Genomic DNA, 57,671 nt, shown 5'->3' on the forward strand with positions numbered 1-57,671 from the left:
ATTAGGTCAAAATTCTTTAGCGCTTGTTCCTACGGATTTAAAAACAGAAGCTTATTTATCTAAAGAAGTATTTAATGCAGAAAATGGCGTAGTGTCTGTTGGTAATGTTGAATACAAAGTTGGGGATGCAACAGTTACTGAAAATCGTCGTCGTATCACTAATGTAGCTGGCGGTGCTGATGATTATGATGCAGTAAACGTAGCACAGTTAAAACAACTTCGTGCAACTGGTACAAATTATGCTGGTGATGATACGACAAGAGTACACCGTGACTTAGGTGATGAATTAACTATTAAGGGCGGCGCTGATGTTTCTACTGCTGAAGCAAAAGCAAAATTAACTGATGGAAACATTGGTGTAGTGGCTAATAAGGATACTAATGGCTTAGAAGTTAAGCTAGCTAAAGATATTAATTTGACAGATAAGGGTTCTGTAGTCTTTGGTGATGGTGATACAGCACCTAAGTTAGATGCTACAGGATTAATACTTCCTAATACTGATGCTACTAAGACTGTAAAAGTGTCTACTGATGGCATTTCCGCTGGTTCACAAAAGATTACAAATGTAGCGGCAGGTACAGAGGATACTGATGCAGTAAATGTATCTCAACTTAATGCAGTAAAAACTTCAACAGATGATAAATTAGGGGAATTTACAGTAGGTACAGATGCAGCGGGTAATGCGAATGGTATTGATGTAGATAAGGACAATACACGTTTTGATATCCTCGGTGCTAATGGAAATATTACTACAACAATTGAAGGCCGTCAGGTTAAAGTAGGCTTATCTAATACATTAAACTTAACAGCTGATGGTAGCATTGCGTTTGGTAATGATGCTACAGCACCTAAACTTGATGCTAAAGGCTTAACAGTGTCTGATACAGTTAAGTTTACAAATGCGGGTATTTCTGCAGGATCTCAACAGATTAAAAATGTAAAAGCAGGTACAGAGGATACTGATGCAGTGAATGTATCTCAACTTAATGAAGTGAAAACTTCAACCGATGGTAAATTAGCTAAATTTACAGTAGGTACAGATGCAGCGGGTAATGCGAAGGGTATTGATGTAGATAAGGACGATACACGCTTTGACATCCTCGGTGCTAATGGAAATATTACTACAACAATTGAAGGCCGTCAGGTTAAAGTTGGTTTAACCAATACATTAAACTTGACAGATGCAGGTTCTATATCCTTTGGTGATGCTACTAATGCACCAAAAGTAGACAAAACAGGTTTCACGATATCTGAAAGCTTAAAATTCACTAATGCTGGCATTTCTGCTGGTAATCAAACTGTAGATAATGTGAAGAGTGCGATTTCTGATAAGATGGGTGAAACATTTACAGATAAGCTAAATGCAGCTAATACTGCTAATCCGAACTCTGCAGTAAATGTAAGCGATCTTAAGAATACAGCCGATGCATTAACTACTCAAATTTCAAATGCAAATACAGCAGCTAACAGCAAACTTGAAAGTTTCGTTGTAGGTGCAGATAAAGCTGGACAAACTGATGGTATTACAGTAGATAAGGGCACTGAAGGTAAAACAAATCGTTTTGATATTGTTGGGGCAAATGACAATATCACTACAGCAGTTAATGGCAACGCCATTGAAGTTGGCTTAGCAAAAGATGTTACATTAACAGATGGCAGTGTAACAACTACTAAAGATGGTATTACTACCAAAGTTGATGGTTCTGGTATTACTATCAGCCCATCTACTGGTGATGCAACTAAAGCGGTTTCTTTAACTAATGAAGGCTTAAATAATGGCGGTAATAAGATTACTAATGTTGCGAAAGGTACAGATGATAGTGATGCAGTTAATGTATCTCAATTAAAAGAGCTTGAAAGCAAACTCGGTGCTGCAGGTGATTTAACAACGGTTGACAAAGATGGCAATCCTGTTGTTAAAGGTAACGATGGTAACTATTACAATCCTACTGATTTAAATGAAGATGGCACACCAAAAGATGATGCTAAACCTGTTGATACTGCACTAGGTTCTGGTGCTGATACAAGTGGTCTTGGTTTAGATAATAAGGACAATGATAAACCGATTACTAAGGACGAAGCTAAAGACATTATTGGTGGTAAACCAGGTGCTGATGGTCAACCAGGTAAAGATGGTTTACTTGACAAAACGGGTCCATCTTTAAATAACTTAGTAACAGTAAAAGATCTCCAAGCACTAGCACAAGCTGGTCTTGACTTTGGTGGCGACACAGGTGAGGATGCACATCGTGCATTAAGCCAAAAATTAACTATCAATGGTGGCATTAGTGACGAATCTAAGTTAACTGACAATAACATTGGTGTTGTGGCAAATGGCTCCGATACATTAACAGTGAAGTTAGCCAAAGACATTGACCTCGGCAAAGACGGCAGTGTTACAACTGGCAACACAATTATCAACAATGACGGCCTTACTGTAAAAGGTGAAGACGGCAAACCTGGCACAACTGTTGGTTCTGATGGAATGGTTGTAAATGGTGATGATGGTAAACCAGCTACTACTGTTGGTAAAGATGGTATCTCCACAAATGGTAAGGATGGTATTTCTGTAAATGGCGAAGATGGCTCTTCTACAACTATCAAACCAGATGGTGTAACGTCCAAAGATCCAAATGGTAACTCCACAGTTCTTGGCCCTAATGGCGTAGAAGTGAAGGACAAAGACGGTAATACTGTTGTAACTATTAATGATAAAGGCATTTCTAATAGCAATGGTGGTCCAACTAATTTAAATGATGGTTTAAATGTGCCTGGTGGTTTAGTAGTAAAACCTGCTGAAAAAGTAAATGGTGAATATGTTCCTGGCACTGGTACTATTAGTGCAGAAGGAAATCGTATTCAAAATGTGGCACCTGGTATTGCGCCTACTGATGCAGTAAACGTAGGACAATTAGGTGGTGTGAAACGTGATTTAAATAATCGCATGAACACAATTGGTGCTCACGCAGCAGCTATGGCAGCGTTACATCCAATGGAATACTTGGAAGAAGAAAAATTGTCTATTGCAGCGGGTGTTGGTACATTCCAAAGTAAACAAGCAGTGGCAGTAGGTGCGTTCTACCGTCCAAATGATGACACAATGTTCAGTGTTGGTGGTTCTTTTGGTGGCAATGAAAACATGTTTAATGTTGGTGTATCCTTACGTGTAGGTCAAGATAGTGACTATGCAAAAGGTGCACAAAACTACAAACAAGCACCACTTAGCACCTTGACTGTTCTTGATGATAAAGTAAATACTCTTGAAAAAGAAAATGCTGCATTAAAAGATCAGTTAGAAACACAACGTGAACAGATTAAAATGTTGATGGAACGTTTAGGTATGTAAAATCGTTAAATTTTAGAATTAGTTAACAACGTCAATGTAAACTATTTCATTTCTAAGAGTTAACACAAAAATGAGAAGAGAGATACTAGATTATTTATCTAGTATCTCTTTTTTTGTCGTGTAGAAAAATTATGAGTGAAAGCTTAGATATGAAGTCTCTTTGGATTATTCGATTCGTGAAAATTAGATGATGTTTTGAAAGCAAATTGAAGATAATCGAATAGACAGAAATACTTAAAAGAAGTGGATTTATAAAAAAACATGAAATAAAGTGTGGTGTATAAATGAGAATATATCAAGTGAATAGGGATAAAATTTTATAGTAAAGTCGTATTGACGGATGAGAATTTAATGGTATAATTATTAAATGAAAAACAGATATGATTCTAATTTGGTTATTATTAAATAAAGTACTAAGTAAAGTATATAAATGAAGTTGGTTATATATAAATCCATTAAAAATAGGGTTAAACAGATCGTTAAATATTTTATTATCGTGTAAAGTCATTTTATATTTATTGTAAATATTTAAATAACTTATCTTTGTTTTAATATCTCATTCTTTTATATCATAAATAATAACTAGAAAGGTTTACTTAATCATCTTGATAAAGAGTTTTTGGATTAGGAAAGTATGAATCATACGTGTTTTGCATTTCTGTTGTGCAATGAGGTTGAAGTGAGGTTTTATAATGAAGACAAAAAAAGGATATACAATTTGCCTCTAAATTGGTAGCTACCATTTTAGTTGGTACAGTTGGCACTGGCTTATATAGTGCTAATGCAGCGGGTTTAACTGGTTCCTATGTAGGTATTGGTACAGCGCCAACTGATGCTACCGTAGTTAAGAGTGGTACAGAGTACAATGCGGATAATCTCGTTGGTAAAAATGTATTGATTGATTATCGTCAAACTAAACGTATGAATGGCGAACAAGAGCAAGATTTTTCTCGTATTCCTACAAATGATAACAAAAATGGTGAAGGTGTAGATGGTACAGCTACAGCTAATGATAGTAGAGCAGGTGTGGGTACAACTGCTATCGGTCTTGGTACTTATTCAACTCGTGAATATTCTACAGCTGTTGGTACCTATACAAGTGCTATTATGGGCAGTACGTCTGTTGGTTCCGGTGCTTTTGCCACTCAATATGGCTCTGCCTTTGGTCGTAACACCTATGCAAATAACAAGGCCGTTGCCGTAGGTGAAGCAGCTCGTGCCGCTGATGGCATAGCCATTGGTATAGGTGCTTCTGCTGGCCAATTCTACAAATACATTCAAAATGATGGCAGACAAAATATGGATTCTATTCAATACAGCATTGCCATTGGTCCTAATGCCACAGCCGTTGGTGGTACAGCCATTGGTGCTAAAGCAAAAACTAATAATCTCTATGGCGTCGCTCTTGGTCAAAGCTCTAGCGTTTATTACAATGGCGTAGCTTTAGGTGTAAGTGCTCAAGTGACTAGAGAAGGCAATGGTGGTGTTGCGTTAGGTACGTATAGTGTAGCTAACCGTGGTGCTGGTAGTATTGGTTACATGCCATTAGTTGATGGTGTGAAAGGTGAAGTTGCTGCTGATAATGCCACATTGGCTGGCTATATGGGCTTGTCTGATACTATTAAAAACTTTGAAACTACCTATAAAACTCAAATTGAAAAGTACAATGAACTTAATAAGGCTTATAACGACGCTTCAAGCGCAGAAGCAGTACAAAAACAGATTATGCTAGCAACTAAGGGGCATGATGATGCTGCGTATAAAGCTGCAGAAGCTGAATATAAAAGATTGAGCAAGGAAGCTGTAGCAGCTACTAATGCTCGTAATGCGTGGACTGCAGCTAACAAAGATTTCACTGCTGCTTTGGCAGAGTATGAAAGTGCATTAGCTCCATTTAAGGCGACTGATGGTGCCGTAAGTGTTGGCTCTACTTCCTATGTTGATGCTAAAACGGGTCAAAAATACCAAAATACACGTCAAATCATCAATGTAGCAGCTGGTACAGAAGATACTGATGCTGTTAATGTGGCACAGTTAAAAGAAGTAGAAAAAGTAACGGCTGATAAAATGTCCAGCTTCACTGTAGGTGATGGTAAAAAAGCTGCAGACGGTGAAGAAGCACCAGCAACTCTTACTGTAGATGGTGAAAAAACACATTTTGATATTGTAGGTGCTAATGACAACATTACGACTACAGTAGATTCAGATGGCCGTGCTATTCAAATTGGCTTATCTAATACGTTAGATCTCGGTAAAGACGGATCTATTTCCGTTGGTGCTAGTCCAGTAAAATTGGATGGTAATGGTTTAACTATTAAAGATGGTCCATCCATGACAAACAATGGTATTGATGCAGGTAATAAAACTATTACGAATGTAAAAAGTGATATTGCTGAAAAAGATGGAGCCGATTATTTAGCTAAATTAGAAAATGCTAATACTGCTAACCCTAATTCCGCGGTTAATGTAAGTGATCTTCAATCAACGGCTGATACTTTGAATAACAAAATTACCCAGACAGGTAATGATATTACAACAATTAATACCAATATCGGCAAACTTCAAGATGGTTTTAAAGTATCTGCAGGTAGTGTAACATCTGATGTGAAATTAGGTGGAGATACAGTGCCAACTATTACCTTTACTGGTGATAGTAATTTAACAGCTGAATTAGATGCCACTACAAATACAGTACAATATAAAATTAATAAAGATAATCTTGCAACCACTTTAGGTGATACATTCACTAAGATTGATGCATCCAATTTACAAGGTGATACCACTAATATCAATAATTGGAAGACTGTATTGGGTGTTACTGACGAACAATTAGGCCAAGCTAGTGCATGGAAGTTACAAGCAAATGGTAAGAATGAAACAACAATATCTAAAGATACAGTAGTAAACTTTGTAAATGGCACAGGCACAGAAATCAGTAAAACAGATAATACGATTACGGTAGGTCTAGATGAAACAACTAACACCAAGATTAACAACATTACTAATGTAACTGGTGATGTAACAAAATTAAAAGCAGGCTTTGATATTAAAGCTGGTACTACAACATCCAATATTGCCTTAGGTGGAGATAAGCCAACAATTACTTTTGCTGGTGATAGTAATTTAACAGCTGAATTAGATGCCACTACAAATACAGTACAATATAAAATTAATAAAGATAATCTTGCTACCACTTTAGGTGATACATTCACTAAGATTGATGCATCCAATTTACAAGGTGATACCACTAATATCAATAATTGGAAGACTGTATTGGGTGTTACTGACGAACAATTAGGCCAAGCTAGTGCATGGAAGTTACAAGCCAATGGAAAGAATGAAACTACGATTTCTAAAGACACTGTAGTAAACTTTGTAAATGGCACTGGGACAGAAGTAACTAAAGAAGGTAATACGATTAAGGTAGGCTTAGATGAAGCAACTAATACCAAGATTAATAACATTTCTAATGTCGTAAATAAAGATGGTAAGCTTAATATCGTAGGCGATTCTGATACAGGTGTTAAGGTTGAACAAGTAGATCCTAACGATGCTACACAAGGTGTTAAAGTATCTCTTGATGATAAAATCTCTGTTGGCGGTGAAGACGGAGTTGTTATTGGTAAACAAAAAGTAACTCCTAAAACTGCTGATGGAACTGGTGAGCTTGCAGAAAAAGAAGGTAAGTATATTACCGGCCTTGAAAATACTTCTTGGAACCCAGAAGTGAATGGTATTGTAGAAGACCGTGCAGCGACTGAAGGTCAATTACGCGATGTGGCAAATAAAATTAATGAAGTAGGCGAGTCTATTGGCAATGGTGATCGTAAATTTGCCGGAGATAGTGGTACTGCTACAGCGAAACTTGGCAGCGAAATTAGCATGACTGGTGGCGCTGATACTGCTAAATTAACGAATGGTAATATTGGTGTTGTTGCTAATGGCAGCAATTTATCCATTCAATTATCTCAAGATTTAACTGGCTTAAACTCTATCACAACGAAAGAGTTGACCAGTGAAAAAGCAACAATTGGCGATTTAAATGTTAATAATAGCTTCACCGTGGGCAAGGGTGATAATCAAACTGTTATTAATAATGATGGGATTAGTATCAAAGGCAAAGATGGTAAAGATGGCGTAAGTATCTCTGGTGAAGGCATTGATATGGGTGGCAAAACTATCACTAATGTTGGTGAAGCTACTAACCCTGGCGATGCTATTAGCAAAGGACAATTTGATAGAGAATTAAGTGAAGTGGTAGGTTCTGTAAACGATGGCATGGGGCAAATGAACAACCGCATGAATAAACTCGACAACCGCATGAATAAAGTTGGTGCTGGTGCAGCTGCTCTTGCTGGTTTACATCCATTGGAATTCAATCCTGATGATAAATTCTCTGCTGCTGTAGCTATGGGCAGTTACAAAGGCCAAGGCGCTGCTGCTCTTGGTGGGTTCTATCGTCCAAATGCTGATACTATGTTCAGTGTGTCTAGTACATTAGGTGATGAAACCATGTTTAACATTGGTTTATCCTTAAAATTCGGTGATAAAGGTGATGACATTTATCGTAACCCTAATGATACTTCATTCCGAGCCTTAACTAATGAAGTAGCTTCCTTAAAAGAAGAAAATAAAGCATTAAATGATAAAATGGTTGAAAAAGAAAAATCCTTTGAAGCAACGAATAAGGCATTAAATGATAAAGTAACAGCACAACAAGTTGAATTAGAACAGCAACGTGCATTAATTCAACAATTAATGGCTAAAGTTGGTATGTAATTTTTATTAGTAGTAAAAATTTCTAATTAACTAATATAATTTTATAAGTTTTTTAGTAAATGAAAGGCGACTTTGTTATAGCTAGCAAAGTCGTCTTTTTACATGACATAAGTTGTATTAAAAAAGGGGAGAGATATGAGATAGCTATGAGTGTAGAATGAGAGTTATTAAATAAATGAGTATCATTTATGTTATATTTCAAAAGTATTAAATGAGATTTATCTGAAAAATACTAATTGACACATTATTCATGTTGAATTATAATTTTACATAAATTTGTATTAAATGTGTTATTTATCAAATGTAATGCATTTATAGGTAAGATGAAGGTATTAGAGGCTTTTATCTATTAGGTAAAATTAGAATGGGAGAAAAAACATGAAAAAAACAGTTTTAAGTGCATTAGTAGCGACTACTTTGTTAGGTTCGTATAGTGTATTGGCACCGATGAAATTGCACCTCAAAATCTTGGTATGTATTCCTATGCAGCTGGTGATTATGCGTTAGCGGAAGCTGACCAATCTGTCGCAGTTGGCTTTGGTGCGGTTGTTTCAGCCGGTGAAAAAGATGCTGGTGTAAGTGGTGTGGCTATTGGTACGGGTAGCTATACAACAGCTATGGATGGTGTAGCATTAGGTTCTTACTCTGTAGCAGATCGTGCTTATGGTATGCATGGCTATGATCCTTCTACTAAAGGGCTTTATATTGGTGACGAAGAAATTTGGGTTGGTAGTGCAGGTGCCGTTTCAGTAGGAGGCGTTATTTCTGCCGAAGCTGAGAATGGCAATGAAGAAACTGCCATTATTACTCGCCAAATCACCAATGTAGCGGCTGGTAGTGAAGATACTGATGCTGTTAATGTAGCTCAATTAAAGAAAGTAGTAAGCTTAACAGATGCTAATAAAGAAGCAATTGCTTCCAATAAATCTGCTATTGAAGCTAACAGCTTAGCTATTGCTGACACTAAAGCTGAATTAAAACAGGATGTAGCTTCTGTTAATAATCGTGTAAGTAAGTTGGATAATCGTATGGATAAAGTAGGTGCTTCTGCGGCTGCTTTAGCAGCGTTGCATCCGCTTCAATTTAATGCTGATGATAAATTTACCGTAGCTGCTGGTTTTGGTAATTATAAAGGGGAACAAGCTGTCGCTCTTGGTGGTTTCTATCAAGCTAATGAAGATTTATTATTTAGCTTAGGTGGTACTTTAGGTGATGAAAAAATGGTCAATGCCGGTGTGTCCGTTCGCTTTGGTGAAAAAGGAGAAGCAGTACGAGTAAATGATCCAGAATCTGTTCGTCAATTGAACTCTGAAGTACAGGATTTACGCGCTAAAAATGCTAATTTAGAAACAACGGTAGCTGATCAACAGAGTCGCTTAGCTGCACAAGATGCTGAACTTCAAGCACAGCGTAAAGTGATTGAACAATTAGTAGCTAAAGTAGGTTTATAATTGTTTAACATTTCTTAAACAAACGATAACAATCCTATATAATACTATTAATAGGAAAACCTTCTATGATACAATATTGTATTATAGAAGGTTTTTTATTTTTATAGCAGGTTTTTTATTTTAAGAAATTTCATGAAGAGGCATGCTAGTGTATGATAAGGATGTTTTATGAAAGCGGAAACTAAGATAAAAGTAATAATAGGCATATTGGCGGTTGTATTATTAGGTAGTATCGAATTGTTTGTGCCAGGTTTTTATGCAGATATGGTTGATTTACTTGGTACTGGTGATGTACAGCATATAGCAGAAGTATTGCAAAGTTATGGTGCGTGGGCTATTGTAATTAGCTTTATTTTAGATGTAATTATTAATATAGCGGGTTTTTTACCATCTATCTTTTTTTCAACGGCCAATGGATTAATTTTTGGGCTTGTGCCTGGGATTCTTATTTCTTGGCTTGCTGAAACGGTGGGTGTTATTATTAGTTTTATGCTTATGCGTTATATTTTGCGCGAATCGGCAGAAAAGCTAATTAGGAAAAGCCAGTTTCTGTTGAAGGTTGATGATTTTAGCAGTAATAATGGATTAGCCGTTATGCTTTTTGCACGAACAATTCCCTATTTTCCATCAGGAATTATTACAGCGCTAGGAGCGATTAGTCGTATCAGTCTCCGCGACTATGCAATTGCTAATTTAATTGGTAAATTTCCGTCCACAGCCTTAGAGGTTGTGGTTGGCCATGATGCCGTAATGCTTCATGAGCATTTAGATCGACTGACTATTATCATTGTAGTGGCTACGGTAGTCTATATCATTGCTTGGTTTGCTTACAAGCGATGGATGAAGAAACGTGAACAAGCTAAGGATTCAGAGTAGCCAAGTGTAGCATTTCGTAGTAAAATGAATAATTATATTATATATAAGCGTGCTCTTTGGGGCACGCTTGTATCATACATAGTATTGTGTAGTATAAGTAGCATAGTAGGAAAAAGGAGCGAGTTTTATGAGTTTTACATTTCAAATTCCGGAAAAAGCAACCTTAAAAGGGCCTAACTTTATTCGTAAAGTCTTTGAACGTGGTGCTGGGATTCCAGGCTTTATCAGTTTTGGCATTGGTAATCCTGCATCAGAGGCTATTCCTGTAAAGGCGATTCAAGAAGCATTTGATTATGTAGTGAATAGTAAGCCTATTGAATTATTGCAATATGGCCCTATGGCAGGGGATGCTACCTTAGCTGAACAGACTATTGAGCGATTAATTACAGTACGTCATATGCCTCGTGAAGGGCAGCAGTTATTAATTTCCATTGGGGCGGGGCAAGATTTGGGACTAGTACCTCGTACGCTTTGCGAAGCGGGGGACGAAGTGTATATGGATGCCTATACTTTCACTAATGGCATTACGGCCGTTCGTAATGTGGGGGCAAAACCGATTGGTATTGCTATGGATAAGGACGGTATGATTCCGGAAGCCTTAGAAGAAAAAGCAAAGTCGGGGAAGGGCAAATATATTTATTTAATTCCTAATTTTCAAAATCCAACAGGCATCACGATGCCGCTAGAACGTCGCAAAGCAATTTATGCGGTAGCAGCTAAATATAATCTATTTATTTATGAAGATGATCCGTATGGTGAAATTCGTTTTACTGATTATAGCGTGCCTACTTTTAAGGAAATGGATACAGATAATCGTGTTATTTATGCAGGGTCTTATTCTAAAACCTTATCGGCTGGTTTGCGTGTGGGCTTTTTATATGGGCCTAAGCAGGCTATTGAAGCGATTCAAGCGCTTAAAAATAATTCAGATGGGCAAATGCCATTGGTTACACAGCGTGTGGTTTCACGATTATTAGAGGTTCTCGATTATGATGCACAAATTCAACAGGTAGCAAACGTATATAAAGAAAAAGCAGAGTTAATGATGGCAACCTTCCGTGAACATGGCAGTGATAAAGTTCATTTTGTAGAACCGACAGGTGGTATGTTCCTATGGATGACGATGCCGGATAGTGTAGATTGTGATGCTTTCTTTGAAGCTTGTATGGCGCACAAAGTAGGGATTGTTCCTGGGGCCGCTTTTGCAGCTGATGGTGTACCGGCAGGGCAATCGTTCCGTTTCAGTTTCACATATCCATCGAAAGAAGATATTGTAAAGGGTATGACAATTGTTGGACAATTGACGAAAGAATTTGTGAAATAGAGGATATAGAGTTACTATAAAATAGGGATTAAAATAGATCTTAAACTATAAATATAAAAGAGCGCAGGACATATGACAGTTCGTTATAATAGTCTTGCGCTCCTTATATTGAAAAAAATTGATGAATATGCTAAAATTTAAAAGAAGATATACGTCTTCAACTATAATATATAGGTAACAGCAATAGCTGATTGAAAGTAGGTGTAGATTATGGCATGTGGCAGTTCAGGTGGCTGCAGCGGTTGCTCGTCAGCTTCATCTTGCGGTAGTGCTCAACAAACTCCGCCAGATTTGACGGCAAAACTTAATGAATTAAGTAGTGTTAAACACGTCATTGGTGTAGTAAGTGGTAAAGGTGGCGTAGGGAAATCGCTCGTAACCTCTTTATTGGCCATTACTATGGCTCGTCGTGGTTTTAAAGTAGGGATTCTTGATGGTGATATTACAGGCCCATCCATTCCTAAAGTATTTGGTATTAAAGGCAAGGCGCATGTAGACGAATTGGGCATATATCCATTAACGTCTGAAGGTGGTATCGATGTTATGTCGGTCAACCTTTTATTAGAAAATGAAACAGATCCTGTATTATGGCGTGGTCCGATTGTGGGCAATGTGGTTAAGCAGTTCTATACAGATGTAATTTGGAAAGATTTAGATTACTTATTTGTAGATATGCCACCAGGAACAGGTGACGTAGCCTTGACAGTATTTCAATCTTTATCTTTAGATGGCATTGTAGTGGTTACTTCGCCACAAGATTTGGTATCTATGATTGTAGAAAAGGCTGTGAAAATGGCTGAACTTATGCAGATTCCAATCATTGGCGTAGTAGAGAATTTCTCGTATTTCCATTGTCCAGATAATGGTAAGGATTACAAAATCTTTGGTGATAGTCATATTGACGATGTTTTAAAACGATATGGTTTATTATTATTAGGTCGTTTACCAATTGATCCAAACGTAGCAGCGCTTTGTGATGCCGGTAAGTTAGAAGAGATTGACAAAACGAACTTAGAATCCGTAGAATTACCTCAGTAGGTTATTTTAAATCGGGCTCTTATATGGCAGGCTGCTCATCTTTATTGTATGAAAGAGGAGCAGCCTGCACTTTTTATATATAAGACATAATTCAAGTGACAAAGTTGTTATCAGAAAGAAGGCGTATGCATTGAAAAAGTATTTGTCTTGGATTATTCCAATCGTAGTCGGTTTGGCCATATGGTTTTCACCAGTGCCAGAAGGTCTAAAACCACAGGCTTGGCATTTATTTGCAATTTTTGCAGGCACAATTTTAGGATTTATTTTACAGCCATTACCTATTGGTGCATTATCAATTATTAGTATTGTTGTGTCCGCGGTTACTAACACGTTGAAGATTGGTGACGGGTTAGCCGGTTTTGCTAATACGGCAATTTGGTTAATCGTAGCCGCATTCTTATTCTCTCGTGGTTTTATTAAAACAGGCTTAGGGAAACGTATTGCCTATACATTAATTACAGCTGTTGGTAGTAATTCTTTGAAATTATCCTATGCGTTAGTGTTAAGTGATCTTATCTTATCGCCAGCAACACCATCTAATACAGCTCGTGCTGGTGGGGTTATTTTCCCAATTACTAAATCATTAGCGTCTGCTTTTGGTTCTGAACCAGGCCCTACTGCACGTAAGATTGGTGCCTTTTTGATTCAGTCTATTTATCAAGGGAATACAATTACATCAGCTATGTTTATGACATCTATGGCTGGTAACACATTGGTTGCCTCCTTGATTGCCGCTTCCTTTGGTTACACTATTACTTGGGGCGATTGGGCTGTAGCCGCTATTGTGCCAGGCTTAGCAGCCTTAATTGTTATGCCATTGGTATTATATTTTATCTATCCACCAGAATTAAAAGATACGCGTGAAATTCAGGCTCATATTGCCGATGAATTAAAAGGCTTAGGGGCTATGAGTTTTGCGGAAAAAGTAATGCTTGGCGTATTTATTTTATCCTTAGTATTATGGGCTACTAGCCAATTTACAGGTCTTAATGCGACTACTGTTGCTTTATTGGGCGTAAGTATTCTTTTAATTTCTAAAGTATTAACCTGGTCTGATGTAACGGAAGAAAAAGGTGGCTGGGATACATTGATTTGGATGGGGACTATGATGGCCCTTGCTTCTCAGCTTAATAAATTAGGTTTCATTCCTTGGTTTGCAGATTTGGTAGGCGCTGAAGTACAAGGGATTAACTGGGTAGCTGCATTCTTAATCTTGTTATTAGTATATACATATTCTCATTATATCTTTGCAAGTCTTACTGTACACATTACAGCCATGTATGTTGTATTCGTAGCCGTTGCTATTAGTGCTGGTACACCTCCATATTTAGCGATGTTTGCATTTGCATTCTTCTCTAACTTATGTATGTCCTTGACTCACTATGCAGCAGGTCCTTCACCAATCTGTTTCAATGCTGGTTATATGACACAGAATACTTGGTGGCGCCTTGGCTTTATCGCTTCGGTGATTAACTTAATTATCTGGTTAGGCCTTGGTTCCGTATGGTGGAAAGTATTAGGTCTTTGGTAATCGATACATACAAGTACGATACTATGGCTGTCGGTAATTTATATATTAGATTATGTATCAGATAATAGGTAAATAATTAAGAAGGTTTTGCTTATCTCTAGAGTGATTAAAAATTCTTGTCACTTGAGGAGGTAACAAAGCCTTCTTTTTTGTTTTAGCTGTAAGTGTGCTATAATATCTATATACTTGAGCATGTGAGGTGAACTATGAACACAGTAGCACGTTTATTAGAATATATAGATAATAGCACTTCACCGTATCATACGGTCAAAGCAAGTGCAGACTTACTAAAAGCGAAAGGGTTTAAAGAATTACAGCTTGATGAACTTTGGGCGTTTAGTGAAGGTGACTATTTTGTTAAGGTCTATGATACGACATTAATAGCTTTTCACGTGGGAACTAATTTACGCGATTCTTTGAGAATTGTATCGGCTCATACGGATTTTCCTGCTTTGCGGGTAAAACCCAATCCTTTAATAGAAGCAAAAGGGTATGGTAAGCTTAATGTGGAGACCTATGGTGGTCTTATTTTGAACACCTGGTTGGATCGCCCTTTGTCTATGGCTGGGGTGGTGGTGACTCGTTCTGAAGATCCTTTTCATCCAGAAATTCATTACGTTGATATAGCACGCCCCTTATTGACTATTCCTAATTTAGCCATTCATATGAACCGTAATATTAACGATGGCGTGGCCCTGGATAAACAGCTGCATATGTTACCTTTGTTTATGATGGCTAATGAAACAGAGGCTATTAATGATGAATGGCTTATTTTTTTAAGTGAACAAGTAAAACGGCCTGCTGAGGATATTTTATCCTATGAGTTGACATTATATCCTGTGGAGGGTGGTACTACGTTTGGTCGTTATGATGAATTTATCAGTTCGCCACGAATTGATAATTTAACGTCTTGCATGGCTTGTCTTGAAGGTATTTTGGAAGCACAACAGGTAGAGGCTGAAGGCTTACGGTTAATTGCTTTATTTGATAATGAAGAGGTGGGGAGCCGGACTAAACAAGGTGGTGCGTCCACTATATTATCGCAGCTAGTAGAGCGAATTTATATGGCTACGGGTCATACAAAAGCAGAGTGTTATGCTGATATTGCTGGCGGTTTTATGCTGTCTGCTGATGTGGCTCATGGCTATCATCCAAATTATCCTGAGAAAAATGATATGACTAATGTACCGGTATTAAATCAAGGGTTAGTATTAAAGGTAGCGGCTAGTCAATCTTATGCGGGTGATGCGTGGGCTATGGCGACAGTTAAAGCGTTGTGTGAAACAAATGATATTCCATACCAAATATATGTAAATCGTTCCAATATTCCTGGTGGTTCTACTGTGGGGTCTATTTCATCGGCTATGCTAACTATGCGTACCATGGATGTAGGGGTTCCTATTTTAGCGATGCATTCAGCACGTGAAACAATGGGCGCGAATGACCAAGAAGCATTGGAACACCTGATGAGGGCATTTTTACGATAGGAGTCCTATGTTAACAGAGTATACAGTGCTTATTACGGACGTCTTAAATACGCCCTATGGTAAGCTTATCTTAATTGTTTTGATATTTTTAGCAGGTCTTGGTATGTCGCTAGTACCGGAAACGGTAGCGACTATTTTACCTCGTCTGGCCGGTCATATATATAAGCGCATTTATTTTGCCATTGGTATGACTGCTTCAATTATTGTTGTCGGTGTGTTAGGGTCTTGGATATTAGGCCCTTACAGTATTGGTGGTGCCGCTTACATTATTTGGGCTGTCCTATTAGTGGCTGTAGCGCTACAAGCTTTTGAGTGGGTAGCGTTTATTCATCCAGCACCGCTTCGTACTCGTGAAGACCGACGGGTAGAACGGCGGGGCACACCTCGACAGCGGACAATGGCAATTATTCGTCAGGGGCTATTAGTTGGTTTGTTGTGGCGCTATGATCGTTTGCCTATTTATGTATGGCTTGTAGCAACGATTGCCATTGCTGGCTGGAAGTTAGCGTCCGTTTTAATTATATCGTTTATTATTGGTTATTTAATCCCTGTATTTTGGTTAACTAATCGACTAGAACGATTAGCTAGACTCGTAACTCGACCAAATTACCGTACTGGTATTTTTTGGTTTAAACGTTTGATGGGGACAGTTATGGTATTGGAGGCCTTATATTTCTTAGGGCTTTTAATTACATATTATTAATGGTTATCTCATGTATGTATTGTGTATACATGGAAAATAAAGGTTGTATTCTGGAGGGAATACTTCTACAATGTAGAGAGGTAACAATGTTGAGGAGGAAGTCTCATGAAAGAAATTAAATCTGTGTTGGTTGCCAACCGAGGTGAAATTGCTATTCGTGTATTCCGTGCTTGTAATGAAATGGGCATTCGCACAGTAGCTATTTACTCAAAAGAAGATTCATTGTCCTTACACCGTAATCAGGCGGATGAAGCCTATTTAGTAGGACGAGGAAAAAAACCAGTCGATGCGTATTTAGATATTGAAGATATCATCCGCATTGCTCATGAACATGATGTAGATGCCATCCATCCAGGCTACGGCTTCTTGGCAGAGAATGCCCGTTTTGCTAAGCGATGTGAAGAAGAAGGCATCATTTTTATTGGACCTCGTTTAGAACATTTGGAAATGTTCGGCGATAAGGTTAATGCGCGTATTCAGGCGAAATTAGCTGGTATCCCTATGATTCCAGGTAGTGATGGGCCTCTTAATAATTTTGAAGAATTAGAAGAATTTGCTAAAACACATGGATTCCCATTGATGATCAAAGCCGTTAATGGTGGTGGCGGTCGTGGTATGCGTGCCGTTGAATCGATGGGTGAACTTCGTGAAGCTTATGATCGTGCTAAATCAGAAGCGAAAATGGCGTTTGGCGATGATGATGTTTATGTAGAAAAACTTATTGTTGAACCAAAACATATTGAAGTTCAGATTATGGGTGATGCACATGGTAATGTAGTTCATTTATATGAACGTGACTGCTCCGTTCAACGTCGTCACCAAAAAGTAGTAGAAATGGCCCCAGCTTTTGCATTGCCATTGGAAACTCGGCAGCGCATTTGTGAAGCGGCTGTTAAGATTATGAAAAATGTAAAATACGTAGGGGCTGGTACGGTAGAATTCCTCGTTACTAATGACGGTAATTTCTACTTCATAGAAGTAAACCCTCGTATTCAAGTAGAACATACAATTACTGAATTAATTACCGGTATTGATATTGTTCATACTCAAATTCGTGTAGCTGAAGGATATTCCTTATTTGATGAAGAAGTAGGGATTCCTTCTCAAGATAAAATTGAATGTAATGGACAGGCGATTCAATGCCGTATTACGACAGAAGATCCTAGCAACAATTTTATGCCAGATACTGGTAAATTGGTAGCTTATCGTTCTAGTGGTGGTTTTGGTATTCGTCTTGATGGCGGTAATGCCTTCACTGGATCCGTTATTACTCCTTACTATGATTCTTTACTTGTAAAAGCCTCTTCTTGGGCGTTAACACCAGAAGAATCAATTCAGAAAATGCTTCGTTGTTTGCGCGAATTCCGTATTCGTGGTGTTAAAACGAATATCCATTTCTTAATTAATGTATTAGAAAGTCCAGAATTTGTTGCCGGCACTTGTAATGTAAACTTTATTGATGAACATCCAGAATTGTTTATTTTTAAACAAGTTCGTGACCGCGGTACTAAGATGTTGCGTTATATTGCTGACGTAACTGTTAATGGGTACCAAGGCCTTGGTCGTCAAGATGTACCTGATTTTGAACCTATTCAGATGCCACCATTGCTTTCTATTAAACCACCAGCTGGTACTAAGCAGAAATTTGATGAATTAGGACCAGAAGGATTCTCTAAATGGTTAATGGATCAAAAGCAAGTGTATTTTACAGATACAACTTGGCGTGATGCGCATCAATCTTTATTTGCTACTCGTTTGCGTACCGTTGATATGGCTCGTGTAGTGGGAGAAGCTGCTCGTGGCGTGCCTAACTTATTCTCTTTAGAATGTTGGGGCGGTGCTACTTTTGACGTAGCGTATCGTTTCCTACATGAAGATCCATGGGAACGTCTTCGCATGTTCCGCAAAGAAGTCCCAAATGTATTGTTACAGATGCTACTTCGTGGTGCCAATGCTGTTGGTTATACAAGTTATCCAGATAATGTAGTACGTCAATTTATTAAATTGGCGGCTGCTAATGGGGTTGATGTCTTCCGCGTATTTGATAGCTTGAACAGTTTAGATAATATGCATGTAGCTATTGATGAAGTGCGCAATCAGAATAAGATTGCTGAAGTATCCTTGTGCTATACTGGTGATATTTTAGATGCTAGCCGTCCTAAATATAATTTAGACTATTATGTGAAGATGGCGAAAGAAGTGGAAAAAGCAGGGGCTAATATTATTGCTATTAAAGATATGGCGGGGCTTTTGAAACCACAAGCGGCTTACAATTTAGTGTCGGCTTTAAAAGATGCTGTTGATTTGCCAATTCACTTGCATACTCATGAAGGAGCTGGCAATGCAATTTATAGTTATGGCCGTGCTATTGATGCCGGTGTTGATGTGGTTGACGTAGCCTATTCGGCCTTTGCAAATGGTACTAGCCAACCAAGCATGAACTCTTTATACTACGGTTTATCTGGACATGAACGTCAGCCTGAAATGGATGCTAACTACATGGAACACATGTCTCATTACTTTGCCTCCATTCGTCCATACTACAAAGGGGTAGATAAAACTAATCCATATCCTAGCACAGAAGTTTATCAGCATGAAATGCCAGGTGGTCAGTTCTCCAATTTACAACAACAAGCTAAGAGTGTTGGACTTGGTGAACGTTGGGATGAAGTTAAGAAAGTATATCATCAAGTTAGCATGATGTTTGGTGATATTATTAAAGTAACACCATCGTCTAAAGTTGTTGGTGATATGACGTTATTCATGGTTCAAAATGATTTGACTGAAGAAGATATTTATAATAAAGGGGAAACATTAGACTTCCCACAATCCGTTGTGGAATTCTTCCAAGGTTATTTAGGGGTACCATATCAAGGGTTCCCTGAAAAATTACAGAAAATTATCTTAAAAGGTAAGAAACCATTAAAAGGTCGTCCTGGTGCATCTTTAGAACCAGTTGATTTTGAAGATGTTCGTAAAAAATTACTTGATATGGGATCGCCAGCTACTGATGAAGACGTCATTGCGTATTGCTTATATCCAAAAGTATATAGTGACTATGTAGAATTCAATAGTGATTATGATGATATTTCTGTATTAGATACGCCAACGTTCTTCTTTGGCATGCGTCGTGGCGAATCTATTCATGTAACGATTGAAAAAGGTAAAATGTTGATTATTAAATTAATCCATGTGAGTGAAGTGGATGAAGATGGTAATCGCATTATTAGCTTTGAATTTAATGGTCAACCACGCGATATTAAAGTACGTGATAAACATGTTAAAACAACAGGTGTGGTGCGTCATAAAGTGGATAAAACACAACCTGGTGAAGTGGGGGCTACTTTATCTGGTTCTGTTGTTAAGATTCTCGTTAAGAGTGGTCAAAGTGTCTTGAAAGGGGAACCATTAATCGTAACTGAAGCTATGAAAATGGAAACAACCATTACATCACCAATCGATGGTATTGTTGGTGAAGTCTATGTTCGTGAAGGTAGCCGTATTGAAAGTGGCGATTGCTTGATTAAAATTCAAGACCGTTCTAACTCTTAATACATACCTTTCCATGAATTGAATAGTTTGCAAATAGGAATTGTTTCATTTTATTCCTATTGATTGAGAAGAGGCCTTCGGGCCTCTTCTTTTTGTATAAAAGTTCTTGACTTAAAGTTGACTTCAAGGTGTACAGTGAATGTGTTGAATATTATAAATGAAATCACAGGCAATTAGTGAGTATTAACAGCAAAGATGGAGGCTATTAATGAGTACGCAAACAAATAAAACCGAGTATATGAGTGCGAATGGAGTCCCTGTAGCAGTGGCAACTACCCAAGCAGACCATGCTAAATCAATGGTCTTTCCTATTGGCGAAGAAAATGTAGCATTTGTGCAATATTTTGTTGGGAACAGTTATTTAGCACCTGTAGAAACTAAGGCATTAGGTATCTATAATGTAACGTTTGAACCTAAATGTCGCAATCATTGGCATATTCATCAGGCGACAAAGGGGGGTGGCCAAATTTTAATTGGTGTTGCTGGTCGTGGCTTTTATCAGACTTGGGGCGAAGAACCAAAGGAAATTTTGCCAGGAACGGTCATTACAATTCCGGCTGGTGTGAAACATTGGCATGGTGCTGATGCTGATCATTGGTTTTCTCATTTAGCGATTGAAGTACCTGGAGAAGATACGAGTACAGAGTGGCTTGAACCGGTTAGTGACGAGCAATATTTCGGTGTTGTTACAAAGTAATAAGAGTAATACATTAAGTTAAAGAGACATATAAAGTAAAAATAGGAATGAGTAAAGGGCTGTTGCGTAAAGTAACAGCCTTTTTTCTATGGACTTTGATAGTCCTTTTCGCCATTTCGTGTTACAATAGATTAGAAACCCTTTACCATATAAGGCGTTTTAAAAAAGATGAAATACAACATATTGATAATTTTTAGGGATAATTATCTTTTTAGATATGTTTGGTGTTAGGAGTGTAGGTATGTTTTCATATGGGAAAAAACAATGGGAATTAGGTCGTTCTATTTATGGGTATAAAAGTTGGCGAGAGAAACGCCGTATTACCTTGTTTGTGGGCCGTTCATATAAAAATAAGAAACAGTTAACGGAATTGACCGAGTATTTTGAAAATTATCAACCATTACCTAATCTATTAGCTCGTCATGAAGGTATTTATGAAGTTATTAATCGTGTGTTTTTGTTTAAAAATTCTACGGCACAACAACGTCTAGAGGCTATTAAGGAACATTTTGACATGTTGCCACAGTATTTTAAACCGCAGGCGATTACAGAGCTGTATAATCCTGATGTTAGTCATGCGATTGTGATTTGGGAGAATGAAGAACTGAATTTAAAAAGTGAGTTATGGTTTCATACAGGCCAACGTAAAGAAGGCTTTTTGAGCTTATTTTTGAATTATGATGGAGATTGGGTATACCATATTAATTTCCGCTTAGGGCATGGTTTTGATGGTAAGCCTTGTATTTGGATCGGTACTATTCAAGGATCGCGTAATGGCTTAGACAAAGCTAAAAAGATTACGAAGAAGATGCATAGCTACCGACCTAAAAATTTTATGTTTTTCTTGATTCGTCAATTAGCAACTAATATGGGAATTTCTTCTTTGTATGCTATTTCAGATGAAGGATTTTATACGAATAGTCATTTGATTCGTGGCAATCGTTCAAAGAAGGTTCAATTTGATCCATTTTGGGAGGAATTAGGGGGCGCTGTTTGTCCAGAAGATAACAAATATTTCCGCATTCCATTAGAAGAAGAGCGTAAAACCTATGAAACAGCGAAAACACATAAACGCAATATGTATCGTAAACGCTATGAGATGTTAGATCAGTTTATTGAAGAAATTGCAGATAATAGTAAGCAGTACCTACTAGTGAAATAAGCTAGTAAATTATGTCAGAGAAAAGAGGTGTCCTCATGAGATGTCCGTATTGTAAACATACAGAAAATAAAGTAACGGATTCCCGTGCGACTGATGATGATAATAGCATTCGTCGACGTCGTGAATGTTTAGCCTGTGGGCGACGTTTCACAACCTATGAAGTCATCGAGGATGTACCAATTATGGTTATTAAATCGAGCGGTAGTTATGAAATGTTTGATCGTAGCAAATTATTAAATGGCTTGTTACGATCTTGTAATAAGCGTAATATTCCTCGTGAAACCTTAGAAAATGTGGTGAAAAATGTAGAAGATGCGATTCGCAATCGTTCACAGCAGGAGATAAAATCATCGGAAATTGGTGATTTAGTACTTAAAGAATTAAAAACTATTGATGAAGTAGCCTATGTACGCTTTGCTTCCGTATATCGTAATTTTGAAGACGTACAAGCTTTTGTAGCCGTATTAAAAGATTTACGTAATCATGAGGAGTCAAAATGATAGATTTACATTGCGATACGATAATGATGCTTATTGATCATCCTAATGAGGGTGATTTAGGGCAAAATCCATGGAAAATTGATATTTCAAAGCTAAAAAAAGGTGGCTATACGCTTCAAGATTTTGCACTCTTTGTTGAGTTAGATCAAGAAATAGATCCATATGGTCGATATGAAGCGATGCGTCAGCTGTTTAATGAACAGATGGCAATGTATGCGGATGATATTGTTCATGTTCGCTCCTATGAGGACTTTGTAACAGCTCGTGCTGCTGGTAAATTGAGTGCTTTATTATCGGTGGAAGAAGGAGGCGTATTTGAAGGTTCCTTAGAGCGATTGAAAAAAGCCTACGATGATGGTGTGCGTTTAATTACAATTAGTTGGAATTTTCCTAATGGCTTATCTTATCCTAATGGTAAGGACCATGAAGGTAAAGGGTTAACGCCAAAAGGCATTGAATTTGTACAGTATATGGAAGAATTGGGCATGATTGTAGATTGCTCGCATCTCAATGATGCCGGTACATTTCAATTAGGTGAGATCTTACAAAAGCCGTTTATTGCTTCGCACTCCAATGCACGGGCTTTAACAAATCACCCTCGTAATTTAACCGATGATTTGATTCGCTTGATTGCCAATAAAGGGGGCGTTATTGGCCTTAATTTTGCGCAAGCTTTTTTGGGAACGAATCGAGTTAGTCAAATTGAGGACATTGTACGTCATGGTCTGTACTTACGCAATGTAGGTGGTTCTGATGTAGTAGCCTTAGGGACTGATTTTGATGGCATTCGTCCTGATACAGAAATTGTCGATGCTAGTGAAATGCCACGGTTGTATGAGGCGTTCCGCAAAGCAGGACTCAGTGAAACAGACACGGATAAAATTTTTAGTAAGAATGCAGAGCGTCTATTGCAGACGATTTTATAATAGGAGGCTTGTATGGAATTAGCAGGTGAGATTAATCCTATCATTGCGGAACGTTTTACGGATCATCTTGATGTATTTGGCCAGACTATGGAACAGATGGAGACGATTCAACTGATTGCGGAACGTTGTAAGACAGCTTTGGCTGCTGGTAATAAAGTATTTTTTTGTGGTAATGGTGGCTCTGCTGCTGATGCGCAACATTTGGCAGCGGAATTAATTGGTCGATTTCAAAAAGAACGTCGTTCATTAGCTTCTATTGCGTTAACAACTGATACATCTATTTTAACCGCAGTCGCTAATGATTATGGCTATGATGAAGTATTTGCTCGCCAAGTGGAAGGCTTAGGCCGTTCTGGAGATGTGTTAATTGGTATTTCTACGTCTGGCAATAGTGCAAATGTTGTTAAAGCGGCTCTTAAAGCGCGTGACACAGGTATGCATACAATTGCTTTTACTGGTGAAGGTGGCGGTAAACTCAATGAAATTTGTGACATTACATTAGCCATTCCGTCAAAAGTAACCGCGCGTATTCAGGAAATGCATATTTTGGTTGGGCACATAATTTGTGAATTGGTGGAAGAAGAATATGATAAGTAAAACAATCCATGAATTTTTAACCCGAAAATTACCAGAACTTCGTATTGCCGTTATTGGTGATATTATGGTGGATCGATATGTGTTTGGTGATGTGGGCCGCATTTCACCAGAAGCACCGGTGCCGGTTAACCGTGTTACCGATGTGAAAGAAGTACTTGGTGGTGCTGCTAATGTGGCGAATAATTTGGCCAATTTAGATTGCCAAGTGTTTTTAGGTGGTGTAGCAGGTACAGATAGTCATGGTGACTTATTAACGAACCTATTAGATACAGCCCATATTAATCATGAAGGTGTATTACGTTTAGCAAGTCGTCAAACGACGACTAAGATGCGTATTTTAGGTGGCCGTCAGCAGATGATGCGCCTTGACTTTGAAGAACCAGAAGCAATAGTGGAGGAAGAAGCCCATCATTTATTAACTTGGCTTTCGAATCTTTGTAAAAAAGGGCTAGATGGTATTGTTATTTCTGATTATGGCAAAGGTGTTTGTACGCCTGCTGTGTTGGAAGCAGTGATTTCGTTAGCTAATGCTAACGGAATTAAGACGATTGTAGATCCAAAGGGAAATGATTGGTCCAAGTATGCTGGTGCTACTTTTATTACACCGAATGTAAAAGAACTGAGCGAATATATTGGACGGTCTTTGGATAATACTGATGAAGCTATTGTTGCAGCGGCCAAGGAAACACTGGCTGCAGTAGCCTTTGATTATGTAGTAGCGACTCGTTCGGCTAAAGGGATTACTGTTGTTAGTCGACAAGGCCAAATTTGGCATAATCCAGCTACACAACAAGAGGTATTTGATGTGAGTGGCGCTGGTGATACGGTGGTAGCCATGATTATTACGGCTATGGCGGCTGGTTTAACGGTGCGTGGCACCTTGCATGTAGCTAATGCAGCAGCTGGCGTTGTTGTTTCTAAAGTAGGGACGTATCCAATTCATCGTCAGGAATTATTAACGTTATGGGAATCCATTCGTCATCGTCAAGCAGATCCAATTACTGCTTATAGCCGTGAAGAAATGGCAAGTAAAATTAGACAATGGCAAAATGAAGGACATACGGTTGTTTTTACTAATGGTTGTTTTGACATTTTGCATAGTGGGCATTTATCATATCTACGAGATGCAGCCCGCTTAGGTGATCATTTAGTGGTAGGAGTTAATTCCGATGCATCGGTGAAACGCCTAAAAGGTGAAGCTAGACCGATTAATAGTGAATCCTCTCGGGCTGAATTAATGGGTGCTTTAGGCTTTGTTGATGGGGTTGTCTTATTTGAAGAGGATACACCAGCTGAATTATTGAGTGATTTGCGCCCTAATATTTTAGTTAAGGGTGGCGATTATACCGCAGAGCAAGTGATTGGCCGCGAATTTGTGGATAAAGTTATTATTTTACCATTTAAAGAGGGCTATTCTACAACAGGAATTATAGAGAAAATTAAGGCCTTAGTGCAGGAGGGATTATTATGATTATTGTAACTGGTGGTGCCGGTTTTATAGGCAGTAATATTGTAAAACAGTTGAATGAACAAGGCCGTAATGATATTTTAATCGTAGATGATTTAACAGATGGTAGTAAAATTCGCAATTTACAGATGCTAGATTTTTATGATTATGTAGATTGCATTGATTTTGATGAGGCCGTAGCAGCGAATACATTTGATATTGGTCCTATTGATGTGATTTTTCACGAAGGGGCTTGCGCTGATACCATGAACTATGATGGTCGCTATATGATGCACAATAACTTTGAAGGGACTAAGAATTTGTTCCATTACTGTCAAGAACGGCGAGTGCCTTTTATTTATGCCTCGTCAGCCTCTACCTATGGTCATGGCACTCATGGTTTTACAGAAAAGCCCGAATGTGAAGAAGCATTAAATCCATATGCGTATTCTAAATTATTCTTTGATCGCTATTTACGTCGTTTTGAAGGTCAGTTGCAATCTCAAGTCGTGGGATTACGTTATTTTAATGTATTTGGTCCTAATGAAAATCATAAAGGTAATATGGCTTCACTTGTGCGTCAAATGTTCTATAAGCTTCGTGAAACTGGTGAAATTACGTTATTTGAAGGTACAGATGGATATGGCGATGGTGAACAAGTCCGTGATTTTATTTATGTAAAAGACGTAGTTAATGTCAATTTATTCTTCTGGGAACATCCTGAAATTAGTGGCATTTTTAACTGTGGTACTGGAGAAGCGAAGAGTTTTAATCGTTTTATGAAAGCGGTTATTGCATATAATGGTTCTGGCGCATTACGGTATATTCCATTCCCAGAAGTGTTAAAAGGAAAATATCAAAGTTATACAGAAGCTGATACTACTAAGTTGATGAGTGTAGGTTATGATAAGGGATTCACTAATTTAGAAGACGCTGTAGCCGAATACTGTGAATTGTTAGATCATAACGAAGGATATGTACGATAATTATTAGGAAGAGGGAGCCTATGCGTAAGGTTTTATTTTTAGATCGTGATGGTGTGATTAATGTAGATGTAAATTATTTATATCGCGTGGAAGATTTGCAGTTTGTACCTGGCGCACCGGAAGCGTTAGTAGCGGCGGTAAATGCTGGTTATGATTTAATTGTCGTGACAAATCAAAGTGGTATTGCGCGCGGATATTATACGGAAAAAGATATGCATACACTTCATGAAGAAATCAATCGACGCCTTACAGCACAAGGGGCTCCCATCCTTCATTTTTACTATTGTCCTCATCATGTACAAGGGACAGTGCCAGAATTTACTAAGGAATGTGAATGCCGTAAACCTAAGTCTGGCTTGTTACGACAAGCTATGAGTGATTATGAGATTGACCAATCCCTTAGTTTTATGGTTGGGGATAAGTCATCTGATATAACAGCGGCAGAAGGAGCTGGTCTAGCTGGCTATTTATTTGATGGAACAAATTTAGAAACATTTTTATTGCCGATTTTACAAAAGTATGAAACAAAAGCAAAGGGGACGAGCCATGAAAGAGTATAAACGCATATTAATCGTTAAAATGAGTTCCCTTGGTGATGTAATTCATGCGTTGCCCACCTTGTATGCGATTCGCAAGAATTGGCCGAACGCGCATATTACCTGGGCAGTGCATGAACAATTTAGTGGACCTTTACCGGGAAAGCCTTGGATTGATGAGGTGCTTTTCATTGATAAAAAGAAGTTGAAATCCCTACGCTATTTATGGTCCTTGCGTAAAGTGTTGCACAGTCATATGTTTGATATGTGCCTAGATTTACAATGCTTAGCAAAAAGTGCTATTGTAGCAGCTCTTTCTGGGGCTAAGGAAAAATATGGTTATTGGGAATTACGTGAAGGCAGTCAACTAATTAATAAAGCGTTAGTAGGTCCTAATAAATATGGCCATGTGATTGAGCGTTATTTAGATACTGTGCGCGCGTTAGGTGGTGAAGTTACGGGTGTAGAGTTTCCTATTAATGAATCTCCTGAAGCAGCGGCTAGTTGTATTTCAAAATTAACGGATGCAGGCTTACCGCAGGGGCATGATTATGTTGTTATGGCGCCAGGTGCTCGTTGGGCTGTTAAAGAATGGCCTATTTCCTCATTTGGGGCGTTGGCTAATCGATTGGCGGAGGCTAAGCAATATGTAGTTCTTATTGGGGCCAAGGGAGATAAGGCTAAAGCACAAGCGATTAAAGACAAGGCTAAGAGTGAAGCGGTGTTTGATATGACTGGTGAAACGAGTTTAGAAGAATTAATTGAACTTATTCGTGGTGCCAAATTATTTATTAGTGCCGATACAGGTCCATTACATATTGCTAATGCGTTGAAACGACCTTTAATTGGTCTATATGGCACAACATCACCTGAGCGGACGGGACCCTATGGTGGTGATTATGTACATTGCATTGTATCGCCTACGTCCAAAGCAACACCAGAGAATCCACTAGTGGATGATCCCGATTGTATGTCTCAAATTTCAGTTGATCAAGTATGGGCTACTGCTAAGACCCTATTATGATAAAGGAGGTTTATATGGAGTTAAATCATAAACGAATTGTAGTCACCTTCTTAATGCATTTAGGTGATGTTATTTTAACAACACCGTTTCTACATGCCTTACGTCAAGCGGCGCCAGACAGCCACATTACATTTGTAATGGATAGAAAATTGAAAGAGGTTATGCAGTATAATCCAAATATAGATCGCATTGTTTGTATTGACAAAAAAGGGCGGGACAATAGTATTGCCGCTCTACAAAACATTGCAAAATATGTTCGGCAATCTGGTGGAAAACCTGATGTTGTAATTAATTTGCATCCAAATGAACGAACGAGCTTCTTTGCTTGGGCTTTGCATGGTAAAGTAACGACCGGGATGAGTCATTTTCTATTTCGGCCATTTATGACAAAATATACACGTCTTGATCGAAAAACACGTCATGCGGCGGATATGTATATTAATGTGCTAGAACAGTTAGGTGTCACTGACACTTCGAATAAGGGGTTAGAAATTTATACGTCTCCCGAATGGGAGAAAACAGTAGCTGCTTTTTACCAAAAACATGGTGTTTCAGACGTTGATACGGTGATTGGTTTTAATGTAGGTAGTGCTGTGCCTGAGAAGCGGTGGCCTCAAGAACGTTTTGCTCAGGTGGCAGATTATTTCTGCGAAAAAGGTTATAAAGTTGTCTTTTTTGGTGGGCCTATGGATGTAGACATGGTTGATTCAGTTGTTGTTCATATGCATCATACGCCGATTGTAGCTACGGGGCAGTTTAGTTTAGGTGAATTGGCAGCCGCTATTCATCGGTGCAGTTTATTTATCACCAATGATTCAGGTCCTATGCATGTAGCAGTCAGTCAACACGTACCACTGGTAGCCTTATATGGCCCATCGAATCCTAAATTTTACGGACCTTACACGAAAAATTGTGTTGTTTTAGAATCTATGGAAACTTATGAAGTAGGCAAGAGTATGAAACAAGTCATTAAAGAGGGTAAGTATAAAGGTCTTAGTGTTATTTCCGTTGATTCTGTTATTGAAGCGGCTCAATCGTTACTCTGTGAAACGGGGAATGAGGATTCGTAATGGAGTATGTAATTTTTGATTTGGAATGGAACCAGCCATTTGCCAATGATATTAGTTTTATGAAACGAACCGGTTTACCCGTATCGGGGGAAATTATCCAAATTGGGGCCGTTAAATTAGATGATAATTTGTCGATTATTGATACGTTTAGCATGCTAATTAAACCACAATATTTGACGCGCATGCATAAGCATGTAGAAAAATTGACTCATATTTCGGCGGCAGATTTAGCTTTAGGCGTTACCTTTGGACAAGCCTACCGTAGTTTTGAGAATTGGTGTGGCCCTCAAGCCGTTCTTTTAACTTGGGGGTCTGATGATATAGTAATGCTACGAGAGAATTTAAAACTGTTTGGTTTGCCTAGTCGGATTAAACATACTTGGTATGACGCACAATTAATTTTTGCTTATCTTCAACATGGCAATACACAACAAGTGGCGTTGGGGAAAGCCTTAGAGGAGTTAGCCATTACAAAAGATGATTTACCGGCCCACGATGCGTTAAACGACTCTATTTTTACGGGCCGTGTGTGTAAAGCAATTCCTCTTGCTGAAGGGATTGCCCAATATGATGACATTGTAAAAAATACTTATTCACCCGCTTATTATCCTGAGGCACTTAGCTTTTTTATCTATGAGAATTTCACGGATAAACGAATTGTACTGCATGATAATCGGGTGCGACATGCTCATTGTCCAATGTGCCAAACTTTATTAACTATGGAGAAAATCCAGCGTCTTAGTGGTGACAAATTTCTTAGTCTAGGGCGTTGTCGCCATCATGGATTGCTGGCTGTACATTGGCGTATTGGTAAGTATATGAAGCGAGGCAATGTACTTCGTTACTATGTGACAAAGATGTTAACGGAAGCTCCAGAAAAATTACAAACGTTGTATGCGGAGCGGACAGAACAAAACAGAATTAAAGAAGAAGCTTATTTGGCTCGTTTGGCGTCACAGAAACAAAAAGATACAGTAAGTTAGGAAGGATGATAGTATGGAACGCAAATATGCATGGCATGAATATACAGAAAAAGACATACAAGCAATGGAAGCTTTATGTCAGGATTACATGCGTTTTTTAGATATTGGTAAAACAGAACGTGAATGCATTGATGAAACAATTCGTCAAGCTGAAGCTAAAGGGTATAAAAATTTAAAAGAGTTACAAAAAGCAGGGCAACCCATTAAAGCGGGCGATAAAGTGTATGCTGTTCATATGAAAAAAATAATAGCTCTCTTTAATATTGGTAATGAGTCTTTAGAGCAAGGTTTTAATATTTTAGGGGCTCATATTGATTCGCCACGTCTTGATGTAAAACAAAATCCTTTTTATGAAAATAATAATTTAGCATTCTTCGATACGCACTACTATGGTGGTATCAAGAAATACCAGTGGGTAGCTATGCCATTGGCACTACATGGTGTGGTTGTTAAGAAAGATGGCACAGTGATTCCTCTGGCTATTGGCGAAAAAGATACAGATCCGGTGTTCTGTGTGACTGATTTATTGCCACATTTAGGACAGGAACAAATGGAGAAAAAAGCCAACAAAGTAATTGAAGGGGAAAACCTTGATTTACTAATAGGTAGCCAGCCCGTAAAAGGTGAATTAAAAGAGGGTGTTACCAAATTCTTAAGTAAAATTTTTGAAACGGAATATGGCTTTACCGAAGAAGACTTGCTGTCAGCTGAACTTGAAATTGTACCCGCAGGTCGTGCTCGCGAAATGGGGTTTGATCGTAGCATGATTTTAGCATATGGGCAAGATGATCGTGTATGTGCTTATACATCGTTAGCGGCTATGTTAGACGTAGAAAAAGTAACCCGCACTACATGTACTTTATTGGTGGATAAAGAAGAAATTGGTTCGGTAGGTGCTACGGGCATGCAGTCTCGTTGGTTTGAAAATGTGGTGGCCGAACTCTTAGCTATGGCAGGGCATAATTCACCGCTGGCTGTGCGCCGTACGTTAGAACGCAGTCGCATGTTATCTTCTGATGTAAGTGCTGGGTATGATCCTTTGTATGCATCTGCTTTTGAAGCTAAAAATTCAGCGTTCCTCGGAAAAGGTGTTGTGTTTAATAAGTTTACTGGCGCTCGTGGTAAATCCGGTTCTAATGATGCTAATGCAGAGTATATGGGCTTTATTCGTCGTATTATGGATGATAATCAAGTTAATTTCCAAACGGCTGAACTTGGTAAAGTTGATCTTGGCGGTGGTGGTACCATTGCTTATATTATGGCGTTATACGGTATGAATGTTATTGACTGTGGTGTTGCTGTATTAAGTATGCATGCACCTTGGGAAGTGACTAGTAAAGCCGATGTATATGAAGCTAAAAAATGCTATGTAGCTTTCTTGAAAGCGGCAGGGGAGGAACAGGGCCTATAATGAAAGACGCAAATAAAGAAAAGAAAACAGTGCGAATTGATATTTTTGATATTGAAGAAGACAAAGCACAGCAATATCTAAAAGATCGTGAAGACTGTGCTCAAGCAGCTGAAGCGGTAATGGCAAAATATTGTAAGGACATTAAACGGGAAACCCTTGATCCAGAAGAAGGTCAGGGCGTAGTCGGCTATTTTAAAACGGGAGAGGTTTTATTATCCGTTCTTCTTGATCCCTTTGAAATTCCTGTTATGAAAGTGGCTATGGAACGTGGTAAATTAGAAGAATATGTATTAGCGGCTAACGGGTTTACCCTTGAAACGATTCAAGAGGTTATGAAGGAGGCAGATAAGTAATGCTATTTGTAGAATATCCTACGTGTACAACTTGTAAACGCGCTAAAAAATATTTGGAAAGTCATAATATTGAATTTACGGATCGTAATATAAAAGAAGAAAATCCAACAGTGGAAGAGTTAGGGCTATGGCAACCTAAAAGTGGTAAAGAGATAAAGAAATTTTTTAATACATCGGGACAGGTATATCGGAGTGAAAATATTAAAGAACGGTTACCTGAGATGAGTGATGAAGAGAAACTCGCCTTATTAGCGACAAATGGCATGCTTGTGAAACGTCCTATTTTAGTATTAGCGGACACAGTATTAGTTGGTTTTAAAGAAGCTGAATGGGAAGAGGCCTTGCGTCGCAATGGATATTTAAAATAAAACTTGCTTTATTTTCCTATTGAAATAGAAAAAGAAACAAGCTATAATAAATGCAATATCCCGTGTAGGTGGATACATGTAGTATGGTAGAAGGGAGCATTTTATATGTGGAAAAAACGTGTAGTAGTGGCTGCTGCTACAGCTTTGATGGCTGTAGGTTTGCTTAGTGGCTGCGGTAGTGACAATGGTAGTGGTGCAGATAAGCAATACAAAGTAGGGGTGATTCAATTAGTAGAACATCCTGCTTTAGATGCAGCTAATAAAGGGTTTGTGGATGGTCTTGCATCCAAAGGGTTTAAGGATAATGTAAAAATTGACCAACAAAATGCCCAGGCAGACCAATCTAATTTGAATAGTATTGCGCAACGCTTTGTTTCAGATAAGGAAGATTTAGTATTAGCGATTGCTACACCATCAGCGCAGGCTATGGCGAATGCATCAAAAGATATTCCAATTTTAGGAACGGCGATTACCGATTATGTACAAGCTAAATTGGTACATAGCAATGAAAAACCAGGTACTAACGTAAGTGGTACTACTGATATGAATCCTGTAGAAAAACAGGTAGACTTGATTACTCGTGTTTTACCAAATGCGAAAAAAGTGGGCTTAATTTATAGTGCTAGTGAAGTCAATTCACAGTTACAAGCGGCACGAATGAAAGCGCATGCTAAAGAAAAAGGTCTTGAAGTGGTAGAAGCAACTGTGCAAAATGTAAATGATATTCAACAGGCTGCACAAAATCTTGTATCTCAAGGCGTACAAGCTATTTATATGCCAACCGATAATGTAGTCGCTTCGGCAATGCCTAATTTGGTAAAAATTACAGATGAAGCTAAAATTCCTGTATTCCCAGGTGAAGATAATATCGTTAAAATTGGTGGTTTAGCAACCTACTCGGTTGATTACTATCAATTAGGGTTCCAAGCTGGTTTGATGGGCGCTAAAATCTTATCTGGCGAAGCTAAAGTCAGTGATATGCCGATTGAAAGTCAGCAAGAATTTAAACTTGTAATTAATGAAGATGTAGCGAAACGGCTTGGTATTACATTGCCGGCTGATGTAGTACAGGAAGCAAGTAAATAATTCACAAAGAAAAGGGCTTCGGCCTTTTTCTTTTTATTGATGGAGGAACGTATGGAAAACCTTATTATTTCAACCTTAGGGCAGGGTTTATTATGGTCTCTCTTGGCCATTGGTGTATTTATTACTTTTAGAGTTCTTGATATTGCCGATTTGACGGTAGAAGGTAGTTTCCCTTTGGGGGCCGCTATATCGGTAACATTAATTGTAGCTGGTGTGAATCCTATAGTATCTATTTTAGGTGCTGCTGTAGGTGGTATGTTAGCTGGTGTTGTCACTGGCTGGGTACATACTAAGTTGAAAATTCCGGCTCTCTTAGCAGGGATTTTAACAATGATTGCTTTGTATTCGGTTAATCTACATGTTATGGGTAAAGCTAATGTATCTTTATTGCGGATGAATACAATTTATACATATTTTGAAACAATGAATATTCCGGCTACTTGGGCCCTTGCTATTGTCGGTTTATTAGTAGCTATCATTACGGGGATTTTCTTGTTTTGGTTTTTTGGAACTGAAATCGGTGCGGCCATCCGTGCTACTGGTGTTAATCCGCAAATGATTCGTGCGCAAGGGGTTAACACCGATACGATGATTGTACTAGGATTGTTATTATCTAATGCCTTTGTGGCTGTAGCCGGTGCTTTAGTCGCACAGGGTAATGGTTATGCTGATGTGGGGATGGGCGTTGGTACCATCGTTATTGGCTTAGCTTCAGTTATCATTGGGGAAGTGTTATTCGGCACTAAATCGTTCGTACAGAATTTAGTGGCTGTTGTGTTAGGTTCTGTTGTATATCGTATTGTAATCGCTGTTGTATTATATTTAGGTATGCCACCAAATGACTTAAAGTTATTTACTGCTGTATTAGTTGCTATTGCCTTGTCATTACCGACATTAAAGGCCAAATGGCAGAGTCGTTAAGGAGGAGCTACCTATGTTAGAAGTGAAACAAATTGTGAAAACCTTTTTTAAGGGCACGGTTAATGAAAAAGTAGCCCTCCATGGTGTGGATTTACGATTGGAATCAGGTGATTTTGCTACTGTGATTGGTGGTAATGGAGCTGGTAAAAGTACTTTATTAAATTCGATTGCTGGTGTATTTCCTGTAGATTCTGGTTCTATTCACATTAATGATACGGATATTACGAAAATGCCAGAATACAAACGAGCTGCTTTTATTGGCCGTGTGTTCCAAGATCCGATGCTTGGTACAGCTGGTAATATGCAGATTGAAGAGAATTTGTTGTTGGCTCTGCGTCGTGGTAAGCGAATGGGGTTAAAATGGGCTTTTGTACCTAAGGAACGAGAACTTTTTAGAGAACGCTTGTCCTTATTAGGTTTAGGCTTAGAAGATCGTTTAACAGCTCGTATGGGGCTGTTGAGTGGTGGTCAACGCCAATCGATTACGCTATTGATGGCCACTATGTTACGTCCTGAGTTATTATTATTGGATGAACATACAGCAGCACTTGACCCTAAGACAGCTGAAAATGTATTGAATCTTACTGATAAGTTAGTGCAGGAGCATAATTTAACGACGCTTATGATTACGCATAATATGCGTGATGCTTTGCGTTTTGGTAATCGTCTTATTATGATGAACAATGGTCGCATTATTTTTGATGTGCGCGGTGAAGAAAAGAAAAAATTAACGGTACAAGACTTGTTAGAACGTTTTGAAGTGGCTGGTGATACTGTAAGTGACCGCATGGTATTAGGGACTAAGTAAACTGCTTGAATCAGATACTTGAATCAGATTCAAGTTGGCATCAGGTGGTAATAGTATATTGAATTATATTCAAGTCGTTCTTTACAAGAAGTATTGTATATAGTATACTGATTGAGGTGCAACAGGCACTGATAACGCAGGCGAAGTATGCGAGTCTCCAACGTTTACTTTGGCTTAGCGAGGTTTTTATTTTTAGGAGGAAACGAAATGTTAACTACAGAAGCTAAACAAGCTATCATCAAAGAATTTGCTGTTCATGAAGGCGACACTGGGTCTCCAGAAGTTCAAATTGCGATTTTAACTAACCGCATTTTATATCTTACTGAACATTTGAAGGAACATAAAAAAGATCATCATTCCCGTCGTGGTCTTTTGAAATTAGTTGGTCAACGTCGTAACATGCTTGACTACCTTCGTCGTAAAGATATTGAACGTTACCGTGCAATTCTTGAAAAATTAAACTTACGTAAATAATTGCGTAACTTAAAAAGCGGCCTTGGCCGCTTTTTTTATATATAGTTATTTTACACGAAGGGAAAATAGAACTTATTCTAATAAAAGTGTGAAAAAGACTTTTATTTTATCCTATAATCCTTTACAATAAGAGGGAATGTAAAAATTGTAGAAGAGTAACTCAGAGGAGGAATCGGAATGGAACAATTCCAAATGGACCTTGCAGGTCGTACCCTTACTATTGAAACAGGGGAGCTTGCAAAACAAGCAGGTGGTGCTGCCTTAGTACGTTATGGTGATACAGTGGTATTGGTAACCGCTACAGCATCTAAAGAAGCCAAAGATATTGACTTCTTCCCATTAACAGTAGATTATGAAGAAAAAATGTATGCTGTAGGACGTATTCCTGGCGGCTTTGTAAAGCGTGAAGGACGCCCTCCTGAAACTGCGATTCTCCATAGTCGTTTAATTGACCGTCCGATTCGCCCATTATTTGATAAAGGTTGCCGTAATGATGTTCATGTATGTGCGACTGTACTATCCGTTGATCAAGATAACGCGCCAGAAATTTGTGGCATGATTGGTGCTTCGGCAGCCTTGGCTTTATCTGATATTCCATGGGCCGGCCCTATTGCTGGTGTACGCATTGGTCGTGTGGGTGGCACTTTTATTATCAACCCGACGGTAGCTCAATTAGCGGCCAGTGATTTAAATGTAGTCGTGGCTGGTACTAAAGATGCTATTTTGATGGTAGAAGGTGGCGCTCAAGAAGTAGCAGAAGATGTGTTGTTAGATGCTATTATGACAGCACACGAAGAAATTAAACGCATTGTAGCTTTCCAAGAAGAAATGGTAGCTGTAGCAGGTAAAGAAAAACGCCTATTACCAACACATACTTTGAATGAAGATATTTTAGCGGCTGTTAAAGACTATGCGCATGATGCCCTAGATAAAGCAGTTCGTTGTGCTGATAAACAACAACGTGATGCTCAACAAGATGAAGTCTATGCTGATACAAAAGCTCATTTTGAAGAGATTTATCCAGATAATATGGATGATGTATCTATGGCGCTTGAAAAGATGACGAAAGAAATTGTTCGTCATATGATTACGGTTGAAAAAATTCGTCCAGACGGCCGTCAGTTAGATGAAGTGCGTCCAATTAGTGTACGCGTTGGTGTATTACCTCGCACTCATGGATCTGGTTTATTTACTCGTGGTCAAACACAAGTACTTAATATTTGTACATTAGCACCATTGTCTGAAAAACAGACGATTGATGGTATTGGTATTGAAACGGAAAAACGTTACATCCACCACTATAATTTCCCATCCTATTCTGTAGGGGAAGCGCGCTCCTCCCGTGGCCCTGGCCGTCGTGAAATTGGTCATGGCGCTTTAGCTGAACGTGCCTTACTTGCTGTATTACCAACAGAAGACGAATTCCCATATGCTATGCGTTTAGTATCTGAAGTGTTAGAATCTAATGGTTCTAGTTCCATGGCGTCTGTATGTGGTAGTACTTTATCCTTAATGGATGCAGGTGTGCCTATTAAAGCACCAGTAGCCGGGATTGCTATGGGTCTTGTAACACAGGGCGAGCATTACACGATTTTAACCGATATTCAAGGCATGGAAGATGCACTTGGCGATATGGACTTCAAAGTAGCCGGTACTGATAAAGGGGTTACTGCGATTCAGATGGATATTAAAATTTCCGGTTTATCTCGTGAAATCTTAAAAGAAGCCTTAGAACAAGCCCATAAAGGCCGTATGCATATTATGGGTAAAATGTTAGACGTGATTGACGCGCCGCGTGGCAATATGTCCCCGTGGGCACCACGCATTATTACCATGAACATTGACCCTGATAAGATTCGTGATGTAATCGGTCAAGGTGGTAAAGTTATCCGTAGTATTATTGATGAAACTGGTGCTAAAATTGACATCGAAGATGATGGTACAATTTTCATTTCTGCCGTAGAAGAAGCATCAGCTAATAAAGCAATAGAGATTATTACTAACTTAACTAAGGAAGTTGAAGTTGGTGAAGTATACCTTGGTAAAGTAACACGTCTTATGAACTTTGGCGCTTTTGTTGAAGTGTTACCTGGTAAAGAAGGGTTGGTACATATTTCAAAATTAGCTAAAGAACGTGTGGAAAATGTAGAAGATGTAGTTAATGTGGGCGATGAAATTATGGTTAAAGTTATTGAAATTGATAAACAGGGCCGTATTAATTTATCCCGCAAGGATTGTTTGAAATAAACTACCGATTGAAAGAGGAGTCGTTAGATGGATATACGTGGATTTGAAGTTGTCTCGCAGTATGAAGATAAAGATATTGCATTACCTAGACGAAAAACAACGGAAAGTGCAGGGTATGATATTGAATGTGCTGAGGCCGTGACAATTAACCCCGGTGAAATGAAGTTAGTTGCTACGGGTCTTAAGGCCTTTATGAATTATGATGAATACTTGGCGATTCATATTCGTTCAAGTATGGCCATTAAGCGGCATCTCATGCTAGTAAATAGCACTGGGATTATTGATAGTGATTACTATAACAATGAAGAAAATGAAGGTCATATTTTAATTGCTCTTATTAATATGGGGCAGGAAGCTGTAAGTCTTGAAAAAGGTGAACGGGTGGCTCAAGGTATTTTCTCTAAATATTTGATTACTAGTGATGATGATGCAACTGGCATTCGGACTGGTGGGATTGGTAGCACAGGTAATAATTAATTAAACAAATACTCCCAGAGTGAGTGGTACGCTTATGCTTGGCTATATTTTATAGCTCAATGGATACGTTGATACACAAAGCTCTGAGGAGTATTTTCTTTTTGTCATTTTATCTTTACCTTTAGTAAGAGTGTGTTACAATAATTAGAGAATATATAGTCATTAAGGTAGGAGATTGGACATGAGCTTACATAGAGAAAAACAATTATCGTCGGAAATGAAATTTGATGGTCGCTTAATTAAAGTAACGTTTGACGTAGCCGATGTAAATGGGAAAGAAGCCTGGCGTGAAGTTGTACATCATCCAGGAGCGAGTGCTATTGTCGTTATTGATGACCAAGGTCGCATTGTAATGGAACGACAATTCCGTTATGCTTTGGATTGTGGTTTGTTAGAAATTCCGGCTGGTAAGTTAGATGCAGGGGAAGATCCACTGGCTTGTGCTAAACGTGAGCTTGAAGAAGAAACGGGGTATAAAGCTAGTGAATGGATTTCATTAGGCACGATTGCTACAAGTCCAGGCTTTTGCAATGAACTTATTCATCTCTATGTTGCGAAAGGGCTTAGCAAGGGGCAGACGCATTGGGATGACGATGAATATGTAGAATTGGAATATTACTCGTTTGAAGACTTAATGGAAGCAATTCGTAATGAGGAAATTAAAGATAGTAAAACGCTAGCTGCCTTGGCGTTAGCAATGCCATATCTTAAATAATTAGTATATGAATAGTGATTACCATGTAGTAAGTGGCATTATCAGCGTGAGTTTAAGTGATGGAATATAGGAATTGAGGCCTAGTATGTTTAAACGAATTATTTTAATTGTCATGGATAGTGTGGGCGTTGGTCATGCTAGTGATGCAGCTGCTTTTGGCGACGAAGGAGCTAATACGGTAGGCCATATTGAAGCACAGGCTGGTCTTTTACGTTGTCCGACTTTAAAACGATTGGGGCTTGCTAATATTGCAGATATTCAATCCAATGAAGAACCTGTGACCGGTTTATTTGGACGTCTTCATGAAATAAGTCGTGGTAAAGATACGACTAGTGGTCATTGGGAATTATTAGGACATCCGGTAGATGTGCCGTTTCCTACGTTTTACGAAGGATTTCCTGCAGACGTGATGGAGGCTTTTACTCGAGAAACAGGATATGGTTATTTAGGTAATGAAGTAGCCTCTGGAACAGAAATTATAGAACGATTAGGGGCGGAGCATCTAAAAACAGGTAAACCTATTGTGTATACATCAGCTGATTCCGTGTTTCAAATTGCGGCTCATGAAGATGTGATTCCCTTAGAAGAATTATATCGAATTTGTAAGGTTACTCGTGAAAAAGTATGTATTGGTGATTATTATGTAGGGCGTATTATTGCTCGACCTTTTATCGGAGAATTAGGTCATTTTAAACGAACCGCGAATCGTCATGACTATAGTCGTATGCCTGAGAAGACTTTATACTGGGAAATGTTGCAACAGCATAACTTGCAAACGATTGGTGTTGGTAAAATTGGTGATATTTACGCTCAAGTGGGGATTGGTGAATCCTATCCAACAAAGTCGAATGCTCACGGTATGAATGAAGCTGCTCGACTCTTAGGCGGTACTTTTAAAGAAGGACTCATGATGATTAACCTTGTTGAGTTTGATAGCCTTTATGGTCATCGTCGTAATGTAGACGGTTATAAACGGGCATTGGAAGATTTTGACTATCAATTAGGTGGTTTTTTAGAGTTATTACAGGCTGATGATTTATTGCTAATTACAGCTGATCATGGTAATGATCCTACTTGGACAGGAACTGACCATACGCGAGAACTAGTTCCTTTGTTGGGGTATTGTAACGATTTATCAAAACCAGTTGCGTTAGGTGATCGTGCTAGCTTTGCTGACGTAGGGCAGACCATATTAGATAATTTTGGTCTTGTTGGCGAGGTGGGCACAAGCTTTTTAGGCTCTATTAAGGAGGCAAAATAGTATGAGTTGTACACATAATAAGAAAGAAATCCCTACCAATCCACAAGAAAGAGCACGTTATGATTGGGCAAAGAAGCAAACTGAAGTAGCTAAAGCACAAGGTATGGATAGTGCTGAATTGCATGCGCTATTTAAATATATTATGGAATTAGATGTAGAAGCTGTGAGTCAATCTGGCACAGAGGAAGTCCATGCAGTATTTCGTCGAGCTTTAGGCCAAGCTACAACGGCGCTTGAAGCTGGTCAGCCAGAAGCTGTAGCGCTTAACTTATTCCGTTGTATTATGCATGGGGATTTGAAGAACTAATAAGACAGAAATAACAAAAGGAACTACGGCTCAATTAATATTTGAGAGTAGTTCCTTTTTATATGCATAAATTTATATATAGTTTTAGATGTACAAGTATTAAACTTCATGATGTAGGATTGTTATATGACTCCCCAGTATAGAATTATAAGGGGGATAGACTATTATTAATGCTAACAGGGAAAAGAGAATATAAAAAAAGCGCCGTAACTAGGTTACAACGCTTTTAGTGCCTTTGCCTTAGAATTATAAAGCATTCACTTTAGCAGCCAAGTTTGATTTTTTACGAGCTGCTGTGTTTTTATGAAGAACGCCTTTGGAGGCTGCTTTATCAATTACGCTAGTAGCTTGAACAAGTGCTTTCTTAGCATCTTCTACTGCGCCAGCTTCTACAGCTTCAACCGTTTTGCGTGTAGCTGTACGAATTTGAGATTTCACAGCGGAGTTTTTCGCACGACGTTCAGCGTCTGTTTTTACGCTTCTAATACTGGATTTGATATTTGGCAATTGAGTCACCTCCTTATGATTACAATAATATACCTGAATAATTATAGCATAGAGCGTATGGTTGTGCAATACCTTTGACAGATTAGTTTTGTTATATATTTATGATATAATAGTTTAAGATATATGAATTGGTAAAGTTAATATACGTTTAATTAGATTTTGACGAGGTGTTTTATGAAAAAATTAATGATTATAGATGGGAGTAGCCTGTTATATCGCGCTTTCTTTGCACTACCACCGCTTAGTAATGCCCTAGGAGTGCCAACCAATGCGGTATATGGATTTTTGACTATGCTCGTAAAATTATATAATGATTTACAGCCTGATTATGTGGCGGTGGCTTTTGATAAGGGGAAAGAAACCTTCCGTACAGAATTATACGCTGATTATAAAGGCAATCGCCCTAATGCACCTGATGATTTACGGCCTCAATTTGGTCTTATTCGTGAAGTGCTTGAAGCATTAGGTATTTCTGTCATTGAACAGGAAGGCTATGAAGGGGATGACATTATTGGCTCCTTAAGTAAAAAGTTAGGTAATAAAGAGACGGCTGTTTATATTATTACTGGGGATCGTGATAGTTTACAACTTGTTGATGAACATAGTACTGTGTATCTAACTAAAAAAGGGATTAGTGATATGCTTGAAGTACGACCAGAGACTATGGTAGCTCAATATGGTTATGGCCCAGAGCAAGTGATTGATATGAAGGCCCTCATGGGGGATAGCTCGGATAATATTCCTGGTGTACCTGGTGTTGGTGAAAAAACAGCCCTTAAACTTCTTACAGAATATGGAACCTTAGAAGGTGTATATGATCACATTGATGGTATTAAAGGGAAACTAAAAGAAAAACTATCGGATAATAAAGAACTGGCTTTTTTATCCCGTACATTAGCTACCATTAAAACCGATATGGATTTAGCGTACACCTTAGACGATTTTGTAACAGCTGCTCATGAATCGGAAATTGTACCACTTTTTGATCGTCTTGGCTTTCATAACGTCACTCCGCGTCTTATAAAAGCCATGGGGCTTACGGCGCCAACTCCAACAGATAGTGAATCTTTATTTGCTGCTTTTGCTGAATCACCAATTGAGGGGCATGAGGTGAAAGAAACGCTGACCTTATTAAGCAGTGAAGAGATTACAGCGGAGTTTTACACAAATAAAGAGTTAGCCTTCCACGTAATGCCTAAAGGTGCTCATCCATTTCGTACTATAGATACGTTGTATGTGAGTAATGGTGATGCAGTAGCTAAGCTGTTAGGTGATACAAAAGCTAACAATGAATTGATGGTGGATATGTTACAAATGGCCAGTGGTATTGTAACTGAAGATGCTAAATTACTTTTGGAAGTAACGGGCAAAGATACACCAGGTCCTCTTAATTTATTTGATACTTCAGCAGAACCACGTGTTTGGGATTTAACCTTGATGGCGTATTTAGCGGACCCTACACGTACTAATTATGGCATTTCTTATTTATGTGAACGATTTAGTGCGCCTGTTGTACCAGCTAGTGGTGATGATGCTGAATTTGTAGCTACTGTAGAAGCTTTATTGGCTATGAAACCAGTAGCAGTTGAAGTGTTACAAGATAATGGTCTTTGGGACTTATATAAGAGGATTGAATTACCGTTAATTCGCACCTTGCTTGTCATGGAAAAAAATGGCATTTATATTGACAAAGTAGCATTAGAAAAGACACAAAATCGTTTTGAAGAAGAAGCTAATGAATTGCGCACGGCAATTTATAAGGAAGCTGGCGAAGAATTTAATATTAATTCGCCTAAACAATTAGGGGTTATTTTATTTGAAAAATTAAATTTGCCTGTTATCAAAAAGACAAAAACAGGCTATTCAACCAATGCTGAAGTGCTCGATATATTACGGAATGAGCATCCTATTATTGAGTTGATTTTAAAATATCGTACTGTAGTAAAATTGATTTCTACTTATTTAGAAGGGCTTAAACCACTTATTAATGGTAAAACAGAGCGTATTCATAGTACGTTTAATCAGATGGTAACTGCGACAGGTCGGTTAAGTAGTTCAGATCCCAATTTACAAAATATTCCTGTCCGTACAGAAAAGGGCCGTGAGATTCGGGCGCTCTTCTTACCAGGTGAGGGGTATGATACCTTAGTCAGCGCCGACTATTCACAAATTGAGCTTCGTATTTTAGCGCATCTATCCGAAGATCCCGCACTTATTAAAGCCTTTTTAGAAGGAGAAGATATTCATCGTTTTACGGCGGCCGAAGTGTTGGGGAAATCGATTGAAGAGGTTACGCCTACGGAACGTTCCCATGCAAAGGCGGTTAACTTTGGTATTATTTATGGAATTAGTGACTTTGGTTTATCTCGAGATTTAGGTATTACTCGAGGGGAAGCTAAAGATTATATTGATCTATATTTTAGTCGTTATCCAAAAGTTAAAGAATATATGGATGCTATGGTGGCAGAAGCTCATGAAACGGGGATGGTGCGCACCATGTTTGGCCGTGTAAGGGCATTGCCAGATATTAATAGTCGTAATTTTAACCGTCGTTCTTTTGCAGAACGTACGGCAATGAATACACCGATTCAAGGGAGTGCAGCGGATATTATTAAATTAGCAATGAATCAAGTCGCACAGCGTTTAGAGACAGAGCAATTGAAATCACGTCTTTTATTGCAAGTGCACGATGAGCTTGTATTGGAAGTGGTTACAGAAGAAGAAGCTAAGGTGGAGGCTTTATTAGCAGACATTATGGATAGCGTTGTGGAACTTAAAGTGCCTCTTATTGTTGATGTGCATAGTGCCACTAATTGGGCTGATGTAAAGTAATTGTAGGTAGTTTGCTAGCTTTGTAGGCTGGCCTAAGAATAAGTAGGTGATACGATGCCAGAATTACCAGAAGTAGAGATTATCAAACGATATATTCATGAACAGACTGTTGGCAAAACGGTGGCATCGGTCGAATCTTTATTGCCACGTATGTGGCGAAATTGTCCGCCACAAGTAGCAGCGTCTTTGGTTACGGGTCAAACGATTGAAGCTGTTAAACGGCGTGGAAAATATCTCATCATTACGTTTCAACAGACTTCGTTACAGTTAATTATTCATTTAAAACTAACAGGGCGTTTAATTTATCGCTCAACGGCTACGGTGGAACGCTTTGATCGTATTTTATTTTATTTTACTGATGGCACTTTGCTCGCTTATGGTGATGTGCGTACTTTAGGCGCTTTATATCTTTTTGAATCACCTAAGCAGATTGATTTAAAAGCATATTTGCAAATGGGGGTAGAGCCCTTGAGTCAATCGTTTACGAGTGGTAAACTATATGAGTTGACTCGGCGAAGTACTATGCCTATTAAGCCTTTTTTATTGAGCCAGCAATATGTGGCGGGGATTGGCAATATTTATGCCGATGAAGCTTTATTCTTAGCCCATGTATTACCAACTCGCCCCGCCGACTCTTTGATAGAGAGTGAAACGAAGGCGTTGCATCGAGCGTTACGCAAAGTATTGCGTGATAGTTTAGCCCGTGGCGGTACTAGTTTTAGGGACTATAAAAATGGTGCTGGTGGCAAAGGGCAAAATCAAGAGCATTTATTGGTCTATGGTCGAGGTGGGAAACCTTGTATGCATTGTAAACGACCATTACAGGATATGACATTACGGGGACGTCATACCGTATTTTGCAGTCATTGTCAAAAGTAATAACAACTAATCTTATTAGTAGGAGTTTGTATGTATAAAATTGGATTAACTGGTGGTATTGCCTCAGGCAAAAGCACTGTTTCAGAATGGTTGGCCCAAAAAGGGGCCCCTGTAATTGATGCCGATGTGGTCGCTCGTGAAGTGGTGGCCCTAGGCACACCGGGGTTAAGTGAATTAGTAGCTTATTTTGGTGATTCTATTTTACAAGGGGATGGAACACTCGATAGACCTAAGTTAGGGGCTATTATTTTCAATGATGAAGCTAAACGTAAAATGTTAAATGATATATTACATCGTTACATTCATGAACGAATTGATGAATTAGCTATGATGCATTATGAACAAGGATTCGGTGCGGTGATTTACGATATTCCTTTACTTATTGAGACTAATTGGTATAAAGAGATGGATGAAGTGTGGTTAGTTGCCTTAGAACCAGAAGTACAAAAAGCACGTCTTATGGCTCGAAATGGATTGAGTGAAGAAGAGGCACAGGCGCGTATATCTAGTCAAATGTCCTTGGCTGATAAGAAGACCTATAGTCAAGTTATTATTGATAATAATGGCACCCTTGAAGAGTTAATGGATCAGTTAATCCAATTGTGGCAGACAAAAGGGGATTTATTTGCTAAGGAGGATTCATGAGAGGCTCTACATTTCTAGCCTGGTGTTTGGTTCTGTTAGGTTGGTACTACTTTTGTGTAGGCGAGCCTTATTTAGCACGGACGTATGCCTATCCATTAGAACATAGTGAAATTGTGTATGCAGAAGCGCAAGCTAATAAAGTTCCATATTCATTGGTGGCGGGTGTCATTTTAGCAGAAAGTAAATTCAATGAACATGCTGAATCAGCACCAGGTGCTTTAGGGCTTATGCAACTTATGCCAGACACGGCGCACTGGATTGCAGAACAATTAGATGAAGCAAAATTGACAGATAGTGATATTCGTAAACCGGCTACGAATATAAAATTAGGTACTTGGTATTTAGCGTATTTATTAGACGAATTTAAGGGCAATAAAGTATTAGCTTTGGCTGCTTATAATGCAGGGCGTGGTCATGTAGAAGAGTGGATGACACAATATGGTTGGACCACGGAGTTTGATGCAATTGATGAAATACCTTTTCCTGAAACACGTGAATATGTAGCTACTGTCCTTAAGAATGAGGCTCATTATGAGTCACTATATTCAGTGAATCGTAAGTAGTCTATGGCGTAGCTCCATCGTGGGGCTTAAGGAGACTGTTAGACATAGGTAGGATTGTAAATGCTAGAGAAAGGAGGCTTAATAATGGCTGATGCAATCGCAGAGTGTAAAGATAGAATTTATGATTTTTCTTGGTTGCCTGAAACGATTGGCGATTTTACTTTGATAATTGATACGGTAGAAGATTCTGAATTAGGCTTTCGCTTTTTTCACTATGAAAATTCATTAGGTTGGCGCTGGGAAGCGATTTATGATAAGGAAGTTAATGACTTTACAGTCCATGTAGTGATGCCTTTATTTTCATTTGTAGATATTAACTTTGTACGTAACACTTGGGATGAATATGAAGCAGTCCTTCGAGAGCGCGGTATATCAGCGGTGACCCAGCGGTTAGTAGAACCCCATCAAATGTTTACCTATGCGTATAAGCAAAAGGGATTAGCTGATTGGGTTTATGATGAAGTATTACCGCCAGCCGTAGGGCCTTTTACCCGAGATATTGCACCGAGTAATGGCATTTGCATGATTAATGGTTCCTTTATTATTGCTGAATATTGTAAGTCAAAGGATCCATCAGGTCTGTTACTGTTTTACAATGTGTTACGCGATGAATTCTTTGTAGAATTAAGACGCCATAATTATCCAGAAATTAATCATGACTTTGATGCTGTAACGATTCCGGAATTGGAAGAAAAATTAACAAGTCAGTTAACTAATGTATTGACAGACTTGGAAAATCGTTTGTAGTATTTGTGTTTTTGCAGTGTTCATGATATAATATACGTGATTTGATATAAGCTTTTTTAGAAGAGTGGGCCTTGGCTCACTCTTTACTTTATAGTAAAAACTCTATGCAGGCGATATGCGTAGTCATGGATAACAAGTGTTACATCATATTAAAGGAGGCGATGACTATGAAAAGAGAAGCCGTCGAAGAATTTGTAGCTTCTATTGTAGAAGGTATTGTAGAAGGTACAGATATGGAGCTAGTAGACGTAGAATACGTCCGGGAACGGGATTGGTATTTACGTGTATACTTAGACAAGCCAGGTGGGGTAGACCTTGATGACTGTCAGATAGTTAGCGAAAAGTTAAGTGAAGTGTTAGATGCGAAAGATCCAATTAAGGAGAATTACTTATTAGAAGTATCGTCTCCAGGCCTTGATCGTGTACTTAAAAAAGATAAAGACTTTGTGCGCTATAATGGCTCCGACGTTGATGTACAACTGTTTAAGCCGATAGATGGGAAAAAACAATTTACTGGAGCATTAGCTGGTTTTTCCGATACGACGATCACTATTACGGTTGGTGAGGAGCCGATTGAATTGGAACGCAGTGCCATTGCTCAGATTCGCTTACATTTTGAATTTTAAAACTAATAGGATATTGGAGGAATAATCAGTGAGTCAAGAATTAGTACAGGCAGTTATGGTGTTAACCAAACAAAAGGGTGTGTCACCAGAAGTGGTGTTTGAGTCCTTGGAGGCATCATTATTGCAGGCTTATCGTAAAGAGCCAGGCTCTAATCAAGAAGCATATGTAGAATTAAATCGTGAAACTGGTGAATATAAAGTATTTGCTAAGAAAACAGTAGTAGCGGACGTGGAAGACCCTGAAAAAGAAATTGCCTTAGCTGAGGCACAACAAAAAGATATGCGTTTTGAAGTGGGCGATATTGTAGAAGTGGATGTAACACCTAAGAATTTTGGTCGTAGTGCAGCACACACAGCGAAACAAATGTTGATTCAGCGTTTAAAAGAAGCGGAACGCAGTATTGTATATGAAGAATACTTTAGCCGTGAAGGTGATATTATTACAGGCTTAGTACAGCGTGTTGAAGGGCGCAATGTATTCGTTGACTTAGGTAAAACGGAAGCTATTTTACCACCAGCGGAACAGATTCCTACAGAAACATATAAAGCGGGCGATCGCATTAAATGCTATATTGTAGAAGTAAAGAAAACTACCAAAGGTCCACAGATTATGATTAGTCGTACCCATCCTGGCCTTTTAAAACGTTTATTTGAATTAGAAGTTCCTGAGATATATGAAGGCGTTATTGAATTAAAATCTGTTGCTCGTGAACCAGGTATGCGTTCTAAAATTGCAGTAGTATCTCGTGATGAAACAATTGATGCTGTAGGTGCCTGTGTAGGGCCTAAAGGACAACGTGTTCAAAATATCGTTGATGAATTACATGATGAAAAAATCGATATTGTAAAATGGGATGAAGATCCAGCAGTTTACATTGCAAATTCTTTAAGTCCAGCTAAAGTTATTTCTGTTGATGTGGACGAAGAAGAAAAAACATCAAGGGTTGTTGTTCCTGATTATCAATTGTCATTGGCGATTGGTAAAGCGGGGCAGAATGCTCGTTTAGCGGCTAAATTAACAAACTGGAAGATTGATATTAAGAGTGAAACACAAGCTGATACAGAAGAATCTAGTGCTGAGGTTTCCGTAGAATCCCTCCTTGAAGAGGATGGTGAAGCTTAATGAAGAAGAAATCACCACCAATGCGCATTTGTGTAGGCTGTGGCGAACTTCGGAATAAGAAAGAGATGTTGCGCATTGTAGTATCGCCAGAAGGAACCATTGCGATTGATCGCACTGGCAAAGCAGCGGGGCGTGGCGCTTATATTGAGCCAAAAACAGAATGTTTTGAAACAGCATATAAAGCAAAGCGTTTAGAGCGCTCTTTAAAACGAGCCGTTTCAGCTGATATATATGAGAATCTGCGATCTGAATTATTCTCGAATGAGGAATAATATATATCATGGATACGACTAAATTAAAAAACTTGCTAGGTATGGCACAACGGGCTGGAAAGTTATTGTCCGGTGATTTTGTAGCAGAAAAAGCGATAAAGCGTGGTCAGATACCATTAGCCCTATTAGCTTTGGATTGTGCAAAAAATAATGCAGAAAAATATAATTGGTTAGCCCAGCAACATAATGTTCCTTTACGTGAGGTACTCAGTAAAGCTGAATTAGGGCAAGCTATCGGAAAAGAACAACGAGCTATTGTTCTCGTCAATGATGCGGGATTTGCCAAAGCAATGCTCAAAGAAATAGATAATTGATTAAGGGGGCATGCAGATGTCAAAAAAAAGAATACGTGATTTAAGTAAAGAATTAAATGTAGAAAATAAACGGATTATAGACTTTTTAAGTCGTAATGGTTATGAATCTAAAACGCCAGCAAGTGGTCTTGATGAAGCAGGTGTAGCTTTAGTTGAAAAGCACTTTAAGAAACCTGATATTGCAAATCAGACACCTAAAAAGGTAGCAGAGGCACCTAAGGCAGACGCTAAAGGTACACCAAAAACAGCGGAACAACCTAAGAAGCAGGACGCTCATAAAACGTCGACTCATAAAGGCGAAGGCCGTAAACAAGAGTCTGCAAAAGCAGAGGCTCATAAAGGAAGTGGGCAAGGTCATAAAGGGACGGAAGCTAAACAAGAAAACCGCAATCAGAAGCATGGCAATAAACCAGCACAGCGTCAAGAAAATCGTCAGGAAAATAAAGGGCAAGAACGCAATATGAGTCGTAATGCGGATAAGAAAAATGAAACTAATAACCGCAATGACCGTCCTGAACGCTCTAATGACCGTCCTGAACGCTCTAATGACCGTCCTGAACGCTCTAATGATCATTCAAATGACCGCAAAAATAATCGAGAAACTCGTAATAATAAAGAAACTCGTGGCAATCGTGACGGTAATAATAACAATGATCGTCGCAATAAAAAGGACAAGAAAAACCGCAATGGTAACCGTCCACAATCGTTATTATCTACGTCTTTGGCAAAAAGCAAAAATCGCGTAAAACAACGTAATGAACAAAACCGTCAACATAAAGAAGAAGAAAAACGTAAAGCAGAAGCAATGATTGCTACTCACATTGAAATTGGTCAATCTTTAACTGTTAAAGAATTGGCTGAAACAATGGGCCGTGAAGTGAGTGAAATCATTAAAAAACTTATGTTACTAGGTGTAATGGCAACGATTAATCAGGAAATTGATTTTGAAACAGCCGCTATCGTTGCGGAAGAATTTGGCGTATCCGTTTCAGAAGCAGCACCAGAAGAAGATCCAACAGAAGTTCGTGAAATTGAAGATTCACCTGAAAGTTTACAACCACGTCCACCAGTAGTTACTATTATGGGTCACGTTGACCATGGTAAAACTTCTTTATTGGACGTAATTCGTCAAACAAATGTAACTGCATCTGAAGCTGGTGGGATTACGCAGCATATTGGGGCCTATATGGTTCGCTATAAGGGCAATAAGATTACATTCTTAGATACACCTGGTCATGAAGCCTTTACGGCAATGCGTCTTCGTGGCGCCCAATCAACTGATATCGCCGTCTTGGTGGTGGCAGCTGATGATGGTGTAATGCCTCAGACTATTGAAGCGATTAATCATGCTAAATCAGCGAATGTGCCAATTATTGTGGCTATTAATAAAATGGACAAACCAGGAGCTAACCCAGACCATGTAAAACAACAATTAGCTGAACATGGTTTATTACCAGAAGAATGGGGTGGCGATATTATCATGGTACCTGTGTCGGCTAAACAGCGCCAGGGAATTGATGACTTATTAGAAAATATCTTGCTTGTAGCTGAAGTAATGGAATTAAAAGCCAATCCAAATCGTAATGCGCAAGGTGTAGTGATTGAAGCTAAACTTGATAAAGGCCGTGGTCCTGTATGTACAGTATTAGTACAAAAAGGTAGTTTGCGTGTTGGCGATAACATTATTGCTGGGGTAGCGTATGGTAAAGTTCGTGCCATGACTAATGAACGCGGTGAAAAAGTAAAAGTAGCTCGTCCATCAATGCCAGTGGAAGTACTTGGCTTGTCTGATGTACCACAAGCTGGTGAAATTATGGATGCTGTTGATGATAATGAAGCACGTGCTATTGCTGAAAGTCGTGTAGAAAAGCAACGTATGGCTGAATTAGGGGCCACCCATAAAGTAACCTTGGATGATATTTTTAATCAGATTCAACAAGGTGAGTTAAAAGATTTAAATATTATTATTAAAGCTGACGTGCAAGGGTCTGTTGAAGCTTTACGTCAATCGCTAGAAGCGATTAAAAATCCAGAAGTACGTATTGTTATTGTCCATGCAGCGGTAGGGGCTATTAATGAGTCTGACGTTATGTTAGCCTCGGCTTCTAATGCTATTATTATTGGTTTCAACGTACGTCCTGATGCAGTAGTACGTAAAGCTGCTGAAAAAGAAAGTGTAGACCTTCGTACATATCGAGTTATTTATGATGCTATTAATGATGTAGAAAGTGCTATGCGCGGTATGTTAACGCCAGAATTTAAAGAGGTAATTCTTGGCCGTGCTGAAGTACGTCAAGTTATTTCTACACCAAAAGCAATTGTAGCCGGTTCGTATATTACAGAAGGTAAGATTACGAATAAATCCGAAATTCGTTTAATTCGTGATGGCGTAGTTGTTCATGAAGGACAAGTAGACTCCTTACGTCGCTTTAAAGATGAAGTAAAAGAAGTGAAGAGTGGTTTTGAATGTGGTATTTCCATTGAACGTTACCGTGATATTAAAGAAGGCGATATAATTGAAGCCTTTATGATGGAAGAAATCGCGCCACAGATTTAGGAGGCGTCTATGAGTGACGTACGAGTACGTAAATTACAAGAATTTATAAAACAAGAAGTAAGTAGCATGTTAATGCGTGGTCTTAAAGACCCACGCATTGGCTTTGTTACTGTAACCGATGTAGAAGTAACGGGAGATTTGCGACAAGCAACGATTTATGTAAGCTTATTTGGTAAAGAGGAAGAAAAGAAAGCCTCTTTACAAGCGTTACGTCATGCTGCTGGCCATGTGCGTAGCGAATTGGGTAAGGTATTACGACTTCGCTATGTACCCGAAATTTCCTTTGATGCTGATACTTCATTAGATTACAGTATGCATATCGAATCCTTGTTACATGATATAAAAAAGGATGAAGAACAAAATGGCAATCATAACTAAGGAAGCATTAAAAAACGCCTTAGATGAAGCACAGCGCATTATATTGACGGTTCATGTACATCCCGACGGCGATGCCATCGGCTCCATGGTCGCTTTTTATGAAGCTCTTAGCAATGAAGGGAAAGAAGTGACTATGGTAGTCGATGATACGGTACCTGCTAAATATAGTTTTTTAGCACAGGTAGCCCATATTAAGCAGCCGTCTGAGGTGTTAGATTGGCAAGCTGACATGTTATTAGTGCTTGATGCGAGTACGTTTGAGCGTATTGGCAAAGTGGGGTCTTTATGCAAAGCACCAATCTTTAATATTGATCATCATATTTCAAATAGCCAATTTGCTGATAGTTTGTATTTATGTCCTGAGTTTGCCGCTACTGGTGAAATTTTGACGTATTTATGTGACAGTTGGGGTTGGCCAATTACACCGTCTATGGCTAATGCTTTATATATGGCGATTGCTACTGATTGTGGCTTTTTCCGTTTCAGCAATACAACAGAGCAAACCTTGCGTATGGGGGCTCTTTGTGTGGCTAATGGAGCACAACCTAATATCGTATCAGAACATGTGGAAGTGACTACGGCCGCACGTATTGAAGTGATGAAGGAAGCCTTGCAGACAATTCAGTTTTTTAAAGCTGGCCGTGTGGCTATCATTGCTTTGGATGAGGCCTTAATGGCAAAAGTAGGCGATGATACGGATGGTTACGTAGATTTAATTCGTAATGTGGATACGGTGGATATTGCTATTTTATTAAAAGCGGTTGATGCACACACTACGCGGGTAAGTTTACGTGCTAAAGTTACCGATGTAAATGCGATTGCTAATCAATTTGGTGGTGGTGGCCATGTGAAAGCTGCGGGCTGTACGATTAATGCGAATATTCAAGGGGCTATTGAGCATTTATTAGCGGTGATAGCCTAATGGATGGTGTATTTCCTTTTTTGAAACCACCAGGGATTACAAGTCACGATGCGGTTGGTATTTGTCGACGAATTTTAAAAGAACGTCGTATTGGTCACAGTGGGACTTTAGACCCATTAGCGTATGGTGTTTTGCCTATTTTTGTAGGTAAGGCGACACGAATTATAGAATATACAGAAAGTGCATCCAAAACATATGTAGCAGAATGCCGCTTTGGTTATGGTACTGATACAGAGGATAGTACGGGTACGCCTTTAATGGCTGAAATCATACCGAGCCATATTCCAACGTGGAGTCAATTAGAACAAGTACTGATTGGTTTTGTTGGCGAACAGTTGCAACAGCCATCCATATATTCTGCGATTAAAATTAATGGTCGGCGAGCTTATGAATTAGCTCGTGAAGGCATTGAATTTACGTTGCCTAGTCGAACTATTACAATTAGTGAGTGCCAACTATTAGCCTATTCGTATCCCTATTTTACGATTCGTGTGTCGTGTTCAGCTGGTACGTATATTCGTGCTTTATTACGTGATATAACAACTCGATTGGGGATACCGGGGACTATGACGCAGTTAGTGCGTACCGCTGTAGGGCCGTATAGTATTGAGCAAGCGATAACCGCTGAGGAATTAACGGTTAAGGGGGCAGCTTGCATATATCCTACGGAATCAGCCCTTAGTCATATGCCAACAGTAACAGTTTCGGCAGAGGGGCGTTTAGCGTTAAAACAAGGTAAACAATGGCCTTATGAAGCGATTCCCCATTTCAAAGGGATAGTACGGCAGTTATATTGTGCCTATAGTGATGAAGGCTTTTTTGGTGTTTTAGAAGGTACTAATGATACCTTGAAGGTTGCAAAAAATATTTTTTTATAGGAATTGATGTATGAAAATTTTAACGTCCTTTGCAGAGTTACAACAGTTAAAAACAAATATTGTCTATGCATTAGGCACTTTTGATGGTCTTCATCGTGGTCATCAATCAGTGATACAGCGTGCAGTAGCGGAAGCGAAGGCAGTTAAAGCGTGTACTGTAGTAGTAACATTTGATAATCATCCCTTGCACATATTAAATCCTGAGCGTTGTCCTACTATGCTCTTACAACCTGTGTTAAAAGGTGAAATTTTAAAGTCTTTAGGTGTCGACTATGCACTTCGTCTGCCTATGACTAAAGATTTATTAGCCATGCCAGCAGAAGCTTTTATAAGCGCTTTAACAGAGTATAATGACGTAAAAGCTTTCGTGGTTGGTCAAAACTTTACCTTTGGTGCTGGTGGTAAGGGAACGCCTGATTTAATTCAACAATTATTAGCAGCTAAAGGGATTGTTGTGCATGCGCTTTCATTAGCGCAGTGCCAAGAAATGAAAGAACATGTATCAAGTACTTTAATTCGAGAAGCTGTTCGTGAGGGAGATTTATCTTTAACTTATACATTATTAGGGCGCCCTTATATGTTCCGAGGGACCGTTATTGAAGGTGACCGTCGTGGTCGTACCTTAGGTTTTCCTACGCTTAATTTCTTATTTCCTAAAGAATTAACCTTGCCACCTGATGGTGTATATGTCAATCGTGTTTTACTTGATGGGCAATGGTATGAAGGCGTGGGGAATCTAGGGGATAATCCTACATTTGAAAACCAATATCATCGTTTTGAAGTTCATTTATTTGGCTTTGATAAAATGGTATATGGTCATGAAGCAACTGTTGAATTTTGGCAATTATTACGGCCAGAACAACGTTTTAATTCCTTAGAAGATCTTATTAAACAAATGAAAGTTGATGAGCAACGTGCTAAGGATTTCTTTGAGAAAAACTAATATGTATCACTTTGCCTATTTGGTAATATTGAAGCTGCAAGCACCTGTTATAGAGAATACTCATGACAGGTGCTTTTGATTTTATTTATAAAAAAATCTACTAACCAATATAATAAAATAAGTCCATTCCTTAAAAACTCTTGTGTGTTTTTAGTTGACATTTACCAACTATAAGAGTATGATAAAAAGCACAATAATTTAAGGAGGTTATCATTATGGCTATACGTTTTTCAGATGCAGTAAATGCAATTAAGCATTCAGACACAGGGGATATTTTAAAGCTTATTGCGCAGCCAGATATGATTTCGTTTGCTGGTGGTTTACCGGCAGAAGAATCATTTCCAGCTGAAGAAATCAGAAAGGCAGCCGAAGTCGTCTTAGACGGTGATGCAGGTAAAGCCTTGCAGTATGGTCCTTCACTTGGTTATGAACCTCTTCGGGAAAGTATTGCAAAGCGAATGAATCGCATTGTTAAGACCAATTTTACGAAAGATAATATTTTGGTTACTTGTGGTTCACAACAAGGACTTGATATGTTGTGTCGACTATTCTGTAATAAAGGTGACACTGTATTGGTCGAAAAGCCATCGTACTTAGGTGCTATTACAGCATTTAATTTAAGTGGTGTTAATTATGTAGAAATTCCTGGTGATGGGAAAGGGATGATTATTTCAGAACTTCGAAAAGCCTTGGAAACACATACTGTACGTTTAATTTATGTAGTGACTGATTTCCAAAACCCAACCGGTATTACTTGGTCACGAGAACGCCGTCAAGAGTTTATGGATGTAGTTGATGAATTTGAAGTACCTGTTATTGAGGATAATCCTTATGGTGAACTTCGCTATGAAGGAGAATATTTACCATCATTGAATACGTTTGATACTAAAGGCTTAGTTTGTTCTTTAGGTACTTTTTCTAAAACATTTGCACCAGGTTTCCGTCTTGGGTGGATTGCGGCTAATCCTTTATTCATTGAAAAATGTGATTTGTTAAAACAAAATATGGACTTATCTACAGCCCCATTTTCACAGCGCATTTGCGAAGCTTGGTTACAAAATTTTGACTTTGATGCTCATGTTCAGAAAATTATTAAATTATATAAATCTCGTCGGGATGCTATGTTGCAAGCTATTGATGAGTTCTTTCCGAAAGAGGTATCACATACCTATCCAGAAGGGGGACTCTTTATTTGGTGTACGCTTCCAGAACATTTGAAGTCACGGGATATCTTAAAGCAATGTATTGAAAGAAAAGTGGCTTTTGTTCCCGGGGAAGCCTTTTTCACATCGGAAGGGAACACAAATTTCTTCCGTTTAAATTATTCTTGTAATGATGAAGCTACTATTCGTGACGGGATTAAGCGTATTGCTGATGTATTAAAGGCGAATTTAAACAAATAAGCATTAATATTAACTAACATTATAAAATTAAGAATGGATGACCTTTGCTATGTGATATAAGTAGTAAAGGTCATTTTTGGATTAAGGCCGTTTTATCTTGCCTTGCTAGGAAATTCTTTGTAAATGCTACAAGAATATAAGGTAATATGGTAAAATATAAGAGCATGGGAAGATACAAATGTTCTTCTCAATATAATTAAGTATACCTAAATAGAAGCGAGGTACCTATGAATTTACAAGAAGCACGTCAGAAAATTGATGCTATAGATAAAGAATTAGTAAAAACATTTGAGGAACGATTAAAAGTTATTTTAGAAATTGCTCGTATTAAAGAACAGGAAAATATTAGTATTTATGAACCTCAACGAGAACAAGAAGTACTGGCTAAAACGCTTAGCTATGTTGAGTCAAGCGAATTAAAAAGCTATGTAAGTCAGTTTGTAGAGTCAATTTTAGATATTAGTAAAACTTGTCAGAAACAACATATGCAACAGCATATTTTCTTGATTGGTATGCCAGGGGCAGGCAAGACGACGGTGGGCAAGGCCTTGGCGCAACATCAAGGAATGGAATTTTATGATCTTGATGCTGTGATTCAAGAAAAGACAGGTAAATCGATTCAGAATATTATCATCTACGATGGCGAAGAAGCGTTCCGTAACGATGAATTTGAAGCCATTACCGATATTGTAAATCATAAAATGCCAGCTGTGATTGCTACGGGTGGTGGCACTGTATTATCCGAGGATACAGTGAATTTGATGCGCGAATCAGGATTTGTTGTCTTTATTCATCGTGATGTAACACAGATTTTAGATGATTTAGATATGGAAATTAGACCGCTTTTAAAAGAAAGTATTGAATATATTTTCCGCCTGTATGAAGAACGCTATCCATTATATGAAAAAGTTTGTCATGTGAAGGTACAAAATGCAAGTACAATTGCTGACTCTGTAGAAGAAATTGTAGCCGCATTACCTAATGTGGTTCGGTAATGGAAACATTGCGGGGCATAGTGCAGCGATTAATCTATCAAAATGAAAGCAATTCTTATTGTGTATTTCTTTTAGAAGATTATAATGAAGAGCGAATCGTTTGTACCGCTAATTTAGAAGCTCCTAAAGAAGGGGACGATTTAGAAGTAACCGGTCGTTACATTACCCATAAAAAATATGGTCGTCAATTTGAGACTGCCACGATTGAACGTTTAAAACCCGATACCTTATATGGGGCAAAGCCATATTTGATTAATCTCGCTGTACGAGGGTTAGGTGAAAAGTCGATTGATAAAATTCTTGCCTATTTTGAGGACGATTTAATTACTGTTTTACGGGCTGAAGATCCTGTGGCTTTATTAGAAGTTCCTGGTTTGCGTAAAAGTGTGAAAGAAGATTTGTATAATTCATTACGTGGTGAAGGGATTTTACAGGAAATTAATCGTTTTTTAGAAGCGGCTGGACTTAGCTCACGGTGGAGTCGTATTTTATATACAACATATGGTGGAGCGGCCATTAATGTACTTGAGGATAATCCTTTTCGCCTTTTAGAACTTGATAGTACGATTACGTTTTCCATGGCCGATACTTTACGGGCTGCTTTAGAGATTGACCCTGGTGATGAACGGCGTATTGAAGCAGCT

General features: G+C 38.6%; 52 protein-coding genes (2 of these 52 cut by a window edge). 51 read left to right on the forward strand and 1 reads right to left on the reverse strand.

Annotated features, from left to right (window positions below):
* From DYE54_RS01210 to DYE54_RS01370, 34 genes are all read left to right on the forward strand, one after another.
* On the forward strand, positions 1–3,346 hold the 3' end of the coding sequence (locus tag DYE54_RS01210; RefSeq protein ID WP_115309515.1) for a YadA-like family protein. It extends 3,704 nt beyond the left edge of the window; the window shows 3,346 of its 7,050 coding nt (coding positions 3,705–7,050); its start codon lies beyond the left edge, outside the window; its stop codon occupies positions 3,344–3,346.
* 729 nt (positions 3,347–4,075) lie between these two features.
* Entirely contained in the window at positions 4,076–8,125 is a 4,050-nt protein-coding gene (locus DYE54_RS01215) for a YadA-like family protein (protein WP_115309516.1), read from the forward strand.
* 378 nt (positions 8,126–8,503) lie between these two features.
* Entirely contained in the window at positions 8,504–8,632 is a 129-nt protein-coding gene (locus DYE54_RS10360) for a hypothetical protein (RefSeq protein ID WP_281267703.1), read from the forward strand.
* Complete coding sequence (locus tag DYE54_RS01220) at positions 8,599–9,576, forward strand: YadA-like family protein (protein ID WP_115309517.1); 978 nt, start codon at positions 8,599–8,601, stop codon at positions 9,574–9,576. Before DYE54_RS10360 ends, DYE54_RS01220 begins: the two co-directional genes overlap by 34 nt.
* 168 nt (positions 9,577–9,744) lie before the next feature.
* Complete coding sequence (locus DYE54_RS01225; RefSeq protein WP_115309518.1) at positions 9,745–10,452, forward strand: TVP38/TMEM64 family protein; 708 nt, start codon at positions 9,745–9,747, stop codon at positions 10,450–10,452.
* A gap of 127 nt (positions 10,453–10,579) precedes the next feature.
* On the forward strand, positions 10,580–11,776 hold the full coding sequence (locus DYE54_RS01230) for an aminotransferase-like domain-containing protein (RefSeq protein WP_115309519.1): 1,197 nt from the start codon (positions 10,580–10,582) through the stop codon (positions 11,774–11,776).
* A 210-nt stretch (positions 11,777–11,986) separates the two neighbouring features.
* Positions 11,987–12,814 carry a P-loop NTPase gene (locus DYE54_RS01235; RefSeq protein WP_115309520.1) on the forward strand — a complete coding sequence of 276 codons (828 nt, stop codon included), beginning with the start codon at positions 11,987–11,989 and terminating at the stop codon, positions 12,812–12,814.
* 130 nt (positions 12,815–12,944) lie between these two features.
* A complete protein-coding gene (locus tag DYE54_RS01240; protein ID WP_115309521.1) occupies positions 12,945–14,345 on the forward strand; it encodes an anion permease in 1,401 nt (466 codons plus the stop codon).
* 206 nt (positions 14,346–14,551) lie between these two features.
* Positions 14,552–15,832 (forward strand): M18 family aminopeptidase, encoded by a 1,281-nt coding sequence (locus tag DYE54_RS01245; RefSeq protein ID WP_115309522.1) that lies wholly within the window; start codon positions 14,552–14,554, stop codon positions 15,830–15,832.
* Between the two features lie 7 nt (positions 15,833–15,839).
* A complete protein-coding gene (locus DYE54_RS01250) occupies positions 15,840–16,535 on the forward strand; it encodes a hypothetical protein (protein WP_115309523.1) in 696 nt (231 codons plus the stop codon).
* Positions 16,536–16,640: 105 nt separating this feature from the next.
* A complete protein-coding gene (locus DYE54_RS01255) occupies positions 16,641–20,087 on the forward strand; it encodes a pyruvate carboxylase (RefSeq protein ID WP_115309524.1) in 3,447 nt (1,148 codons plus the stop codon).
* Positions 20,088–20,295: 208 nt separating this feature from the next.
* Positions 20,296–20,784, forward strand: coding sequence for a cupin domain-containing protein (locus DYE54_RS01260; RefSeq protein ID WP_172460538.1), 489 nt, complete (start codon positions 20,296–20,298; stop codon positions 20,782–20,784).
* A 241-nt stretch (positions 20,785–21,025) separates the two neighbouring features.
* Positions 21,026–21,946: a VirK/YbjX family protein gene (locus DYE54_RS01265; RefSeq protein WP_115309525.1), complete on the forward strand. Its 921-nt coding sequence runs from the start codon at positions 21,026–21,028 to the stop codon at positions 21,944–21,946.
* Positions 21,947–21,981: 35 nt separating this feature from the next.
* A complete protein-coding gene (nrdR, locus tag DYE54_RS01270) occupies positions 21,982–22,446 on the forward strand; it encodes a transcriptional regulator NrdR (protein ID WP_115309526.1) in 465 nt (154 codons plus the stop codon).
* Complete coding sequence (locus DYE54_RS01275; protein WP_115309527.1) at positions 22,443–23,372, forward strand: dipeptidase; 930 nt, start codon at positions 22,443–22,445, stop codon at positions 23,370–23,372. The genes nrdR and DYE54_RS01275 overlap by 4 nt, the downstream gene beginning before the upstream one ends.
* 12 nt (positions 23,373–23,384) lie before the next feature.
* The gene (gmhA, locus tag DYE54_RS01280; RefSeq protein ID WP_115309528.1) at positions 23,385–23,969 is read left to right on the forward strand and encodes a D-sedoheptulose 7-phosphate isomerase; all 585 of its coding nucleotides are present in this window, start codon (positions 23,385–23,387) and stop codon (positions 23,967–23,969) included.
* Positions 23,959–25,440 (forward strand): D-glycero-beta-D-manno-heptose-7-phosphate kinase, encoded by a 1,482-nt coding sequence (gene rfaE1 / locus DYE54_RS01285; RefSeq protein WP_115309529.1) that lies wholly within the window; start codon positions 23,959–23,961, stop codon positions 25,438–25,440. The genes gmhA and rfaE1 overlap by 11 nt, the downstream gene beginning before the upstream one ends.
* Complete coding sequence (gene rfaD, locus DYE54_RS01290) at positions 25,437–26,402, forward strand: ADP-glyceromanno-heptose 6-epimerase (protein WP_115309530.1); 966 nt, start codon at positions 25,437–25,439, stop codon at positions 26,400–26,402. Before rfaE1 ends, rfaD begins: the two co-directional genes overlap by 4 nt.
* A 20-nt stretch (positions 26,403–26,422) precedes the next feature.
* The gene (locus DYE54_RS01295; RefSeq protein WP_115309531.1) at positions 26,423–26,962 is read left to right on the forward strand and encodes a D-glycero-alpha-D-manno-heptose-1,7-bisphosphate 7-phosphatase; all 540 of its coding nucleotides are present in this window, start codon (positions 26,423–26,425) and stop codon (positions 26,960–26,962) included.
* A complete protein-coding gene (locus DYE54_RS01300; protein WP_115309532.1) occupies positions 26,949–27,962 on the forward strand; it encodes a glycosyltransferase family 9 protein in 1,014 nt (337 codons plus the stop codon). Before DYE54_RS01295 ends, DYE54_RS01300 begins: the two co-directional genes overlap by 14 nt.
* A 14-nt stretch (positions 27,963–27,976) precedes the next feature.
* Positions 27,977–29,032, forward strand: a complete 1,056-nt coding sequence (locus tag DYE54_RS01305; protein ID WP_115309533.1) for a glycosyltransferase family 9 protein — start codon at positions 27,977–27,979, stop codon at positions 29,030–29,032.
* Positions 29,032–30,015 carry a 3'-5' exonuclease gene (locus tag DYE54_RS01310; protein WP_115309534.1) on the forward strand — a complete coding sequence of 328 codons (984 nt, stop codon included), beginning with the start codon at positions 29,032–29,034 and terminating at the stop codon, positions 30,013–30,015. Before DYE54_RS01305 ends, DYE54_RS01310 begins: the two co-directional genes overlap by 1 nt.
* A 13-nt stretch (positions 30,016–30,028) precedes the next feature.
* On the forward strand, positions 30,029–31,426 hold the full coding sequence (locus DYE54_RS01315; RefSeq protein ID WP_115309535.1) for an aminopeptidase: 1,398 nt from the start codon (positions 30,029–30,031) through the stop codon (positions 31,424–31,426).
* Positions 31,426–31,779 carry a hypothetical protein gene (locus DYE54_RS01320; protein ID WP_115309536.1) on the forward strand — a complete coding sequence of 118 codons (354 nt, stop codon included), beginning with the start codon at positions 31,426–31,428 and terminating at the stop codon, positions 31,777–31,779. The genes DYE54_RS01315 and DYE54_RS01320 overlap by 1 nt, the downstream gene beginning before the upstream one ends.
* Positions 31,779–32,147 carry an arsenate reductase family protein gene (locus DYE54_RS01325; protein WP_115309537.1) on the forward strand — a complete coding sequence of 123 codons (369 nt, stop codon included), beginning with the start codon at positions 31,779–31,781 and terminating at the stop codon, positions 32,145–32,147. Before DYE54_RS01320 ends, DYE54_RS01325 begins: the two co-directional genes overlap by 1 nt.
* 105 nt (positions 32,148–32,252) lie before the next feature.
* Entirely contained in the window at positions 32,253–33,233 is a 981-nt protein-coding gene (locus DYE54_RS01330) for an ABC transporter substrate-binding protein (protein ID WP_115309538.1), read from the forward strand.
* Between the two features lie 51 nt (positions 33,234–33,284).
* Complete coding sequence (locus DYE54_RS01335) at positions 33,285–34,154, forward strand: ABC transporter permease (protein WP_115309539.1); 870 nt, start codon at positions 33,285–33,287, stop codon at positions 34,152–34,154.
* A gap of 13 nt (positions 34,155–34,167) precedes the next feature.
* On the forward strand, positions 34,168–34,962 hold the full coding sequence (locus tag DYE54_RS01340; protein ID WP_115309540.1) for an ABC transporter ATP-binding protein: 795 nt from the start codon (positions 34,168–34,170) through the stop codon (positions 34,960–34,962).
* 207 nt (positions 34,963–35,169) lie between these two features.
* Complete coding sequence (gene rpsO, locus DYE54_RS01345; protein ID WP_115309541.1) at positions 35,170–35,436, forward strand: 30S ribosomal protein S15; 267 nt, start codon at positions 35,170–35,172, stop codon at positions 35,434–35,436.
* 177 nt (positions 35,437–35,613) lie between these two features.
* Positions 35,614–37,683 carry a polyribonucleotide nucleotidyltransferase gene (locus tag DYE54_RS01350; RefSeq protein ID WP_115309542.1) on the forward strand — a complete coding sequence of 690 codons (2,070 nt, stop codon included), beginning with the start codon at positions 35,614–35,616 and terminating at the stop codon, positions 37,681–37,683.
* A 27-nt stretch (positions 37,684–37,710) separates the two neighbouring features.
* Entirely contained in the window at positions 37,711–38,160 is a 450-nt protein-coding gene (gene dut, locus DYE54_RS01355) for a dUTP diphosphatase (RefSeq protein ID WP_115309543.1), read from the forward strand.
* A 181-nt stretch (positions 38,161–38,341) separates the two neighbouring features.
* Positions 38,342–38,875 (forward strand): NUDIX domain-containing protein, encoded by a 534-nt coding sequence (locus tag DYE54_RS01360; protein ID WP_115309544.1) that lies wholly within the window; start codon positions 38,342–38,344, stop codon positions 38,873–38,875.
* Positions 38,876–38,960: 85 nt separating this feature from the next.
* Positions 38,961–40,136, forward strand: a complete 1,176-nt coding sequence (locus DYE54_RS01365; RefSeq protein ID WP_115309545.1) for a phosphopentomutase — start codon at positions 38,961–38,963, stop codon at positions 40,134–40,136.
* A 1-nt stretch (position 40,137) separates the two neighbouring features.
* A complete protein-coding gene (locus DYE54_RS01370) occupies positions 40,138–40,443 on the forward strand; it encodes a hypothetical protein (protein ID WP_115309546.1) in 306 nt (101 codons plus the stop codon).
* A 246-nt stretch (positions 40,444–40,689) separates the two neighbouring features.
* Here DYE54_RS01370 and rpsT read toward each other — a convergent pair whose 3' ends face one another.
* Entirely contained in the window at positions 40,690–40,950 is a 261-nt protein-coding gene (gene rpsT / locus DYE54_RS01375) for a 30S ribosomal protein S20 (protein ID WP_115309547.1), read from the reverse strand.
* A gap of 174 nt (positions 40,951–41,124) precedes the next feature.
* Between rpsT and polA the strand changes: the two genes are divergently transcribed.
* The 17 genes from polA to recD2 all read left to right on the forward strand — a co-directional run.
* Entirely contained in the window at positions 41,125–43,782 is a 2,658-nt protein-coding gene (gene polA / locus DYE54_RS01380) for a DNA polymerase I (protein WP_115309548.1), read from the forward strand.
* Between the two features lie 54 nt (positions 43,783–43,836).
* Positions 43,837–44,661 (forward strand): bifunctional DNA-formamidopyrimidine glycosylase/DNA-(apurinic or apyrimidinic site) lyase, encoded by an 825-nt coding sequence (gene mutM / locus DYE54_RS01385; protein ID WP_115309549.1) that lies wholly within the window; start codon positions 43,837–43,839, stop codon positions 44,659–44,661.
* A 30-nt stretch (positions 44,662–44,691) separates the two neighbouring features.
* Positions 44,692–45,306, forward strand: a complete 615-nt coding sequence (gene coaE, locus DYE54_RS01390; protein WP_115309550.1) for a dephospho-CoA kinase — start codon at positions 44,692–44,694, stop codon at positions 45,304–45,306.
* On the forward strand, positions 45,303–45,869 hold the full coding sequence (locus DYE54_RS01395) for a lytic transglycosylase domain-containing protein (RefSeq protein WP_115309551.1): 567 nt from the start codon (positions 45,303–45,305) through the stop codon (positions 45,867–45,869). The genes coaE and DYE54_RS01395 overlap by 4 nt, the downstream gene beginning before the upstream one ends.
* A gap of 84 nt (positions 45,870–45,953) precedes the next feature.
* The gene (locus DYE54_RS01400; RefSeq protein ID WP_115309552.1) at positions 45,954–46,616 is read left to right on the forward strand and encodes a hypothetical protein; all 663 of its coding nucleotides are present in this window, start codon (positions 45,954–45,956) and stop codon (positions 46,614–46,616) included.
* A 167-nt stretch (positions 46,617–46,783) separates the two neighbouring features.
* On the forward strand, positions 46,784–47,242 hold the full coding sequence (locus tag DYE54_RS01405) for a ribosome maturation factor RimP (RefSeq protein ID WP_115309553.1): 459 nt from the start codon (positions 46,784–46,786) through the stop codon (positions 47,240–47,242).
* Positions 47,243–47,270: 28 nt separating this feature from the next.
* Positions 47,271–48,365: a transcription termination factor NusA gene (gene nusA / locus DYE54_RS01410; RefSeq protein ID WP_115309554.1), complete on the forward strand. Its 1,095-nt coding sequence runs from the start codon at positions 47,271–47,273 to the stop codon at positions 48,363–48,365.
* Complete coding sequence (rnpM, locus tag DYE54_RS01415; RefSeq protein ID WP_115309555.1) at positions 48,365–48,637, forward strand: RNase P modulator RnpM; 273 nt, start codon at positions 48,365–48,367, stop codon at positions 48,635–48,637. The genes nusA and rnpM overlap by 1 nt, the downstream gene beginning before the upstream one ends.
* A gap of 8 nt (positions 48,638–48,645) precedes the next feature.
* Positions 48,646–48,951, forward strand: a complete 306-nt coding sequence (locus DYE54_RS01420; protein ID WP_115309556.1) for a L7Ae/L30e/S12e/Gadd45 family ribosomal protein — start codon at positions 48,646–48,648, stop codon at positions 48,949–48,951.
* A gap of 16 nt (positions 48,952–48,967) precedes the next feature.
* Positions 48,968–51,508 carry a translation initiation factor IF-2 gene (gene infB, locus DYE54_RS01425; protein WP_115309557.1) on the forward strand — a complete coding sequence of 847 codons (2,541 nt, stop codon included), beginning with the start codon at positions 48,968–48,970 and terminating at the stop codon, positions 51,506–51,508.
* Between the two features lie 9 nt (positions 51,509–51,517).
* Positions 51,518–51,886 (forward strand): 30S ribosome-binding factor RbfA, encoded by a 369-nt coding sequence (gene rbfA, locus DYE54_RS01430; RefSeq protein WP_115309558.1) that lies wholly within the window; start codon positions 51,518–51,520, stop codon positions 51,884–51,886.
* Complete coding sequence (locus DYE54_RS01435; RefSeq protein ID WP_115309559.1) at positions 51,870–52,808, forward strand: DHH family phosphoesterase; 939 nt, start codon at positions 51,870–51,872, stop codon at positions 52,806–52,808. The genes rbfA and DYE54_RS01435 overlap by 17 nt, the downstream gene beginning before the upstream one ends.
* The gene (gene truB, locus DYE54_RS01440) at positions 52,808–53,686 is read left to right on the forward strand and encodes a tRNA pseudouridine(55) synthase TruB (RefSeq protein ID WP_115309560.1); all 879 of its coding nucleotides are present in this window, start codon (positions 52,808–52,810) and stop codon (positions 53,684–53,686) included. The genes DYE54_RS01435 and truB overlap by 1 nt, the downstream gene beginning before the upstream one ends.
* Before the next feature lie 10 nt (positions 53,687–53,696).
* Complete coding sequence (ribF, locus tag DYE54_RS01445; RefSeq protein ID WP_115309561.1) at positions 53,697–54,629, forward strand: riboflavin biosynthesis protein RibF; 933 nt, start codon at positions 53,697–53,699, stop codon at positions 54,627–54,629.
* A 215-nt stretch (positions 54,630–54,844) separates the two neighbouring features.
* On the forward strand, positions 54,845–56,032 hold the full coding sequence (locus DYE54_RS01450) for an aminotransferase-like domain-containing protein (RefSeq protein ID WP_115309562.1): 1,188 nt from the start codon (positions 54,845–54,847) through the stop codon (positions 56,030–56,032).
* A 227-nt stretch (positions 56,033–56,259) separates the two neighbouring features.
* Positions 56,260–57,027, forward strand: a complete 768-nt coding sequence (locus tag DYE54_RS01455) for a chorismate mutase (protein ID WP_115309563.1) — start codon at positions 56,260–56,262, stop codon at positions 57,025–57,027.
* A protein-coding gene (recD2, locus tag DYE54_RS01460; protein WP_115309564.1) for an SF1B family DNA helicase RecD2 crosses the window boundary here: on the forward strand, positions 57,027–57,671 show its beginning. 1,500 nt of this gene lie beyond the right edge of the window; 645 of the gene's 2,145 nt are visible here — the first part of the coding sequence; the start codon lies at positions 57,027–57,029; its stop codon lies beyond the right edge, outside the window. Before DYE54_RS01455 ends, recD2 begins: the two co-directional genes overlap by 1 nt.

The sequence above is a fragment of the Veillonella criceti genome (genome assembly GCF_900460315.1).
Lineage (GTDB): Bacteria > Bacillota > Negativicutes > Veillonellales > Veillonellaceae > Veillonella_A > Veillonella_A criceti.

Bases quoted from the DNA above. Each gene is read 5' to 3' on its own strand.
- DYE54_RS01395 (WP_115309551.1), top strand. From the start codon at position 45,303: ATGAGAGGCTCTACATTTCTAGCCTGGTGTTTGGTTCTGTTAGGTTGG.
- infB (WP_115309557.1), top strand. From the start codon at position 48,968: ATGTCAAAAAAAAGAATACGTGATTTAAGTAAAGAATTAAATGTAGAA.
- gmhA (WP_115309528.1), top strand. From the start codon at position 23,385: ATGGAATTAGCAGGTGAGATTAATCCTATCATTGCGGAACGTTTTACG.
- DYE54_RS01310 (WP_115309534.1), top strand. From the start codon at position 29,032: ATGGAGTATGTAATTTTTGATTTGGAATGGAACCAGCCATTTGCCAAT.
- DYE54_RS01325 (WP_115309537.1), top strand. From the start codon at position 31,779: ATGCTATTTGTAGAATATCCTACGTGTACAACTTGTAAACGCGCTAAA.
- DYE54_RS01360 (WP_115309544.1), top strand. From the start codon at position 38,342: ATGAGCTTACATAGAGAAAAACAATTATCGTCGGAAATGAAATTTGAT.
- DYE54_RS01450 (WP_115309562.1), top strand. From the start codon at position 54,845: ATGGCTATACGTTTTTCAGATGCAGTAAATGCAATTAAGCATTCAGAC.
- DYE54_RS01350 (WP_115309542.1), top strand. From the start codon at position 35,614: ATGGAACAATTCCAAATGGACCTTGCAGGTCGTACCCTTACTATTGAA.
- DYE54_RS01340 (WP_115309540.1), top strand. From the start codon at position 34,168: ATGTTAGAAGTGAAACAAATTGTGAAAACCTTTTTTAAGGGCACGGTT.
- DYE54_RS01365 (WP_115309545.1), top strand. From the start codon at position 38,961: ATGTTTAAACGAATTATTTTAATTGTCATGGATAGTGTGGGCGTTGGT.
- DYE54_RS01230 (WP_115309519.1), top strand. From the start codon at position 10,580: ATGAGTTTTACATTTCAAATTCCGGAAAAAGCAACCTTAAAAGGGCCT.
- DYE54_RS01250 (WP_115309523.1), top strand. From the start codon at position 15,840: ATGTTAACAGAGTATACAGTGCTTATTACGGACGTCTTAAATACGCCC.
- DYE54_RS01225 (WP_115309518.1), top strand. From the start codon at position 9,745: ATGAAAGCGGAAACTAAGATAAAAGTAATAATAGGCATATTGGCGGTT.
- rnpM (WP_115309555.1), top strand. From the start codon at position 48,365: ATGAAGAAGAAATCACCACCAATGCGCATTTGTGTAGGCTGTGGCGAA.
- DYE54_RS01275 (WP_115309527.1), top strand. From the start codon at position 22,443: ATGATAGATTTACATTGCGATACGATAATGATGCTTATTGATCATCCT.
- rfaE1 (WP_115309529.1), top strand. From the start codon at position 23,959: ATGATAAGTAAAACAATCCATGAATTTTTAACCCGAAAATTACCAGAA.
- DYE54_RS10360 (WP_281267703.1), top strand. From the start codon at position 8,504: ATGAAAAAAACAGTTTTAAGTGCATTAGTAGCGACTACTTTGTTAGGT.
- mutM (WP_115309549.1), top strand. From the start codon at position 43,837: ATGCCAGAATTACCAGAAGTAGAGATTATCAAACGATATATTCATGAA.
- DYE54_RS01330 (WP_115309538.1), top strand. From the start codon at position 32,253: ATGTGGAAAAAACGTGTAGTAGTGGCTGCTGCTACAGCTTTGATGGCT.
- DYE54_RS01315 (WP_115309535.1), top strand. From the start codon at position 30,029: ATGGAACGCAAATATGCATGGCATGAATATACAGAAAAAGACATACAA.
- rfaD (WP_115309530.1), top strand. From the start codon at position 25,437: ATGATTATTGTAACTGGTGGTGCCGGTTTTATAGGCAGTAATATTGTA.
- DYE54_RS01265 (WP_115309525.1), top strand. From the start codon at position 21,026: ATGTTTTCATATGGGAAAAAACAATGGGAATTAGGTCGTTCTATTTAT.
- DYE54_RS01335 (WP_115309539.1), top strand. From the start codon at position 33,285: ATGGAAAACCTTATTATTTCAACCTTAGGGCAGGGTTTATTATGGTCT.
- ribF (WP_115309561.1), top strand. From the start codon at position 53,697: ATGAAAATTTTAACGTCCTTTGCAGAGTTACAACAGTTAAAAACAAAT.
- DYE54_RS01245 (WP_115309522.1), top strand. From the start codon at position 14,552: ATGAACACAGTAGCACGTTTATTAGAATATATAGATAATAGCACTTCA.
- DYE54_RS01305 (WP_115309533.1), top strand. From the start codon at position 27,977: ATGGAGTTAAATCATAAACGAATTGTAGTCACCTTCTTAATGCATTTA.
- rbfA (WP_115309558.1), top strand. From the start codon at position 51,518: ATGAGTGACGTACGAGTACGTAAATTACAAGAATTTATAAAACAAGAA.
- DYE54_RS01300 (WP_115309532.1), top strand. From the start codon at position 26,949: ATGAAAGAGTATAAACGCATATTAATCGTTAAAATGAGTTCCCTTGGT.
- DYE54_RS01295 (WP_115309531.1), top strand. From the start codon at position 26,423: ATGCGTAAGGTTTTATTTTTAGATCGTGATGGTGTGATTAATGTAGAT.
- polA (WP_115309548.1), top strand. From the start codon at position 41,125: ATGAAAAAATTAATGATTATAGATGGGAGTAGCCTGTTATATCGCGCT.
- DYE54_RS01235 (WP_115309520.1), top strand. From the start codon at position 11,987: ATGGCATGTGGCAGTTCAGGTGGCTGCAGCGGTTGCTCGTCAGCTTCA.
- rpsO (WP_115309541.1), top strand. From the start codon at position 35,170: ATGTTAACTACAGAAGCTAAACAAGCTATCATCAAAGAATTTGCTGTT.
- DYE54_RS01320 (WP_115309536.1), top strand. From the start codon at position 31,426: ATGAAAGACGCAAATAAAGAAAAGAAAACAGTGCGAATTGATATTTTT.
- DYE54_RS01220 (WP_115309517.1), top strand. From the start codon at position 8,599: ATGTATTCCTATGCAGCTGGTGATTATGCGTTAGCGGAAGCTGACCAA.
- truB (WP_115309560.1), top strand. From the start codon at position 52,808: ATGGATGGTGTATTTCCTTTTTTGAAACCACCAGGGATTACAAGTCAC.
- DYE54_RS01400 (WP_115309552.1), top strand. From the start codon at position 45,954: ATGGCTGATGCAATCGCAGAGTGTAAAGATAGAATTTATGATTTTTCT.
- coaE (WP_115309550.1), top strand. From the start codon at position 44,692: ATGTATAAAATTGGATTAACTGGTGGTATTGCCTCAGGCAAAAGCACT.
- dut (WP_115309543.1), top strand. From the start codon at position 37,711: ATGGATATACGTGGATTTGAAGTTGTCTCGCAGTATGAAGATAAAGAT.
- DYE54_RS01420 (WP_115309556.1), top strand. From the start codon at position 48,646: ATGGATACGACTAAATTAAAAAACTTGCTAGGTATGGCACAACGGGCT.
- DYE54_RS01255 (WP_115309524.1), top strand. From the start codon at position 16,641: ATGAAAGAAATTAAATCTGTGTTGGTTGCCAACCGAGGTGAAATTGCT.
- DYE54_RS01435 (WP_115309559.1), top strand. From the start codon at position 51,870: ATGGCAATCATAACTAAGGAAGCATTAAAAAACGCCTTAGATGAAGCA.
- DYE54_RS01455 (WP_115309563.1), top strand. From the start codon at position 56,260: ATGAATTTACAAGAAGCACGTCAGAAAATTGATGCTATAGATAAAGAA.
- DYE54_RS01260 (WP_172460538.1), top strand. From the start codon at position 20,296: ATGAGTACGCAAACAAATAAAACCGAGTATATGAGTGCGAATGGAGTC.
- nrdR (WP_115309526.1), top strand. From the start codon at position 21,982: ATGAGATGTCCGTATTGTAAACATACAGAAAATAAAGTAACGGATTCC.
- DYE54_RS01405 (WP_115309553.1), top strand. From the start codon at position 46,784: ATGAAAAGAGAAGCCGTCGAAGAATTTGTAGCTTCTATTGTAGAAGGT.
- DYE54_RS01370 (WP_115309546.1), top strand. From the start codon at position 40,138: ATGAGTTGTACACATAATAAGAAAGAAATCCCTACCAATCCACAAGAA.